General features: G+C 58.3%; 29 protein-coding genes and 1 pseudogene (1 of these 30 only partly in view). 15 read left to right on the top strand and 15 right to left on the bottom strand.

Features of this window, described 5'->3' with window-relative positions; genetic code table 11:
* Positions 1 to 151 precede the first annotated feature (151 nt).
* From AC1DXW_RS11635 to AC1DXW_RS11625, 3 genes are read left to right on the top strand one after another with little or no spacing between them, the layout of a single operon-like run.
* Positions 152 to 1,258 carry a GGDEF domain-containing protein gene (locus AC1DXW_RS11635; RefSeq protein WP_477752561.1) on the top strand — a complete coding sequence of 369 codons (1,107 nt, stop codon included), beginning with the start codon at positions 152 to 154 and terminating at the stop codon, positions 1,256 to 1,258.
* Entirely contained in the window at positions 1,251 to 2,186 is a 936-nt protein-coding gene (locus tag AC1DXW_RS11630; RefSeq protein ID WP_477752560.1) for an iron-sulfur-binding ferredoxin reductase, read from the top strand. Before AC1DXW_RS11635 ends, AC1DXW_RS11630 begins: the two co-directional genes overlap by 8 nt.
* A gap of 29 nt (positions 2,187 to 2,215) precedes the next feature.
* Complete coding sequence (locus tag AC1DXW_RS11625; protein ID WP_477760021.1) at positions 2,216 to 2,962, top strand: enoyl-CoA hydratase-related protein; 747 nt, start codon at positions 2,216 to 2,218, stop codon at positions 2,960 to 2,962.
* 56 nt (positions 2,963 to 3,018) lie between these two features.
* Here the strand turns inward: AC1DXW_RS11625 and AC1DXW_RS11620 are convergent, their stop codons facing one another.
* Positions 3,019 to 4,332: a hypothetical protein gene (locus AC1DXW_RS11620; protein ID WP_477752558.1), complete on the bottom strand. Its 1,314-nt coding sequence runs from the start codon at positions 4,330 to 4,332 to the stop codon at positions 3,019 to 3,021.
* Positions 4,333 to 4,579: 247 nt separating this feature from the next.
* A complete protein-coding gene (gene pyk, locus AC1DXW_RS11615; protein WP_108215066.1) occupies positions 4,580 to 6,031 on the bottom strand; it encodes a pyruvate kinase in 1,452 nt (483 codons plus the stop codon).
* A 171-nt stretch (positions 6,032 to 6,202) separates the two neighbouring features.
* Here pyk and AC1DXW_RS11610 point away from each other — a divergent pair, with 171 nt between their 5' ends.
* The 5 genes from AC1DXW_RS11610 (at position 6,203) to AC1DXW_RS11590 (ending at position 18,515) form a co-directional block, all read left to right on the top strand.
* Positions 6,203 to 6,577 (top strand): tetratricopeptide repeat protein, encoded by a 375-nt coding sequence (locus AC1DXW_RS11610; RefSeq protein ID WP_477752557.1) that lies wholly within the window; start codon positions 6,203 to 6,205, stop codon positions 6,575 to 6,577.
* Between the two features lie 250 nt (positions 6,578 to 6,827).
* A complete protein-coding gene (locus tag AC1DXW_RS11605) occupies positions 6,828 to 7,187 on the top strand; it encodes a PilZ domain-containing protein (RefSeq protein WP_477752556.1) in 360 nt (119 codons plus the stop codon).
* Between the two features lie 807 nt (positions 7,188 to 7,994).
* Positions 7,995 to 13,121 carry a Tc toxin subunit A gene (locus AC1DXW_RS11600; protein ID WP_477760020.1) on the top strand — a complete coding sequence of 1,709 codons (5,127 nt, stop codon included), beginning with the start codon at positions 7,995 to 7,997 and terminating at the stop codon, positions 13,119 to 13,121.
* Between the two features lie 145 nt (positions 13,122 to 13,266).
* The gene (locus AC1DXW_RS11595) at positions 13,267 to 17,865 is read left to right on the top strand and encodes a Tc toxin subunit A-related protein (RefSeq protein WP_477760019.1); all 4,599 of its coding nucleotides are present in this window, start codon (positions 13,267 to 13,269) and stop codon (positions 17,863 to 17,865) included.
* Between the two features lie 101 nt (positions 17,866 to 17,966).
* Positions 17,967 to 18,515: a hypothetical protein gene (locus AC1DXW_RS11590; protein WP_477752553.1), complete on the top strand. Its 549-nt coding sequence runs from the start codon at positions 17,967 to 17,969 to the stop codon at positions 18,513 to 18,515.
* Positions 18,516 to 18,583: 68 nt separating this feature from the next.
* Here the strand turns inward: AC1DXW_RS11590 and AC1DXW_RS11585 are convergent, their stop codons facing one another.
* From AC1DXW_RS11585 to AC1DXW_RS11560, 6 genes are all read right to left on the bottom strand, one after another.
* The gene (locus AC1DXW_RS11585) at positions 18,584 to 19,915 is read right to left on the bottom strand and encodes a DUF58 domain-containing protein (protein WP_477752552.1); all 1,332 of its coding nucleotides are present in this window, start codon (positions 19,913 to 19,915) and stop codon (positions 18,584 to 18,586) included.
* A gap of 115 nt (positions 19,916 to 20,030) precedes the next feature.
* Positions 20,031 to 21,032, bottom strand: a complete 1,002-nt coding sequence (locus AC1DXW_RS11580; RefSeq protein ID WP_477752551.1) for an AAA family ATPase — start codon at positions 21,030 to 21,032, stop codon at positions 20,031 to 20,033.
* Positions 21,029 to 22,192: a DUF4350 domain-containing protein gene (locus AC1DXW_RS11575; protein ID WP_477752550.1), complete on the bottom strand. Its 1,164-nt coding sequence runs from the start codon at positions 22,190 to 22,192 to the stop codon at positions 21,029 to 21,031. Before AC1DXW_RS11575 ends, AC1DXW_RS11580 begins: the two co-directional genes overlap by 4 nt.
* Entirely contained in the window at positions 22,189 to 23,733 is a 1,545-nt protein-coding gene (locus AC1DXW_RS11570) for a DUF4129 domain-containing protein (RefSeq protein WP_477752549.1), read from the bottom strand. Before AC1DXW_RS11570 ends, AC1DXW_RS11575 begins: the two co-directional genes overlap by 4 nt.
* Entirely contained in the window at positions 23,720 to 24,697 is a 978-nt protein-coding gene (locus tag AC1DXW_RS11565) for a stage II sporulation protein M (RefSeq protein ID WP_477752548.1), read from the bottom strand. The genes AC1DXW_RS11570 and AC1DXW_RS11565 overlap by 14 nt, the downstream gene beginning before the upstream one ends.
* On the bottom strand, positions 24,694 to 25,419 hold the full coding sequence (locus AC1DXW_RS11560) for an RDD family protein (protein WP_477752547.1): 726 nt from the start codon (positions 25,417 to 25,419) through the stop codon (positions 24,694 to 24,696). The genes AC1DXW_RS11565 and AC1DXW_RS11560 overlap by 4 nt, the downstream gene beginning before the upstream one ends.
* 187 nt (positions 25,420 to 25,606) lie before the next feature.
* Here AC1DXW_RS11560 and sbcB point away from each other — a divergent pair, with 187 nt between their 5' ends.
* Positions 25,607 to 27,037 carry an exodeoxyribonuclease I gene (gene sbcB, locus AC1DXW_RS11555; RefSeq protein WP_477752546.1) on the top strand — a complete coding sequence of 477 codons (1,431 nt, stop codon included), beginning with the start codon at positions 25,607 to 25,609 and terminating at the stop codon, positions 27,035 to 27,037.
* Between the two features lie 99 nt (positions 27,038 to 27,136).
* Here the strand turns inward: sbcB and mvaT are convergent, their stop codons facing one another.
* The gene (mvaT, locus tag AC1DXW_RS11550) at positions 27,137 to 27,514 is read right to left on the bottom strand and encodes a histone-like nucleoid-structuring protein MvaT (protein WP_007933316.1); all 378 of its coding nucleotides are present in this window, start codon (positions 27,512 to 27,514) and stop codon (positions 27,137 to 27,139) included.
* A gap of 336 nt (positions 27,515 to 27,850) precedes the next feature.
* Here mvaT and purU point away from each other — a divergent pair, with 336 nt between their 5' ends.
* A complete protein-coding gene (purU, locus tag AC1DXW_RS11545; RefSeq protein ID WP_347908668.1) occupies positions 27,851 to 28,699 on the top strand; it encodes a formyltetrahydrofolate deformylase in 849 nt (282 codons plus the stop codon).
* Between the two features lie 86 nt (positions 28,700 to 28,785).
* Complete coding sequence (locus tag AC1DXW_RS11540) at positions 28,786 to 28,962, top strand: hypothetical protein (protein WP_477752544.1); 177 nt, start codon at positions 28,786 to 28,788, stop codon at positions 28,960 to 28,962.
* Here AC1DXW_RS11540 and AC1DXW_RS11535 read toward each other — a convergent pair.
* The 5 genes and pseudogenes from AC1DXW_RS11535 to AC1DXW_RS11515 all read right to left on the bottom strand — a co-directional run.
* The gene (locus tag AC1DXW_RS11535) at positions 28,949 to 29,944 is read right to left on the bottom strand and encodes a lysylphosphatidylglycerol synthase transmembrane domain-containing protein (protein ID WP_477752543.1); all 996 of its coding nucleotides are present in this window, start codon (positions 29,942 to 29,944) and stop codon (positions 28,949 to 28,951) included. The genes AC1DXW_RS11540 and AC1DXW_RS11535 overlap by 14 nt on opposite strands.
* Complete coding sequence (locus AC1DXW_RS11530; protein ID WP_477752542.1) at positions 29,941 to 30,717, bottom strand: DUF2334 domain-containing protein; 777 nt, start codon at positions 30,715 to 30,717, stop codon at positions 29,941 to 29,943. Before AC1DXW_RS11530 ends, AC1DXW_RS11535 begins: the two co-directional genes overlap by 4 nt.
* A complete protein-coding gene (locus AC1DXW_RS11525) occupies positions 30,710 to 31,822 on the bottom strand; it encodes a glycosyltransferase family 4 protein (RefSeq protein ID WP_477752541.1) in 1,113 nt (370 codons plus the stop codon). Before AC1DXW_RS11525 ends, AC1DXW_RS11530 begins: the two co-directional genes overlap by 8 nt.
* A gap of 201 nt (positions 31,823 to 32,023) precedes the next feature.
* Positions 32,024 to 32,788: a methyl-accepting chemotaxis protein gene (locus AC1DXW_RS11520; RefSeq protein WP_477752566.1), complete on the bottom strand. Its 765-nt coding sequence runs from the start codon at positions 32,786 to 32,788 to the stop codon at positions 32,024 to 32,026.
* 93 nt (positions 32,789 to 32,881) lie between these two features.
* Positions 32,882 to 33,913 (bottom strand): annotated as a pseudogene (locus tag AC1DXW_RS11515) (HAMP domain-containing protein); the annotation flags it as partial.
* 189 nt (positions 33,914 to 34,102) lie between these two features.
* On the opposite strand from AC1DXW_RS11515, the gene AC1DXW_RS11510 reads away from it, so the two are divergent.
* Positions 34,103 to 35,581, top strand: a complete 1,479-nt coding sequence (locus AC1DXW_RS11510; protein ID WP_477752540.1) for a helicase HerA-like domain-containing protein — start codon at positions 34,103 to 34,105, stop codon at positions 35,579 to 35,581.
* Positions 35,582 to 35,688: 107 nt separating this feature from the next.
* On the opposite strand, the gene AC1DXW_RS11505 is transcribed toward AC1DXW_RS11510, so the two are convergent.
* A complete protein-coding gene (locus AC1DXW_RS11505; protein ID WP_477752539.1) occupies positions 35,689 to 36,144 on the bottom strand; it encodes a DUF721 domain-containing protein in 456 nt (151 codons plus the stop codon).
* 307 nt (positions 36,145 to 36,451) lie between these two features.
* Here AC1DXW_RS11505 and secA point away from each other — a divergent pair, with 307 nt between their 5' ends.
* From secA to AC1DXW_RS11490, 3 genes are all read left to right on the top strand, one after another.
* Complete coding sequence (gene secA / locus AC1DXW_RS11500) at positions 36,452 to 39,187, top strand: preprotein translocase subunit SecA (protein ID WP_477752538.1); 2,736 nt, start codon at positions 36,452 to 36,454, stop codon at positions 39,185 to 39,187.
* Between the two features lie 122 nt (positions 39,188 to 39,309).
* A complete protein-coding gene (argJ, locus tag AC1DXW_RS11495) occupies positions 39,310 to 40,527 on the top strand; it encodes a bifunctional glutamate N-acetyltransferase/amino-acid acetyltransferase ArgJ (RefSeq protein ID WP_477760018.1) in 1,218 nt (405 codons plus the stop codon).
* A gap of 137 nt (positions 40,528 to 40,664) precedes the next feature.
* Positions 40,665 to 41,001, top strand: partial view of a glutathione S-transferase family protein gene (locus AC1DXW_RS11490; protein ID WP_477752536.1) — the 5' portion only. Its footprint extends 296 nt past the window's final position; 337 of the gene's 633 nt are visible here — the first part of the coding sequence; it begins with the start codon at positions 40,665 to 40,667; its stop codon lies beyond the right edge, outside the window.

Raw genomic sequence — 41,001 nt, 5'->3', positions numbered from 1 at the left:
GATCAAAAGATCGCAGCCTGCGGCAGCTCCTACAGGGGAATCGGGTCAACCTGAAAATTGGATGGTCATTTATCGGTCACACCACTAAAGTGACATTCGGTCTGTAGAGTAGGACGCTCTGTCAGTCTCCTTTCATTCGGTGAATCAACGATTGACCCATAACGCCATCCAGCGCCTGTTGCTCAAACGTTTCGCCCTCGCGGCCGGCACCTATGCCCTGGCATTGCTGTTGCTGTGGCTGGCGTTTTTTACCGGTCACTACGATGCGCCGCTTTCCAGTGTCATCATCGGCAGCACGCTGGTGGTGATCAGCCAGGCCTCCCTGTTCGCGGTGTTTTACAGCGGCTACAACCTGCGTTTCGCCGACCCCAGCCTGACCGAGGCGCAAGTGTTGCTGGGGCTGGGGTGGCAAACCTGGCTGATCGCTCATCTGGACGAAGCCCGGGGTGCGTTTCTGGTGTTTTACGTGCTGATCCTGCTGTTCGGCCTGTTCCATCTGTCACGCCGGTCTTTAGTACGGTGCGCGCTGCTGGTGTTTATCAGTTTCAGTGCGATCACGCTGTGGGAGGGCTACCACTTCCAGCTGCCTGACCCGGCCATGGCGGTGCTCCAGGTCTGTGTGCTGTTCATCGTGCTGGTGTGGCTGGTGCTGTATGCCCGCTATGTCCAGGCCTCGCGACAACGCATGCGCCAGCGGCGTTTTGCCTTGCAGGCGCATCAGGACACGTTGCGCGGGATGATGCGCCAGCTCGAAGACCTGGTGGCCACCGACGAGCTCACGGGTCTGTTCAATCGTCGGCATTTCCTGCACCTGGCTTCGCGCGAATTGAACGCCATGGACGCGGGTGTCGTGCATGGCCTGGCGCTGATCGACCTTGACCATTTCAAGCGCATCAACGACCTGCACGGCCATGCCGCCGGCGATCAGGTGCTGCAAGCCTTTGCCGGCGTTGCCTCCGCGTGTCTGCGCGACGGTGATGTTCTGGCCCGCTACGGCGGCGAAGAGTTCGTGGTACTGCTGCCCGATTGCGATGCCGACAGTTTGACTTCGTGCTGCGAACGGCTGCGCATCGCGTTCACCGATGTCGAGCTGATCGGTCTGAATGTGCGCAACCTCAGCCTGTCCGCCGGCATGACCCTGCTGGAGCGGGGCGACGATCTCGATGACGCCTTGCAACAAGCCGATCAGGCGCTCTATCGCGCCAAGCGTGACGGCCGCAACCGATGCGCGGCGGCGTGGGAGAACGTCGATGCCTGAGCTGCGGGTCGGCGAGCGCAATTGGTCGGTGGCGGCGGGCAGCAATCTGCTCGACGCGCTGAACCAGAACGGCGTGCCAGTGCCTTACAGTTGCCGCGCCGGCAGTTGTCATGCGTGCCTGGTGCAGTGTGTACGGGGCCTGCCGAGCGACAGCCGCCCCGATGCCCTGAGTGCACAACAGCGTGAACAGGGTTGGCGCCTGGCATGCCAGTGCCAGGTGGTCGAGGACTTGCAGGTGCACGCCTTCGACCCGCAACTCGATGGCCATCCGGCAGAGGTCGCGGCGGTAGATTGGCTGAGCGCCACGGTGCTGCGATTGCGGGTAATCCCCCAGCGACCGTTGCGCTATGGCGCTGGCCAGCACCTGGTGTTGTGGGCGGGTAGCGTGGCGCGGCCATATTCCCTCGCCAGCCTGCCGCAAGAAGACCGCTTTCTGGAGTTCCATCTCGATTGTCGCAAGCCCGGGGAATTCAGCGATGCCGCCAGGCAATTGCGCATCGGCGATCCGATCCGCCTCGGTGAGCTGCGCGGCGGTGCCTTGCATTACGATCCGGACTGGCACGCCCGGCCGTTGTGGTTGATGGCGGCCGGTACCGGGTTGGGGCCATTGTTTGGTGTATTGCGCGAAGCGCTGCGGCAGGATCACCAAGGCGCCATCCGCGTCATTCACCTGGCCCATGATGCCGATGAGCACTACCTGGCCAGCCCCCTGCAAGCCATGGCCGCCAGTCGTCCGAACCTGAGTGTCGAACTGTGGACCCCGGCCGAGTTGCCGGCGGCTTTGGCGCAACTGCGGCTTGTTTCGCGGCAAACCCTGGCCTTACTCTGCGGAGCCCCCGACAGTGTCGACGCCTTTGCCCGGCGCCTGTATCTGGCGGGATTGCCGCGCAATCAACTGCTGGCCGATGTGTTCCTGCCCCGTGGTTGAGCGCTGACTTTTCAGACGCGAGACCTGCCATGACCGATGCCATCCAAGTTGAACGCGAACGCGGCCTGTTGACCCTGCGCCTGAATCGCCCGGACAAGAAAAATGCCCTGACCCGCGCCATGTACAGCCACTTGGCCGATGCGCTGAAACAGGCCGACAGCGACCCCGGGATCAATGCCGTGCTGATCACCGGCTCTGCCGAATGCTTTACGGCCGGCAACGACATCGCCGATTTCATTCAGCAACCACCGAGCGGCCTCGACAGCCCGGTATTCCATTTCATGCTCAACTTGCTCGAATGCCGCAAACCGGTGATCGCCGCCGTGGCGGGGGCGGCGGTGGGGATCGGCACGACGATGCTGCTGCATTGCGATCTCGTCTATATTAGCCGTGATGCGCGATTGCGCATGCCCTTCGTCAATCTCGGGCTCTGCCCGGAGTTCGGTTCCAGCCTGCTCTTGCCTCGATTGCTCGGGCATGCAAAAGCGGCGGAATTGTTGCTTCTCGGCGAAGGTTTCAGCGGTGAACAAGCCGCCGAGTGGGGTATTGCGACCGAGGCGTTGGGCAGTGGCAAAGCGGCGCTGGCCAAGGCGTGGGAGATGGCGCTGCGTTACGAGTCGCTGCCACCGGAGGCGGTGCGCATCAGCAAGCAATTGATGAAGGCCCCGGACCGGAAGCTGCTGCGCAAAGTGATCGAAGAAGAGGGCGCGTTGTTCACCCAACGACTGCGCTCGCCGGAGGCGATTGCGGCGTTGTCGGGTTTTATCAACAGGTAGACAAAAGGCAACGGCTCAGTAGGTTGCGCGTTGCCTTCCGAAAATATCAGTACTCTTCAGGCGCCGTTTAAAAGCCGGGTAACGATGACCGCTCTGCCATAAAAGCCATCATGGTCATTTCCTACCGCCAGTATTTTTCCGTCGGATTGCATACTCATTCCGTGAGCGAGGGGGCGGTAGCCGCGAATGTCGGGAATAATCCAGCCTTTGCCTTTCCCAAAGGTTGTGTCGCGGCGACCATTAGCCAGGTACCGCGCGGTGACAAAATTCAAAGTTCGAGCGCCATCGATGTATCTTCCCGAGGCAATAATTTTTCCATCTTTGAACCCCATGCCCAAAAACATGACAGTATCAGAACTGTCAAACTTCTCCTCTACATGAGCGCCTTGATTAAACGTCCTGTCGATCTGGCCCCCGGATGTATAAGCCGCCAGCAAGCCACGACGGTCGGAGAAACCAAAACCCGCGGCGACAGTCCGCCCATCAGGCAGTACTGCAAGGGAAGTAAATTGAAAACTTGGCCCTTCCAAAACCTTGTATCCGGCTTCCGCAAAGGTTTTGTCAAAACCTCCATCAGTATTGATGCGAGCCAGTAGGGCGCCAGAGCCGGCCCATCCGCATACTGTGATTTTTCCATCCTGCACGACGATGTCATTAAACGAGCTGCGCACATTGAGTACTTCAGACAGGGACACGTAACCTGTTCCGTTAAACGACAGCTCTGGCTTACCGTCGTTATCAAAACACATCACCCGTGCGATAAGCCCTGTTGCTGGTTCAAACGCTGCGGAAATAACATAAATCTTGCCGTCTGCCACATGGACGCTGCGGCTTGACGAGGTGTTACCGAACTGCATGACTTCTGAGCTCAACGACTGATCAGAATCGATTTCAGAAGATGGGTTGATAAGCAAGATGCCGTCGTTACCGAAGCTATCGTCCAACTCCCCTTTATCGGTCAAGCGAACCAGGTAACTCGCCTGCGTCGACGCGCCGTCTCCCGCAACGTGGCGACCTACCGTTACAAGAATTTTGCCTTCTGCGCCACTGCCCAGATAGACGATTTGAAAGGGCGTTGTGCCTAAGCCGTCGCTGCCAGGGCGTGGGAGCCTGACGTGTTTGGTGCCAGCTAGGCCGAAACCATGATCAAGCGTGCCATCGCTCAAAACCCGAGTAAGGGAAAAATGCTCAGCTAGCACTGTGTCCTGTGACCAGCTGCTTCCCGCAATATAGATTTTGCCGTTGGGTGCTTCAGAAACAAGCTGGCCGTTAGTGATCATGAAATCGGCGTATTTCAGCACCAGTATTCCGTCTTTTAATGGCCCAAAATTCGGGTCGAGTTCACCGGGGTCGAGCTGCGATGCAGTCATTTTTCTCATCCTTTAATAAATAGATTATTTAACTTCAGCGAGTTTAATAAACGACGACAGCATTCAATTGCGGCTATCGATCATCCATATTCGCCAAGCTCAATCGTATTTAGCGAGACGTGCAGAATGCTGCCTACTGTCACATCTGATAGGTGAGGGCTTAGTAAAAGTTTAATTGCCTGTTTTCATTACAAAAAAAGCCCCGCCATTCACATGGCGGGGCTTTTGTTTTTCAGCAAGCGCTCACTCAGACCATCGGATCGCCAACGTGCAGGATCTTCATGCCGTTGGTGCCGCCGGTGGTGTGGTAGCTGTCGCCCTTGGTCAGGATGACCCAGTCGCCTTTCTGTACTACGCCGCGCTTGACCAGTTCGTCGATCGCCTTCTGGCTGACTTCGTTCGGCGCCAGCGAAGCCGGGTCGAACGGGATGGTGTAGACGCCACGGAACATCGCCGCGCGAGCCTGGGCTTCGCGGTGTGGGGTGAACGCGTAGATCGGCACCGAGGAACGGATGCGCGACATGATCAGCGGGGTGTAGCCACTTTCGGTCAGGGCGATGATCGCTTTCACGCCCGGGAAGTGGTTGGCGGTGTACATGGTCGCCAGTGCGATGCTTTCGTCGCAGCGTTCGAACTCTTTGCCGATGCGGTGGCTGGAGGTCTTGCTGGTCGGGTGCTTTTCGGCACCGATGCAGATGCGCGCCATGGCCTGAACGGCTTCCAGCGGGTACAGGCCAGCGGCGCTTTCGGCCGAGAGCATCACGGCGTCGGTGTAGTCGAGCACGGCGTTGGCTACGTCGGAAACTTCAGCGCGGGTCGGCATCGGGTTCTGGATCATCGACTCCATCATCTGGGTCGCGACGATCACCGCCTTGTTGTGGCGGCGTGCGTGCAGAATGATCTTCTTCTGGATGCCCACCAGCTCGGCGTCGCCGATTTCCACGCCCAGGTCACCACGGGCAACCATCACCGCGTCGGATGCCTTGATCAGGCCGTCGAGGGTTTCGTCGTCGGCCACGGCTTCGGCACGTTCGATCTTCGCCACCAGCCAGGCGGTGCCGCCGGCTTCGTCGCGCAGTTGACGGGCATATTCCATGTCGGCGGCGTCACGCGGGAAGGATACCGCGAGGTAGTCGACTTCCATTTCCGCAGCGAGCTTGATGTCAGCCTTGTCTTTTTCAGTCAGGGCCGGAGCGGTCAGGCCGCCACCGCGACGGTTGATGCCTTTGTGGTCGGACAGCGGGCCGCCGATGGTCACTGTGCAGTGCAGTTCGGTGGCCGTGGCAGTATCGACGCGCATCACCACGCGGCCGTCGTCGAGCAGCAGCTCGTCGCCCACGCCGCAGTCCTTGACCAGGTCCGGGTAGTCGATGCCGACCACTTGCTGGTTGCCTTCGGTCAGAGGATGGCTGGTGGAGAAGGTGAATTGATCACCGATCTTCAGCTCGATCTTCTTGTTGGCGAACTTGGCGATACGGATTTTCGGGCCTTGCAGGTCACCCAGCAGGGCGACGAAGCGGCCGTGCTTGGCGGCGAGGTCACGCACCAGCTTCGCGCGAGCCTTGTGCTCGTCGGGGGTGCCGTGGGAGAAGTTCAGGCGGGCGACGTCCAGGCCAGCCAGAATCAGCTGTTCGAGAACTTCCGGCGAGTTACTGGCCGGGCCAAGGGTAGCGACGATTTTGGTACGACGGACGGACATGCAATGACTCCTGAGTTCAAGCGCTGAGTGAGGCTACTACGCTCCGATGTTGTAGTCATTGTTCGTTTGCACTACTTATTTCTTTCTTTATTGAACCCTGCAACTTTGCGTCCGGTAGCCTGAAGATTTCCGACGATGGGCCGATACAGGGCACAAGACAGGAGATCCCCCATGCGATTCGTGCTCATTGCCGCCCTAGCCCTCAGCGTCACGGGCTGCACCCGTTGGTCGATGAACCATCATTTGAACAATGCCTACAGCGCCTATGACCGGGGCAATTGCGAGCAGGTGATGCTCGAGCTGTCCAAGGTCGAACGCGACAGCCGCGCGCGGCCTTACGTGTGGCCGGAAGTGTCAATGATGCGCGGTCAGTGCCTGGAGCGGCAGAAGATGTATATCGATGCGGTTCAGACCTATCAGTTCATCATGGCGTCTTATCCACAGAGCGAGTACGCCTACCGCGCCCATGCCCGCATTGAAACCCTGCAGAGCCTGGGCCACTATCCGACGCGCAGTGCGGCGGCGGTGCGTCCGACGCAGTTCTGATCACACTTGTCATCTATAGCTGGCCGGCCGGCGGTGGTGAGCTATAGTCGAATAAACCGGTTTAGAGCCTGGTTTCTAAATCGACGTAACACCTGTGATCGGCAGGAGTAAGCGGCAGCAGTTCATGGACTGTCGCACCGGGATCGGGGAGAGCGCGCCCATTGCCTGGCTTTTATTTGATAAGGGCAGGCAGGCCCGTTCCGAAGCATTAGTGCGGCCCTGCTTAAGGGTCTTGCTGGGCGAATTGCGCATGTTCACTGACCGCCGGATCGAGCGGCATCAACTGCCGTATTTTTTGAGAGTGTTCAACAGCGTCACCGACAAACCGATTGGCTTTCTGGGCAACGTCTCCGAAGACGGGCTGATGCTCATCAGCCAATTGCCGATGATGATCGGCGCGGACTTCGAATTGCGCCTGAAAATCCCCGCCAGCGACGGCATCTTGCAGATCATCGATGTGCAGGCGTGTTGTCTGTGGTGCCACGAAGACGCCACCCCCCACCATTACGACGCCGGGTTCAGCCTGCAACGGGCACCGCCGGAGTATGGGCAGTTGGTGGAGGCGTTGAAGCAGTATTTCAGTTTTCTGCCGTTGCCTGCCTCTGCATGAACGCACGGCTTTTTCTGTAGGAGCACAGCTTGTTGGCGATAGCGGTTTCGCACCTGCCATCGCCGACAAGACGTGCTCCTACAGGTCGGTGTTGCCAGCAATCTAGTGCCCGCAGGGACACTACCTCGGGCTGATCGTTTGTTAGTTATCCAGCGACTTCTCAGCCAGCAAATGAGCGCAAGTGATCAATTGCACCTACTAACAACCGTTCATCTGGACTGTCAGAATTTACAGTAGTCATGTAGAGGGCTTTCGATTTACTAATGATCGGAGTCTGTTGAAACTTCTAAAGCGGGAGATCGAAATGATAGAAGAGCAACCAAACAACGTTAAACCCTTGGCCAACGTCAATCCTCCAGACATCCTCAGTCCGGTTGTAGACTCATTTTATCGTTCACCCGTAAGAGCCAGCTTTAGGGGGACGGGTGGGCAGACCTCACCAGTTTTTTTTGAAAGCAACTTTTTCCCGAGTGGGGGGAGGGAAGAGGGACGGTTAGTAGGCAACAGTTTTACATACGACCAACCACTTAATCCGGGGCCCCATAAGTATGACTGCCGACTGTCCGGTGCCGCTGGACATGATTCCGACTATACGTTCATTGATTGGTTTTATGTACTGACCCCCCCTGAGTAAATGTTCTGATCTTCTCCTTCAGCAAGTATTTCAAACGCATTTACCGTTCGTCTGACTTGTCACAAGTGACAGGTGTAATGTTCCCATGGTTTCGCGTAAAAAAACCGCAAGCAATCGCTCTTCCGCTTTCAGGAGTATTTAGAGCGCACACCCTGGCCTGCTGGAGATTCATGATGAGCAAGGACTACTTTAACCCACCCCTCAAGCAACTTTTCGAGTTGGCACCAGGCACCCTCGACCACTCTATCCAGGTCAACTACGAGAGCTTTATCAACGAGGGCGGCACGGTTTTCGAGATGTTGAAAATGGGACGTCAGGGTGTGGTTGATGCGTTCGGACTGCACAGCCGGCAAGCACAAGTGCTGTTGGACAAAGCCATGAGTCTGGCGGTGTACACCGCTCGCGAATTTCGCGAGCAACGCCTGGTAAGGCCGGGACCTGCCAATCCACTGCATCGAACCGGTATCCGGGCGTTGGTGAAAACCCCCACCTTCGATGACTTGTTCGACCCTGACTGGGAAAATGCCAGCCCCTCACATAGCCCGGATTCGAGCATTTCCCCGGCGGCGTATTTTCTGCGGTTGGTGTTGCTGGCCCGGGATCTCGAGGCTCGCGCCAAGGGCGGTGCAGGGCTGATCACTTTCGAAACCCGGCGCCCGGATCTCATTCAGCTCGTCATTGATACAACCAGCATGTTTCAGATCAAACCAACGGTCACCTTGGTCAATGAAGTGCTGGAAAGCATCATCAGAACGTATCTGGCGACTGTATTGCAGCAAGATCAAGTCGTCGATGACACCTTGCTGGAAACACGTTTTCCGCATCGCTCGATGCCTTTCGAGTGGTATGCAGAACAATACAAGCTGGTATTGGCAGAAAACGAACTATCGTTGGGTGAAGTGGTGCGGTCCATCGATCTGAGCGCTCCCTACTTCAAACAGCCAGGCGCTCGCGGTGATCTTTCGGATATTGCACTTCATCAGTCTTGCAATATCGGGCCGCAAGGGCAGCGATTGTTGACCGAGAGTTTTGTTGCGCCCACCCAGGCGCAAAAATTCTACAAAGACAACTTTGGTACCTCTGAAGCGAACTTGCTGGATTCGGTGCACTTCTGCGCCCAGACCTCGATTGATGCGAACACATTGACCTCGTTGTTATCCATTGAAGAATACGCGCCGACACGCTCCGCGAATGTGGACACAGTGATAGTGCCGCGGGCGTCACCCAAGACCTTTGGTTCGGTCTTCATCAACTATGGTGACGCTGAAGCAATGGATCTGTCCGCTCCGGTCAGGGGAGGGACGCGAAAGTTTATCAATCACAGCCTCAACCGCTTTGACCGGATAAACCGCATGTTGCGTCTGAGCCGCTGGCTGAATCTGCCCCCAGACCAGTGTGATCGGCTGGTCATGGCCGCGTTCAATGCTGAGTCTCGGGGTGAAATCCTTGGTTCCGAAACCCGAAAGCGTGAGTTGGCAGCCAAGCCGTTCAGGATTAGCAACAATACTCTTCGAGCCATCGGCCTCTTCCAGGAGTTTCGTCTGCGGTTCGGGTGTACCGCAGAGCAATTTGGCGCACTGATTGATGAAATTTCCCCTTATGGGCGCGGTGAGGAACTTTCACAGTTCGACCGGATTTTCAACGTTCTGGCGTTGTTCGACACACCTTTGAAACTGGACGACGGCTTTTTCGCCATCGAACCGCAAACTCGCGCTGACAAGCGCACCGTCGATCAGATTTGCAGCAGCCTGGGCATCAACCAGGAGACCTGGCGCTATCTCGCACGCTTCGTAGCCAAGAGCTACAACCTGAGGGACGAACTGCAACGCAGCCTGCCCATACTTTCTTCCTTTTATCGCCTGGTATTGCTGGCGTCTTTTTTGCGCATCAGTTCAATAGAGCTGGCGGCATTGCTGGAAACCTTAAGTGAGAGGGGGGCAAGTGAGGTGCTCGAACGAGTACTCGGCGAGGCTCGTCTGGTGGTAACCGGCACCAGCGGTATCGGTGATGTACTGAGTGTGATGCATGCGGTGCAATCGTGCGTGCAATGGGCACAGGAAAATAACGTGAGCGTGCCTTGGCTGGTGCAGCATGTGGCCCCTGTCATTGCCCCCCCCATGGCAACCGAAGCGGACATTGTTTTGCTGCAAGAGATTCACACCCGATTGCAGCCGGTGCGGCTTACCGAGGAGGCGCTTCAAGCGGCGGGCGTGCCACAAAGTAACGACATGGATGCGCAAGGTTGGCTGTCGCTGCTTGATCAGTTGGTAGATCGCGATGGCCTGGTGTGGAACCTTCCCAACGACGAGAACGATTACGATCGGGCCGTTGCGGAGATTCAGGCGGCGGTGATGTTGGCAGATGTTCCGCAAGCCGATGTCGATCGGGTGCGCACGGTCATTCTGGCGCTGGTGCTGCAGGCCAGGGATGCCCAATGCGCAGTGGTCCAGGAAAGTTTGTCGGTGTATTTGAGCCTGTCGCAGGACCTGATACTGCCACTGCTCAAATGGGTCAACACGGGCGGCGTCTACCTGTTGCTGATGGAGACCACTCGGGCCCTGGGCGCGGTCACTTCAGGCGCCGAGAAGGTCAATGTCGGTGATGATGTGCTGAACCTGCTGGCGCACCTGATACGGCGAGCCGAAGTCGTTGCAAAACTTTCGTTGAGCTCGGCGATGCTGGTGGCTTTGACCGCTCGACAGAACTGGATGTGGTTCGGTCTGAGGAATCCAGACGAACTTACCCTTAACACGTTGTATCAACTGACGCTTTTTCAGCGAGCTGTTACACACGCCGGGCAGCCTGCCGAAAAACTCTTGCATTACATGGAACTGGTCAATGGGCTTCCGGCCGTCCTGACGCCGGAGGATATGCGGCTGATTCGTGATTCAGCGGCAACCCAGCTGGCTGATGTCCTGAAGTGGGGTGTCAGAGAGGTGCTCGAGTGCATTCTCTATCTGGTCCCATCGATGCCGATCGTCCGTGATCTGACAACCCTGGACACGCTGCTGCGCATTCGTGAGCTTGCGACCCGCAGTGGGCTGGATGCAAAGGCCATTATTCGATTGGGGGCACTCACGCCCGAAAGCGACAAGCATGCCTGGCGCAACGCAGCAGAACACGTGCTGGAATGTTTGTCCGAGTCAGCGGTTCAAGGGCAATCTCAGGAAGTCGGTGAGATGGGACAAAGCGTGACGTACGAAATCAGGTGCATCAACGACACCCTGATTGCCAATGTGGCCAATCAAGTCGCGTTGATYGAACTCACGTTGCGTGATCTCACCAACCAGGTTTTGCGCAACATTACGGTGTCCTGGAGTTGTGATCGTCCGGGGTTGCTGGAGGAAACGTCCACTACCGATCATGAAGGCCGTGCGGTGATTCGCTTCAAACCGGAAAAGGGGCCGTGGATGGGGGCGGTGCAAGTCAAAGGCACCTACGGCCTGGCTCAAGTGGTTTATGCACCGAAAATCATTGTCGATTGTGACGAACTCTCCCTGGGCTTTTCTCTGGATAGCACACCGGATCCCGAGCTCGACGATACCTTTTTGGCTGGCGGCAGTGCTTTCTTTTCGGTGTATGTCGGTCTTGCAGACCGTTACAACAATCCTGGTGTTGGACGAGCGGTAGCGTTTGCCGGGCGGGGTGTCGTCGCGGATCCTCTGTTAGCGATCACTGACGAAGCAGGTATCGCCAGAACCAGGGTCAGAAGCATTGAACCTGTGAGTGAAGCGAGCCTGGTCGCCAGTTATAGCACCAAGGATTCGTTGGTCATCAACAACATCACCTTTGTCGACAACCCTGCTATCAAACTTCTTGAGGTGGTGTCGATGGCTGTTGTCGGGGAGCCGCTGGTGCTTCGTTGTCATGTGGTGGGGCTAGGCAAGCAACCGTCGCCGGGTGTGGAGGTCGAGTTGTATTCCGATGCCGGACAAGAGCCGATCGGCACGGTTACCACTACGCAAGACGGTATCGCGGAATTTACCGTGCAGGGTATTGAAGCAGGAAAACACACTTACATCGCCAAGGTAACAATGGACGAGCAGCGACTTGAAGTCGACGTGGTCAGCGCAGCGGTGATCCACGGAGAGTCAGCAGAGTATCTCTATCCGGTGGCGGGTGCGGGTACTCCGACCTTGTTGTGGGTAACGGTCAGGGAGGAGGCACATAACCAGGCCAGGCTGATTGCCAACTGTCCGATCTGGTGGAGTGTCACAGGCCCGAATGGCACACCATCAACACCGGTCAACTTTCCAACCGACGCCTCGGGGCGTTCGACCTATCCCTTCGAGGCCGATGCGGCAGGCGACTATGTGGTGACCGCCATTCGCAAGGCTACTGAGGACAAGCGCACCTTCACTCTTCAAGTGGTGCCGGCCATTGACTGGACGTTCACGTTGACCGACACGACGACGCGAACTGTTGTCAGTCACGCGACCGCCAAAGAGCCGCTGGCGTTTATCAGAGGTCGAACCTACAGGCTCGATATCGAGTTGCCGGGCTCGGTCGATCTGAAAGACGCCCGTGCGATGCTGGCCTGGAGCAGTGAGTTCTCGGCGAAAGGGCTGGGAATGATGTTCGACCCGCCAACCGGTGCCTACGTGGTAATCGGCGAAGACAAAATCCTCAGCTGGAACATCGACTGCAGGGATCTTCGTAACGGTAGCTTTGATCTGACTTTTTATTGTAATCGGCTCAATCAGCGACTGGTGTTGCCTGGTCGCCTGGATGCACCACCACCGGTTCTGGTGTATCCCGTCAATGGCGATAAGGTGGAGGTTCAACCGCTGCTCAACGGTAGGGGCAGCCCATCGGCCCAGATTTATGTATTCGAAGGTCGGGAGGGGTCGCTGCTGGCCAGGACCAGCGTGGGCAATGATGGTAAGTGGTCCGTGAGGACTACCGAGCCGCTGTCGACAGGGCCGCATGTGTTTTCGGTCAAGCAGCGACACATCGACACAACTGAGGCGTGGGCACCGGATGTGCGCGTGAATGTTGATGGCCGCTTTGTTGAAAAGGTAAAAATTATCAGTCCGCTCTCGAAAAGCACCGTCAAGGTCGGGACCTGGATCGAGGGGGTGGGCATGCCAGGTGTTGAGGTGCGCATTGTCAAAGCGGGATCGGAAATCACTATTTATGCCCAGGGAATGGTCGGTGCAGAGGGTCGCTGGCGAGTTCAGTTCAAATCAAACTTCGGACCAGGCACTTACTCGTGTGGCACAGCATTTTATGTTGAAGGCGAAAGAGTGTCCGATTGGGTGCTGCCGGCCTATGAGTTGACGTTTATTGCCAGAGGCTAAAAGTGTTAACGGGTGCTAAAAAAGGAACAGTTGTCATCAGGTGATGCCGGCGGTATCGCCGCTTTGAAGTTTTCTTTTTGAATATTCAGCTGTGTCTCTATTGCTGGCACTGCCGGGCGCATGCTGCATTCTAGGAGCGTAAAAAGTGAATAACTCCATCATTGGCACATTGGAAGAAAGTCGCTGCATGGCCTTGGCAGATTTTTATCTTGGGCAAGTTGCACCGAATCAGGATGTCACTAAACCGCTCAATCTGACATCCCTCGATGACTTGTATCACTACTTGTTAATGGACAGTCAGGTAGGCCAGGAACTGGAAACGTCTCGGCTGGCTGAAGCCATTGCGTGCCTCCAACAATACATAGGCGCTGTGTACAGCGGTCTGGAACCCGGCCACACAGAAGAGTTTAGTAACGACGAATTGGTAGCGTGGCATCAACGCTATTGCAATATCAGTGACTGGGCCGGTTATCAGATGCTTCTCGATTATCCGGAAAACTGGATAAACCCGACATTGCGTCTGCGCAAATCCGATTCGTTCAAGGAGTTGGAGAACAACCTCGGGCAAGCCAGTCTCAGCGATGCAGCCGTGCAGATGGCCCTGTTCGAGCATTTGAAGGGTTTCGAAGAAGTGTGCAATCTCGATCTGATATCGGCGTATATCGACAGTATCGACAGTGCGGGAATTGCGAAGGGACAAAACTTCAAAAATGCCGATTACTACTTTATTGGCCGGCAAAGGGTGCAGCCATTTGGCTATTTCTGGCGCAAGGCCCATGTCGAATTAAACACCGCAAGCAAATTCCTCGACCCCGCAGCCTGGACCGAGTGGAAGCCCATCGGCATTCCCGCCTCGGCAACCGTGTTGGCGATGCGGCCGGTATTTTTTGCCGGGCGCTTCATGGTGGTTCAGGTCGAGGGCGAGAAAGCGCCGGACCGCAAGGATAAGGACAACGAAGGCAACGAGGTTATCGTGCAAGGTACGTGGCAGGTTGAGGTCAAACTCTCTTACCTTGCCGTGAACGGAGTATGGTCGACACCCGTGAGTCTTGGGAAAAAGGAATTTGCCAAGGCGTCCGAGGCATCTTCTCGTTTGGTAGCCGTGACCTATACCGGTACCAGAAAAGACGTAGATGATCTTTTGGCCGTGTGTTTTACCACAACAGACTTGTCTTCCGGGCAGATGGCCGCCGCCGAGGATGAGAAAGAGCACGGATGGATCTTTGCGGCAAGAAATGCATTGTTTGAACCAAAAGTTCCAAATATTGCAAGCCTGAAAGTATTGGCCAATCAGCGTTTCTCCAATCAGTCTGGTTTGCAACATAAACTGTTGCTCAGCGAAGCGGCAGTACTGACGCAGGCGCTTGTGCCAGCTCCAAGTGTTGCAGCCGTTGGAGATACCCGAAATGGGATACTGAGCAAATTTATCTCAACGAATATCAACTTCAGCAGCCGACAAACCATGGTTGATGGCGTATTGGCAACAACTAACGTATTGCAGGTGCAAGGTGTTTGTGATCTCACCCGGCCAGAGTTCGATTTGAAAGACATTGTCATTGTCGTGAAAGATGATGTGGGATCGTTTGTTACGTATTTCGAAATCTCCAGGGTTGGCACCAAAGGCATTAAGTTGACCTGTTTCCGTCATTCATTAACTGGATTTGATTTTTCTTTATGTCTTGATGRTTTGAATGGCAAACCCGTCGTGATAGAGACTTTCAAAGCAGCTGAGTTTAGTATGGCTGGCTTATTATTGGTATCTGTTCGCAAGAATGTCATGCTGACACCTCAACAACTGGCAACGTTGTCGCTACTTCAGCCCAGTCACATCAGAGGTGGTGCCGGATTTTCAGTCTTGATTGGTGGTGTCTACAAATCGTTAACCAATAGCCAAAACAAGCTTTCGGTGTTTAAAAAGCCCGAGATCGTTGAGATGGCTTTGAAAGTTATGGATGGCGCAACGGTTGTTCCGGGCCATTGGGAAGAAACCAGCGAGTTGAAGGGCTGGTTTCAAACGCCCTGGATTGAATATCGCTGGACGGGCAACGCTGTTGGCAAAAAGCTGAGTGTTGTATGGGGCGAGAGTGCTGACGGTCGTTATGGCCGTGACCGCTATGACATCGAGATCAAACAAGTACCCAATGCCAGCAATGTACCGCTGATCAGCAAGCAGGTCACAGGTGCTCAATTTCTTGATGTTCGGCCATTGGGTATCACCGCTCTGCCATGGATACGGCTCAACTCGCTGTTCGGACCGGAGCTGGTGGCCAAGGCAGCGATTTCTATCGACGAAGTATTGTCCCGGGCGACCCAAGACACCCTCGAGCCTTCACCAACGGGTGTCAATGCGCCAAAAATACCCATCGATTTCAACAGCGCCCACGGCACCTTTTACTGGGAGCTGTTCTTCCATCTGCCGTTCCTCGTCGCCCATCGTCTATGCGAGGAGCGCAACTACCATGAGTCGCAGCGATGGTATCAATACATATTCAACCCGCATATCCGGACGCCACGCCCGGGAGAAACGGACCCCAGCGAGCGCTATTGGCTGTGCCGCCCGTTGCTGGAGCAAGGCGATATCGGCTTTGAAGCCAAGGGGCTGGTGGACCCTGACGCCATTGCCTTTTCGAAGCGGATTCACTATCGCAAAGCTATTTTCATGGGTTATGTGCGCTGCATCATTGCCCATGCCGATGCGCTTTATCGGCGGTTGACCCGCGACAGCCTGGTGGCGGCGAAACTGCAATACGTGCGCGCCTTGTCGCTGATGGGCCCGGCACCCACAGCAAAAGCCATGAGCCACTGGAAGCCACAGTCGGCATTCGACATTCTCAAGCCCAACGCCGAAAAAACCGGTGTCTCGTCACTGGAGTCATTCGCACGATCACTTGAGGTCGACGTCGCGAATCTGCCGGCGCGAGTGGAGGGAACGCCAGATTTCGAGATGTTGGGACTGGAGGATGTCCTTCGCCCCTTCACCAACGATCAACTGCTGGAGACCTGGAAGTACATCGATGAGTGCCTGTGGAACATGCGGCATAACCTGACCATCGATGGCAAACCGATGATGCTGGCGCTGTATGCCCCACCGACCAATCCACTGGATTTGCTGCGGGCCCAGGCGGGTGGTTCTTCGGGGGCAATGCGCAATGCGGGGGGGTGGAAGAACATTCCGCATTATCGTTTCCGTACCTTGCTATCCACAGCGCAAAACGCGGTGCAAACCCTTATCGGGTTTGGTCGGGAGGTGCGTCAGTTGATGGAACTGCGTGATCGTGGACAGCTTGAGGAACTGCAGCAGAGCCATGTCATTGCATTGGGGGCGCATGCCAAAACCATTCAGGAGGAAACCATCAAGCAATTGGAGGCCTCACTGGAAGGATTGGAGCAGAGCCAGGCCATGATTCAAGAGCGGGCTGATCACTATAAGCAGCTCAATGGTCACTGGTTGCTCGCGCCGGAAATTGCAGGGGATGTCGCCGCACTGACCGGCAAGATATTGGGGGCAGCAGCCATTATTCCTCATGCTGTCGGGAGTGTTATCAATGCAGCTATCAAGGAGCAAGCGCTCGCTGGACCAGTAGGTCCGTTTCCCGCGGGATTGGTAGGTATAGAGGGAGGTGAGCGTGGGGAACCCCTCAAAGCAGTAGGCACGGGACTGACGATCGGTGGCGCATTACTGTATGCGGCGGGTGAAGCTTCGCAACGCGCTGCTTTTTACCATCGCCGAGGCGAGGAGTGGAGCTTTGCCGAAGCCCAGGCCAACAGCGAATTGCTGGTCCTCAAGGAACAGCTCACCGCCCAACAGCACACCCTCAATGCCGCCAGAGCCAGCCTGGCGCAAACACAAAAAGCCAATGAACAGGCCCAGGACATTTACTCGTTCTACAAAACCCGGGCCACCAACGTTGAACTCTACCGCTGGTTGCTCAGCCAGATGGCCACGCTGTACTTCCAGGCCTATGACGCCGTGGTGGGGTTGTGTTTGAGCGCCGAAGCCAGTTGGCAGTACGAGATGGGCGACTTCGACACGCAGGTCATTCGACCCAATGCGTGGATGGATCACCGCCATGGCCTGAGCGCAGGCGAATCGATGCTGCTTGACCTGCTGCGTCTGGAGCGCATGTTCCTTGAACGTAACGAGCGTCGGCTGGAACTGACCAAGACGATTTCCCTGCGTCAGCTGTTCGAAAAAGGGACTCCGACAAAAAACTGGGCGTCGGTAATAACCGATATCAAGAAAGGCAAACTCGATTTCGAGTTTTCCCAGCGGTTGTTCGACAGTGACTACCCCGGCCATTACTGCCGACAGATAACCACCGTCGCACTGTCTCTTCCGGTGGTGCTCGGCCCTTACCAGGATGTTCGCGCAATCCTGACGCAGACCGGCAGTACCACGGTGTACAAAGCCGATGTTGACTCGCTTGAATACTTGTATGGCGACAAGGGCCAAATACCTCCCGCTGGTATTTTGCTCAATTTGCGTAGCAACCAGCAGGTGGGCATCAGCCACGGCCTGGATGATTCCGGTGTTTTCCAGTTGATATTTGGTGATGAACGCTACCTTCCGTTTGAAGGCACTGGCGCGGTTTCGCGTTGGCGTCTTGAGTTGCCACGATCCACAACGTCGGAACAGGAAAAGCTGATCGACAGCCTGACGGACATCATTGTGCAAGTGCGTTATCTCGCCAAAGTCGGTGGTACGGCTTACACCGAGGCGGTTCTGGATAAATTGGATGATTGATGGTGGAGCGCCCCTGAAAATTATTGGGGGCGCATGTTGGCAGGAACCCGAGTCGCGTTAGGTGGACTTGGGGAAGATTGATCAATCGAGGTGAATGCATCATGAGCGACGACGAAATCAGAGGCCGAAATTTTATCTTGCACGGACGATTTTCCTCGGGTTGGAATACCCCGTGGAAACATAATGGGACGGGCGCAGCCAGGACATTTGCCGATCCTGATTATGGTAACTATTTGATGATGAACGGCAGGGCGATCGTTGCTCAGGTATTCGACACCGCCGTGTTTACCGACGCGCAGATGGAGGGGGCGACGTATCGAATAGCCTTTCAGTATGAAAACCTTGGGGAAGGTGGAAACTCCAAAACCCTTATAAAAACCGGCACTGGCAAGCAAATCCCTATTGATCTAAGTGGAAAACCTCCCAGCAAGCCGCTGGCCGACTGGAACCCCTTTGAGTCTTTTGCGATCAACGACGTAGTGGCAGCGGATAAAACTATCGATGTGGAGTTGCATGGATCCGACTTGGGGGGATCGCAAGGGCTGCGTATAACTGATGTCGACGTGCAGTTGCATCTCGTGCCTCTCCAGCTGGAACGCATTCAGCTCGACGACAAGGTGTATGAGGGACAAACCTTGGTAGCTGTGTAACGTAAAGCAGGGGAGGACCGAGCCATTGTTTGTCAGTGCAAAGCCTCAGCAAAACAGTGGATACGCTTTCATATCGTGCCTGCTTTTTTCCAGCTCAAGTATCGCGTGACCAATGTTGGCCCTAACCTGTCTGGTCGCGCATCCACTACCGAAACTCCATGAGCACTCAACCGCTCATGGAGTTCGGCTCTCGCATTCAACCAGTCCACCGTCCCGCAATAGCTCAACGCTTCGGACCAGGTTTGTACCGGCGCCTCTCGCAGACTGTCGAGTACCCCTTCTTTCAGGCTTGCCACCAGAACCCGATGTTGCTTGTTCAGCCGGTTAACGGCCGTGATGAGTTCTTCATCATCTTCATCCCGCAGATTAGTCATTAGCACCACCAACGCTCGACGCTTTTGCCGGGCCAGTAATTGGCTTGTAGCGGCTTGATAATCGGCGCTGCGTTGTGTGCTGTTCAGGTTGTAGACCCTGTTGAGCAAGACGTTTAGTTGGTTGATGCCTTTCACCGGAGCGAGATAACAGGGCTGATCGCTGGCGAAGGTACTCAGCCCCACCGCATCGCCCTGACGCAATGCCACGTAGCTCAGCAACAGACAGGCATTGAGCGCGTGATCGAAATGCGCCAGTTCGCCGTCCTGGCTGCGCATGCGTCTACCGCAATCGAGCATGAAGATAATCTGCTGGTCGCGCTCATCCTGATACTCACGGGCAATCGGCATGCGCTGACGGGCAGTGGCTTTCCAGTCGATCTGGCGCAGGCTGTCGCCCTCGCGAAATTCGCGCAATTGATGGAATTCCAGGCCCAGACCCCGTCGTTGTTTCTGACGTACGCCGAGCTGGCTGAGCCAGTTGTCCACCGCCAGCAGTTGGCCACCGTAGAGGCGGGCGAAGTCGGGGTAGACGCGGGTGTGGTCGGTCACGCTGAGCAGACGTTTGCCGGACCACAGGTCCAATGGGCTTGGCAGGTTGATTTCGCAGCGTTCGAAGCTGAAGTGACCGCGCTTGAGCGGGCGCAGGCGATAGCCAACCTCGCTGTGCTGGCCGGGCTGAAGTTCGACCGACAGGGGAAGGTTTTCGAAGCTCAGGCCGTTGGGCACATGGTCGAAGATCTGAATGTTCAGGGGGTGGGGGAAGTCATGCACGACTTCCAGTCGCACTTCACTCCAGCGACCGAGCGCCAGGCTGCCGGGCATTTGTCGTCGTACACGGGGGGAGGGCAGGCGTTGGAGGCGGATGGCGTCGAGTATTGCCAGTGCCAGCAGCGCCAGCAGCAATCCCCAGTTGATCGACAACAGGCTTGAAGGAACGGCGACGTCCAGCGCCCGCAATGCACCGAGCACGATGCCGATGACCAGCAGCAGTGCCAGCCAGATCAACAGCAGGCGCGAGGGTTTCATGGTGTAACACCGTGCAGCCAGATCAAAAGATCGCAGCCTTCGGCAGCGCCTACAGGTGCACACCTTCGACGTAGGAGCTGCCGAAGGCTGCGATCTTTTATCCGGACCACGACGTTCAAACCCGTGGCGCCGGTACTTGGTCGAGCAGTTGCCGCAGCACGTGATCTACATCCAGCCCTTCGATATCCAGCTCCGGCGCGATGCGTACGCGATGGCGCAGCACCGCCAGCGCGCAGCCCTTTATGTCATCCGGAATCACGAACTCGCCACCGCGCAACAAGGCGCGCGCCCTAGCACATCGCACCAGTGCAATGGACGCCCGAGGCCCGGCGCCGAGGATCAGGCCGGGCCAGTTGCGGGTGGAGCGGGCCAGGCGCACGGCGTAATCGAGCACCTGATCGTCCAGCGGCAGGTCGCTGGCGATGCGTTGCAGGGCCAGTACATCCTTGGCCTGCAACAACGTGCGCATCGGTTGGACATCGAGCATGTCGGCCCGGGTCGAGCGGCTGACCTGACGGACCATGTTCAACTCTTGTCCGGCGTCGGGGTAATCCATGCGCACCTTGAGCATGAAGCGATCCAGTTCGGCCTCCGGCAACGGGTAAGTGCCTTCCTGTTCGATAGGGTTTTGCGTGGCAAGCACCATGAACGGTTGCGCGATGGGCAGAGCACGACCTTCGAGGGTGACTTGCCGCTCCTGCATGGCTTCGAGCAGCGCTGCCTGGGTTTTCGCCGGGGCGCGGTTGATCTCGTCGGCCAGTAGCAGGTTGGTGAACAACGGGCCCTTGCGCAGTTTGAATTGCTCGGTCTGCAAGTCATACACGGCATGCCCGGTGACGTCGCTGGGCATCAGGTCCGGGGTGAACTGGATGCGCGCAAACTCACCGCCGAAGCAGCGGGCGAGGGCGCGCACCAACAGGGTCTTGCCCAAGCCCGGTACGCCTTCGAGCAGCACATGGCCGCCGGCGATCAGCGCCGTCAGGACGTCGTCGATCACGCTGTCCTGGCCGATCAAGGCTTTTTGCAACTCATGGCGTACGGCCTGGGCCAGGTGGCTGGCACGCTGACGTTGTTGAGTGGCATGACTCGCTGCGTCGGGCTCGATCGGTTGACTCATAGGGCGTTCCTCAAGGATTGCAGATGGGCGACCTGACGGCTGAATTCAACGCTGGTAAGTCGTTGCTTCGGTCGCGGGCTCATGGCCTGGCTGATAGCGCGTGTGGGTTGGCCGGTCAGGCGCGCGAGCACTAGCCATTGTTCGGCAACGGCGAGTTGTTCAAAGCCGGGATGGCGACGCCGCATGCGCCGCAGGATGTCTTGCTGCAAGGCTTGCAGCAGGCCGGCCTGACCGTTGCGACGCAACAGGAAGTCGGCACTGGCGCGCAGGTGCTCCTGCAGTTGCCGGCGTGCTTTCGGCGCCGGTTCCAGCAATGGCCCCTGACGCACACCGAAGTGCCAGAAACCCAGACCGATCAAAGCGAACAACGCGACCAGCGCCTGGGGAAAATAACGCAGCAGCAAGGTCGGCAGGCTGTCGTGATCGGTATTGAAGATCAGCGTCACGCGGGTGTCGGCGGTCAGGTACCAGAGCAGCCAGGCATTGTCGTACTGGTCGATGGCCGGGGTTTTCCACAAGTCGGCATCGGTGACCACGATGATCGAGCCGAGACCGTAACCGAGCTGCATCATGTGTGTGGCCCCGGCGCTGTTGGCCCAGGCCTGGGCGAGGTTTTTCGGGTCTTCGAGATGGAACGCGGTATCGAAACCTGCATAGGCCGGGGCGTCTTCGTTTTCCAGATAGAGCTTGGTCAGTTCCGGGTACGGATCTGCGCCGACATTGGGTGGCGCTGCCTTGAGGTCCTTACTCAGGGACTGGTGCAGTTGCACCCGATCGAGCAGCAGATCATTGCTATGACCGCGTTTTTCATCCCACAGCGCTTCGGCGACGAACAGAAGCCGCCCGCCGGCCCGGGTCCAGTTCAGCACCTGGTCGATCTGTCGTGGGGTCATGTTGTAGCGCTCTGCGAGCAACAGCAGGCTGTGTTGATGCGGGTCGAGGCTGGGCAGGATGTCGAGGCCATTGGCGTGGTCGACGCTCAGGCCTTGCTTGCGCAGGAACAGCTCCGCCGCCAGATATGGGTTGGCCCTGGCTTCGGGGGCGGGACCGTGGTCGATGTCGGTCTGGTAGGGGGTTGCCTTGAGGTACAGATAAACACTCAGCGCTGCCAGCAACACGGCGATCAACACCCCGGTTATCGACCCCCAGCGCCGATTCAACGGACAACCTGCGAGCCGAACAGAACGCGCCAGCCGTTACACAGTTCCTGCTGCACCTGAGCGGGCGGCAGGCGATGACCGTAGGCCATGTTTTGCCAGTGCCCGGTCAGGTTTTTGCTATAGGCCAGCAAGGCCGGTTGCTGTAATAGTTCGATACGCTGAAGCACTTGGCCTTCAGTGTCGGCGGACTTGAGCGCGATGTTGAAGTCGTGCAACAGACGGCTGAGCAGGGCACGATAAAGCAAACCAAGCGCTTCACGTGGATGAGTCTGCCAAAGACTTTCGGCGTGGGCGGCGATGTCGGCGGGCAGGGATTCGGGCTTGAGGTCCATGCCGAATGCCTGCTGCGGTAATAGCCCCGTGGCTTTGTTGACGGGGATCGGTCGGAGGCTGACGAACGCCTGCAACCAGTCGCGATAGCGCCAGATCAACAGGCCGACGGCACCCATGACGATGCCCCACAGCACGATTTCAATCAGGGTCGCCAATGCCCCGAAGCGTTGCCCCTCGAACAGCTTCAACAGCGCCTTCAACCATTGCAGTGTCTTGCCATCGTCCGCGGCTTCAGCACTCGGTTGCTCTTCGCCAAAGCGGTAGCGCGTCACCGTTTCCCGGTTCTTGAAGGGCGGCTGCTCGAGGATCGACTTGATGCTGTCCCTGGAGGCCTGGCTGGTCAGGGGCTGGTCCAGTAGGCGCGGGCTGTCGGGTGAGATGGCCGGATCGGCGGCCCATAGGCTGTGGGTGGTCGACATCTGCAAAATCACGGCGATCAACAGGACAGCGCCTGCACTGACGAGGCGTTGGCGCATTCGGCGGAACACCAGTTCGATATCCCAGGCCTCCAGCACGGTGCGCCGGTTCAGGTACAGACTGAAACCGCAGGCGACATAGATCGGTTCCCAGACCACCAGCACCAGTGCATAAAAGGCGTTGGTCAGGTGTTCCAGCCAGAGCCAGTCGTGGGTGGCTGCCGAGATCAGCGACTGCCAGCTCCAGTCGAGCGCGACCTGCTGTGGCAGGAGCAGATAGAACAGCACCATCAAGCCGATCCACAACGCGCCTTCCAGGTGCGCGCCGATGATCGTCAGCCAGCGTGCGGTGCCGGCGTCCCGCTGCAACAGCACCTGTAGACGCTGCTGCCGTTGCTGGCCGTTGAGCCCTTCGAGTTGCACCACCGGCATCACGAAACTGCGGGGCAAACTCAGGCGTCGCCAGGTCAGGCTGGCCAGCAATTGCGGTTTGAGCAGGCGTGGCCATTGGCGCAGGGCCTGCTTGAGCGTGGGCGTTTCACCGAACATGGCTTGGGACAGGATGTATAAGGGCAGGCGTTCGAACGCCGGCTTCAGCCACCAGAAAATGAACACGGCGAGAGAGGGCGAATCCCAGAATCCCCAACTGAGCAGCACGAAAATGGGCAAGGTGACCATGGCCCAACTGGTCATCAACAGGCGTCGGTGGCGCTGGCTCTGGAGCACGCCGAGGTCCAAGGCTTCCCAGGTCGAGCGCGGGCGAATCACCACAGTGGCGTCACTCAGGCGCATGGCGGCGACGTCCGGCAAACACGAGATAAACCACTACCAGCAACCAGAGCGCCGCGCCAACCAGGTACTTGGTCTGGTGTGAAGGGGCGCTCATTGACGACCAATAGGCTTCGATAAACGCTGCGATCAACAGAAACAGCATGACTCCGCAGACCAGCAGCACACTCTTGCGCGCCGCCAATCGCAAGGCCTCGGCGCGTGGCAGGCGCCCCGGGGCGACCAACGCCCAGCCCAGCTTCAGGCCGGCGGCACCGGCCAGGGCAATGGCGCTGAGTTCGAATGCTCCATGGCCGATCACGAATGACCAGAAGGTTTGCCCGTAGCCGACATAGGTCAGGTGCCCGGCCACCGCACCGATCATCAGGCCGTTGAAAATCAGGAAAAACACGCTGCCCAGGCCGAACAGCAAACCGCTGGTGAAGGTCTGAAAGGCAATGCCGATGTTGTGCATGATGTAGTAGCCGAACATCGCCCAGTCCTCACTGGCGGCTCGTTCCGCCGTGCGCCCGAGGTGACCGGCAACGGGGTCGTACATGCTTTGCATCTCGCTGACCTGCTCGGCGGGGATCAGGTTGTAGACCAGGTCCGGGTACAGGTACACCAGCAGCGCGAAACCGGCCAGGCTGGTAAAGAACATCAGGTTGGCGGCGAGGACGAAACGCCACTGTTCGCGCACCAGTCGCGGAAAGTCGGCCAGGATGAATGCCAGCACGTTGGCGCCCAAACGGCTGCGATGACGGTAAAGCTGTTGGTGTCCGCGCAGCACTTGTTGCTGCAGGGAGTCGATCAGGAAACTGCTGTAGCCACGCTCCCGGGCCAGTGCCAAGTGGTGGCAGAGGCGTCGGTAGTCCTTCGGGAAGCTGCCGGCGTCGGTGGCTTTCCTGTCGTGCTCCAATTGCTCGAGCAGGTGAGTGAACTGTTCCCATTCGGCCTTGTGCCGGCTTTCAAAAAGGCTTTGCTTCATGTCGGCCCCAAAAAGCCGCGGGCGATACCGTTGAGTTCGGTCACCGCCTGCGGGGGCTGGACTTGCAATGGTTGGGCGAGGATCGCGGCCAGTTCATTGACCCGCGCTTCGGAGAGTTCGCCCTGGCGCTCGGCAAACCCGATGATGGCCCTTTGCTCGGTGAGTGTCAGGACAAAGGCCGGGCGGCGGGGTTGGGCTTCGGGGAGTTCGGGGCGGGCGTGCGTTTGTTCGCGGTAGATCACCAGGGTCCCGGCGGCGATATCGCCGAGACGCTTGAAGTGGGGATGTTGCAGGCAACTGATGGCCCCGAGGAAGTAACCGAAGGGCAGCAGGTCGACAACGCGCAACAGGTTTCGCAGCAGCGACGCGGACCAGCCAACCGGGGTGCCATCGTCGTGCACCACCTGCAGCCCCATCCATTGCTTGCCCGGCGAGCGGCCGTGGTTCAGTACCTCGAACAGCACCATGTACCACCAGCTCACCACGAACAGCAGGATCGACCCGATCCCGGCACCCAGTTTGCCCAGCATCGCCAGTGCAATGAACAGCAAGCCCAGGACCAGGCCGCGCAAACCAAGATCGATGGAGAAGGCCAGCGCACGGACCATCAACCCGGCCGGGCGCAGTGGCAGGTCGACGCCCTCCGGCGTTTCGACCTGGTACCGCGTATCCAGCGGCGGTGACAGCGGCACATTCCCTGGCAGTGCTGTGGTCTCGAACATGGGCAACCTGATGATGTGGCCTGGATCGGGATTCTGTGTCTATCCGATGCTAGCAGCCTATGCGGGGGGAAACGACATAACTATGTATTGCATGCTGAGTCGCGCAAGGTGCTTGAATGACAAGACTACTGGCCGGGGAAGGAGGTGAACGCCTAGACTTTGCCGATCTTCAGTTCAGGAATCGCCCGTGACCTCCATCTTCTGGTACGACTACGAAACCACTGGCATCAATCCCCGTTGCGACCGTCCGTTGCAAATGGCCGGCCTGCGCACCGACTTCGATCTCAATGAAATCGACGCGCCGGTCAATCTTTACTGTCAGCCCAGTGACGACATCCTGCCGCATCCGGCCGCCTGCACCATCACCGGAATCACCCCCGGGCAACTGCAGGCGCAAGGCTTGAGCGAAGCCGATTTCATGACCCGGGTGCATGCGCAGCTGGCCGCGCCCGGCACCTGTGGCGCGGGGTATAACACCTTGCGTTTCGACGACGAGATGACCCGCTACAGCCTGTACCGAAACTTTTTCGACCCCTATGCGCGGGAGTGGCAGGGCGGCAACAGCCGCTGGGACCTGATCGATGTGGTGCGCGCCGCTTATGCCTTGCGCCCCGATGGCATGGTCTGGCCGACCGATGACGAGGGGCGGGTCACGCTCAAGCTTGAACGCCTGACCGCTGCCAACGGCATCGACCATGGCAATGCCCACGAAGCGCTGTCGGACGTTCGCGCGACGATCGCCCTGGCGCGCCTGATACGGGAAAAACAGCCAAAGTTGTACGACTGGCTGTTTCAACTGCGCAGCAAGCAAAAAGTCATGGACCAGATACGCCTGCTGCAACCGCTGGTGCATGTTTCCGGGCGATTTTCGGCCGCGCGCAGCTATGTGGGTGTGGTGTTGCCACTGGCCTGGCACCCGCGCAACAAGAACGCCCTGATTGTCTGTGACCTGCACCTCGATCCCCAGGGCCTGCTCGATCTGGATGCCGAAAGCTTGCGTCAGCGCTTGTATACCCGCCGTGACGAGCTGGCCGAAGGTGAGTTGCCGGTGCCGTTGAAGCTGATTCACATCAACAAGTGCCCGGTGGTGGCACCGTTGTCGGTACTTCGCCAGGAAGATCAGCAGCGTCTGGGGCTGGATATGGCGCTGTATCAGCAGCGGGTGTTGCAGCTCAATGACGCCCGGAAAGTTTGGCTGGATAAAGTCCTGGCGATCTATGCTCGCGAAGATTTTTCCCAGAGCCAGGATCCGGAGCAACAGTTATATGATGGATTTATCGGTGATCGGGATCGGCGATTGTGTGAGCAAGTCAGAACCGTTGACCCGATGCAATTGGCACAAGAGCAGTGGCCTTTCGATGACGAACGTTTGCCTGAATTGCTGTTTCGATATCGCGCACGTAACTTTTCCGACACGTTGAATTCCGAGGAGCAAGAACGCTGGCGAATATTCTGTCAGAAACGTTTGTCAGAACCCGAGTGGGGGGCGCCAAATACCCTTGAAAGTTTTGTAGAAGCCGCGGCCCAATTGAGCGTTAGTGCCACTCCGTTTCAGCAGGGGGTGCTCAGTGAGTGGCAGGATTATGTCCAGGGATTGCGTCAGCGTTTGCGTCTTTGAAATCGAACATGCCAGGGCTTAAAACACCGGGCATAAAAAACGCCAGCATTTGCTGGCGTTATTTTTTGTCACGGATCCGTCTGCGACAAGCGCTGAAGCTTAGCCCAGCAGGGTAGCCCAGCCTTCCACCACGTCACCGCCCCACTTGGCTTTCCACTCTTTCAGAGTCTTGTGGTTGCCACCTTTGGTTTCGATGACTTCACCGTTGTGCGGGTTTTTGTATTGTTTAACTTTGCGAGCACGCTTGGTGCCGGTAGTTTTCACTGCACCGCCGCGTGGTGCCTTGGTTTTGGATTCTGGATCCAACAGCGCGATGATGTCGCGCAGGGATTTCGAGTATTCACCCATCAGGGTGCGCAGTTTGCCTTCGAATTCCAGCTCGGTTTGCAGTTTGTCGTCTTGGGACAGGTTCTTCAAACGGGCTTGCAGCTCTTTGATAGCTTCTTCGGTGGCGCGATATTCGTTGATCAAGGACATGTGGACTACCTTATGTTGTGCGCTGGATGGCAGGTGACAGTGCGGCAATAATAGTCACGGTGTTTCATCAAGTAAACATTTAAGCCAACTTTATTTAATTTAATTGCTGTGTCTTTGGCGCACATCTGTAATGCGTTTATTAGTGTGGTCCAGGTCTGCCGGATATACATAATTTAACAAATGACCCGCACCGCTAGAGCATCCGGGCGAACCGGCATCTGCGCTATCCATCCTGCCACACCGACCTTCCGGCGGGGCGAAACGTCAACAATACTGCAGTTTTGCTGCGCAATCGCTAGAATGGCGGCCTTTGCGAAGTTCTGGAGTTTCCCCCTCATGCGCACTTTTCGTCTGGTGATTTCTTGCCCGGACCGTGTTGGCATCGTTGCCAAAGTCAGTAACTTTCTGGCATCACACAACGGCTGGATCACTGAAGCGAGCCATCACTCGGACAATCTCAGTGGCTGGTTCTTCATGCGTCACGAAATCCGTGCCGACTCCCTGCCATTTGGTATCGAAGCGTTTCGTGAAGCCTTTGCCCCGATCGCCGAAGAGTTCTCGATGGACTGGCGCATCACCGATACCGAGCAAAAGAAACGCGTGGTCCTGATGGCCAGCCGCGAGTCGCACTGCCTGGCCGATTTGCTGCACCGCTGGCACAGCGATGAACTGGACTGCGAAATTTCCTGCGTGATTTCCAACCATGATGACTTGCGCAGCATGGTGGAGTGGCACGGTATCCCGTACTACCACGTCCCGGTCAATCCGCAGGACAAGCAGCCGGCCTTCGCCGAGGTTTCGCGCCTGGTCAAACAGCACGATGCCGAAGTGGTGGTGCTTGCCCGTTACATGCAAATCCTGCCGCCGGAGTTGTGCGGCGAATACGCGCACAAGGTCATCAACATTCACCACAGCTTCCTGCCGTCGTTCGTCGGTGCCAAACCGTATCACCAGGCCTCCCTGCGTGGCGTGAAGCTGATCGGCGCGACCTGCCACTATGTGACCGAAGAGCTGGATGCCGGCCCGATCATCGAGCAGGACGTGGTGCGCGTCAGCCACAGCGACAGCATCGAAGACATGGTGCGTTTCGGCCGCGATGTCGAGAAGATGGTGCTGGCCCGTGGCCTGCGTTATCACCTGGAAGACCGGGTGCTGGTGCACGGCAACAAAACCGTCGTCTTCTGACAGGCCTGCGGCACAGTTGAAATTCGAAGGGTCTGGGCGTTCAATCGCTTCAGGCCCTTCGCCGTTTCTGCACCGAGGACATGACCATGGCCGATCCACTGGACAAAGCCACATCCAAGGCTCCCGCCACGCTGGGCGAGGGTTGCCTGAGCCGCTACGACCCGGATGACATGGGGCCTGAAACGGGTACGGAGTTTCCTGATGCCGCGCAGTTGTGGGAGCAGTTGCAGCAAGAGCCCGAGGACAAATCTAAGCCTGCCTGAGTTTCATCAATTTCATCAGCAGCGGCCGGCCCAGCATCAGCAAAAACACCGGCCCACCGACCAGCAAATAGAAGTAGTACGTCACCGCCCGCCAAATCAGAATCGCGGCCGCCGCCGTGGACTTCCCGACCATGGGGGCCAGCAACGCCGCCGATGTCAACTCCGCCGCCCCGGCTCCGCCCGGCAGAAGGCTGAATTGCCCGGCGCTGAGTGCCAGCATCTGGATCAGAAAAGTCCAGGCCCACTGCAAATCCGCGCCGAGCCCGCGCAACGCCAGGTACAGCACGCTGTAGCGCAGGAGCCAATGCACGCAGGTCAGGGCGAATACCTTGATCAAGGTCTGCACGGGCAATTTCAGCGTGTCGGTAAACGCCGCCAAAAACTGCAGGAGCTTGCGCGCCCAGCGCATTCGCGTGGCCGCTTTGACATTGACTCGGGCGAGCCATCGGCCGCTCAGGCGAATCAATAAACGGTGATACCGGGCCACCATGACGCAACTGATCAGACCGCCGAACAGCGAAACGGCGCTGACCATCAGCATCCATTCCATGCGCTGGCTCAGGTGTTGGAACAGGGCGTAAATCAGAATCCCGCTCAGGGCACAAAGGAAAAACAACAAGTCGCTCAACTGGTCCATGGCAAACACCGCAGTGCCCTTGGCCGGACGTACGCCGTAACGTGCCAGCAAAGCCATGATCGTCAGAGGCCCGCCGCTGCCGCCGGGTGTGGCGCAATAGGCAAATTCGGCGGCAATCACCACACCGAGGCTCCTGAGCCGGCTGACCTTGTCGCATTGATCCCCCAGCAACAGGCGTAGACGCAGGGTGTTCACGCCCCAGCACAGCAGGATCATGCCGAACATGATCAGCAACCACGGTAGCGGAAAACCGGTCAGCCGGGACCAGGTTTCGCTGCCGCCCAACAGTAATGGAATGAGCACTGCCGCGAGCAGGCCAACGAGCAACAGCAGTCCGCGACTCATGCGATGCACCCCAGTTGGTCGTTCTGCAGCGCCAGCCACTGGGCCTTGGTCATCGGAACACGTCCGTTGTCGAGCAGGCGCTCGAGGGTTTGTAGCCAATATCGGCGCGAGAGCTCATGGCGCATGTCCACCGGGTGCAGGCCCAGGCGAATCACCGGGGCCTGCTGCCAGCGTTGTTCACGGCAGTCGCTGACGAGCTTCGATAGGCCCCGGCGCCAGGCACTGCGCGCACTCCAGACCAGCCCTGGCGCCTCGAATGCGGTGAAATCCGGCAGCCGGTACAAGTGCTGCGAGTCGCTGGTGTAACTCAACGGCAATTGGCGCAATGCCTGGCGAGTGCCTTGGCTCATCAGCCAGGCAGGGGCGACGAACCCCTCCAGCGGCCAGTCATGGCGGTGGAACATCTCGATGCCCGAACGCAGGCGGGCGAGGGCGGCTTCCTGCGACAAACGGTAAAACTCGCCTTCGTAGGTGTACACCCGACGCATGAACCAGTCTCGGGGATTGCTGGCCATCGGCCCGTCGTCGCAGTGGAAGTAGCCATGCAGCGCCAGTTCGTCGCCGCGGGCGAGCCTGGTACTGAGCTGGCGGCGAAATTGCGGATGGGCGTCCAGGTTGTTGTGTTTGTGGAAGTCCGGGACCACCAGCCAGGTGATCGGCACGCCACCCAAGGCGTCGACAGCTTTGACGAACGGCTGATAATCGGCCCAGGTTGGCGGTGCCACGTCGTGCAGTACCAGCAGTAAAGCGGGACTGTTCATGGACTCAACCATTGGCTGTCAGCGGCCATTGGCTGCCAAGCACGGCGTGGTAGTGGCGCAACAAGCTGTTGACCACCGTATCCCAGGCGTAATGCCGTTCGACATGCAATCGCGCCTGTTTGCCCAGCGTTGTGTTGCCCGACCCGAGCAGTTCTCGAACGGCGGTGGCCATCGCGGCGGGATTGTTCGGCGCGCAGAGCCGGCCGCAGTCCTCGGTGACGATTTCCTTGAAGGCCCCGGCCGCCACGGCCACCACCGGAATACCGCTGGCCATGGCCTCCAGAATTACCAGACCGAAGGTTTCCTGATCGCCGGCGTGCAACAGTGCATCGGCACTGGCCATCAGGCGGGCAACTTGTACGGCCGGGCAGAACTCGTCGATCACCGTCACGTTGGACGGCACGGCCGTGGGCATCGACGAGCCAACCAGCAGCAGGTGATAGCGTCGGCCCAGGCGTTTCATGCAGTCGAGCAGCACCGGCAGGTTTTTTTCCTTGGCGCCGCGCCCGGCGAAGATCAGCAACCGGGTGTTTTCGTCCAGGCCCAACTCGGCCCGCAGCCCGGGGTCTCTGGCATCGGGATTGAAGGTTTGCAGGTCGACGCCGAGCGGTTGCACAAACACATTCTTGACTCCAAGCCCGGTGAGCTTGTCGGCCATGACCTGACTGGGCGCCAGTACGCGGTCAAAGTTGCCGTAGAGCTTGCTGACATAGGCCTCGACGTTGTTGGTCACCCAATGGCCCATGCGGTTGCTGACCAGCAGGGGCAGGTCCGAGTGATAAAAGCCGATGACCGGCACATCGAGTTGGCGCCGCGCATCCAGCGCCGCCCAGGCCGTGAGATAAGGATCGCCGACTTCGATCAGGTCAGGCTGCAAATCCTGCAAGACATTGCGCCAGGGCGCGAGGCGCAGAGGGAAGCGATAGCCCTTGCCGAAGGGCAGGGCAGGGGCCGGAACGGTGTAAATACCATCCTGTTCGCTAAAAGAAGATCCGGGAATCAACAAACTGTGGCGAATGCCCGGTTTGATGCCCAAACGACGGTGCTTCGCATCCAGATAAGTGCGTACGCCACCGCTGGCAGGGGCGTAGAACATGGTGATGTCAGCGATATGCACGATGAACGATCCTCCAGTCCCGGTACTCCCTTGGTTGACCTATATGAAGGATAGATGTTCGGTTGGGGTTGTGCGGGTGGGGGCAGTGAGGGTTGAGACGAGGCGTTCGCTGCGGTGCGGCGATCCGACAAGCCAGCTCCTACAGGCTTCACGCTAAACCCTGTAGGAGCTGGCTTGCCAGCGAAGAGGCCAGTCCAGACGTTAGATACGGAAACTGCCTACCAACTGCTTCAACCGCGCCGCCTGCTGCTCAAGGTCCGAGCACGCGCGCAATGTAGATTGCAGGTTTTCCACGCCTTCCTGATTCAGCGTGTTGATCTCGGTGATGTCGACGTTGATCGACTCCACCACGGCGGTCTGTTCCTCGGTCGCGGTAGCCACCGACTGGTTCATGCCGTCGATTTCACCGATACGCAGCGTCACGCTGTTCAGGCGTTCGCCCGCGAGGTTGGCGATTTCCACGCTGTCCTGGCTGTGGCGCTGACTGTCGCTCATGGTGCTGACCGATTCCCGGGCGCCGACCTGCAGCTCCTCGATCATGGTTTGCACCTGTTGTGCCGATTCCTGCGTGCGATGTGCCAGGTTGCGCACTTCGTCCGCCACCACGGCAAAACCACGACCGGCTTCACCGGCACGGGCGGCTTCAATCGCGGCGTTGAGCGCCAGCAAGTTGGTCTGTTGGGAAATGCTGGTGATCACTTCGAGAATCTGCCCGATGTTCACCGTTTTGCTGTTCAGCGATTCGATGTTGGAGCTCGATGCGCTGAGCATGCTCGACAGTTGATTCATCGCCACGATGCTGCGGTCCACCACGTGTTGACCATCTTCGGCCAGGCTGCGGGCATCGCTGGCCTGGCTCGACGCCTGGGCGGCGTTGCGGGCAATTTCCTGGGCGGCGGCGCCGAGCTGGTTGATGGCGGCTGCGACGCTGCTGGTGCGCGAGGCTTGCTGGTCGGAGTTGAACATCGACGAGTTGGAAGCCGCGACCACGCGCAACGCCACTTCGTTGACTTGCCCGGTGGCCGAGGACACTTCGCGGATCGAGCCGTGAATGCGTTCGACGAAGCGGTTGAACGCAGTGCCGAGGGTGCCGAATTCGTCATTGTTCTGGATGGTCAGGCGCTTGGTCAGGTCGCCTTCGCCGTCGGCGATATCAGCCATGGCGCGGGTCATGAGGTGCAATGGCTGAATCAGAATGCGGATCAACATGCCCAGCAGGGCGATGATGATGGCCACGGCAATGACGGTCGCAACGACCGCCGAGGTGCGGAACTTGCTGAGCATCGAGTAGGCTTTTTCCTTGTCGACCGAAACACCGATGTACCAGTTGACCGATGACAAGCCTTTGATCGGGGTGAAGGTCACGATGCGGGTTTTGCCATCGACCTGGATTTCGCTCATTGCGCTGCTGATGGCCGGCGTGTCTTGCGGGTAGACATCCTTGAGCATCTTCATCGCCAGCGCTTTGTCGGGATGTACCAGGATCTTGCCGTCGGAACTGACCAGGAAGGCATACCCCATGCCGTCGAAGTCCAGCGTGCCAAGGCTGTCGGCGATCACCTGCAAACTCAGGTCGCCACCGACCACGCCGATGTTCTGGCCGTCCTTGATGACGCTGTCGACAATGGAAATCACCAGCTGGCCGGAAGCCAGATCTATATAAGGCTCGGTTAATGCCGAACCGCTGCTGCCTTGCGCGCTCTTGTACCAAGGGCGTGCACGCGGGTCATAGCCATCGGGCATCTTGCTGTCGGGGCGAATGATGAAAGAGCCATCCTTGTTGCCGAGGTAGGCGCCCATGAAGGTCGAGGTCACGGCTTTTTGTACCAGCAGCCTGGAAACGTTGTCCGCATCGGGGTTGAGCGCGACAGTTTGTGACAGGTTTTCAATCAGCAGGCTGCGCCCGTTCAACCAGGTCTGGATATTGTTGGCGGTCACTCCGCCCATTTCCTGCAGATAGTTGTTGAGGTTTTCGCGGATGGCGTTGCGCTGCAAATAGTCGTTGTACAGCGTGAACGAGGCGAAGGCGGCAATCACAATGAGGGCGGCGGCAAGCAGGATTTTATGGCTGAAACGCAGATTTTTGTTCATGGCTTGGGGTTCCGCTAAGGTCTTAATGTCCAGCGCGTGCTTTTATGAAGGGGCGCACAACGGGCAAGGTTGAAAGCAAGTGAATTTTCCGACTCTCCTTAGGGAAATTTCTGACCAGATCGTGTCTGACTGCTTTGTCAGTTATCTCTATCGGCCGTGTAGGACCAAAGATTAATCATGGGTGACCAAATGCCTGACTCTCTACAACTCGTTATCGGCGCCGATCTCAAAGGGCAGTCGATTGCCCAGGCCATGCGCCTGGCGAACCGCCACGGTTTGATCGCGGGCGCGACCGGCACTGGCAAAACCGTCACTTTGCAACGATTGGCCGAAGCCTTCAGCGATGCCGGCGTGGCGGTGTTCGCTGCTGACATCAAGGGTGACCTGTGCGGCCTCGGCGCCGCCGGCAATCCCCAGGGCAAGATCGCCGAGCGGATTGCCGGGATGCCCTGGCTCAACCACAAGCCTCAGGCTTATCCGGTGACGTTGTGGGACGTACACGGTCAGTCCGGTCATCCTTTGCGCACAACCTTGAGTGAAATGGGGCCGCTACTGCTAGGCAGCCTGCTGGAACTGACCGACAGTCAGCAGTCGGCGCTGTACGCCGCGTTCAAGGTGGCGGACCGCGAAGGCCTGTTGTTGCTCGATCTCAAGGATCTGAAGGCGCTGCTCAATCACCTGCGGGACAACCCCCAGTTGCTGGGTGACGATGCGGCATTGATGACCACCGGCTCCAGTCAAGCATTGCTGCGGCGTCTGGCGACCCTGGAGCAACAGGGCGCCGAAGCCCTGTTCGGCGAGCCGGCGCTGCAACTCGAAGACATCCTCCAGCCCACTGCGGACGGTCGTGGGCGCATTCATTTGCTGGATGCCAGCCGTCTGGTGCATGAAGCGCCGAAAGTCTACGCGACGTTCCTGCTGTGGCTGCTGGCCGAGCTGTTCGAGCAGTTGCCGGAGCGTGGCGATGCCGACAAACCGTTGCTGGCGCTGTTTTTCGACGAGGCTCACTTGTTGTTCAACGGTACGCCCCAGGCGTTGCGCGATCGTCTGGAGCAGGTGGTGCGGCTGATTCGTTCGAAAGGCGTGGGCGTGTATTTCGTCACCCAGTCGCCGGGTGACCTGCCGGATGATGTGCTGGCGCAGTTGGGCTTGCGCATCCAGCACGGTCTGCGTGCGTTCACCGCCAAGGAGCAGAAGTCCCTGCGTGCGGTGGCCGAAGGTTTCCGGCCGAATCCGGCGTTCGATACGTTGTCGGTGCTGACCGAGCTCGGGATCGGCGAGGCGCTGGTCGGCACCTTGCAGGAAAAAGGCACGCCGGAGATGGTCCAGCGGGTGCTGGTAGCGCCGCCGCAATCGCGGATCGGGCCTTTGACCGACGCCGAGCGCACGGCGCTGATTGCCGGTTCGCCGTTGCAGGGGCGTTATGACAAGCCGATTGACCGTGAATCGGCCTATGAGGTGCTGATGGGGCGCAAGGGGTTGGCACCTGAACCCGAAGCGGAGCAGGGCAAACAGGATCCGAGCTTCACCGAGCAGGCCGGAGAGTTTCTTGGAACCGCAGCGGGTCAGGCCTTGAAATCAGCGATGCGACAGGCGGCGAATCAGCTTGGGCGACAGTTGGTGCGCGGCTTGATGGGCTCGTTGCTGGGCAGCAAAAAACGCCGCTGAAAGCAAAAGATCGCAGCCTTCGGCAGCTCCTACATTTAAATTTGCGAGCAACCCGTAGGAGCTGCCGAAGGCTCGGGCCGCGTTCGGACGATCCTTTGATCCTTCTTCTAGCCCTTTACTTTGGCGTGCGCTGCCAACCGCTCCAGTGCCGCCCGCAAATTCGGGTCGCTGATGCCATCGGCCGTGGCCTGGATGGTCGCTGCCGCGTCGTTGGACAAATCCATGGTATGCCCGGCCGCACCTTGCTGAACGGTCGGCGGTTGAACTTTGAACAGGATCCGGGTCAGATTGGCAAACTCGTCGAACAGTTGCAGTTGCCGTTGCAGGCGCTTCTGCTGGTAGCGCAGGCGGGTTGCCCAATGACCGTCGGTGACAATCAGCAACAAACTGCCTTCGCGCCAGGAGGCCACGTGGCAATGCTCGCGAGCGGCGGGTTGCAATTGGCTTTCGAGTAAACGCTGCAGATGACCCAGGCGTTGAGCGTGGCCGAGAATGGCTTTCAGCGGCTTGGCTTCGCGTAGTAGAACGGCAGGTACTTTGGCCGTAAGTGGGCGAAACGCCATGATCAGACACCTGAAGTAACAGAGGCGCCATGGTAGCAGAAAGCACCGGATGCACCCGCCCATTGCTTTTGTGGGTGCTTTGCCCATTAAATCAACAACTAACTTCTGCCTTGAACGGCTTGAAGTTGAGCAAAACGCCCTTATTTTAAGTGAGCCCCGTCAAAGCGCTGTGCCAGCATCGTGGAATATCGCCACTTTCCTCTCCATCGTTTCCGGGTAGAATGCTCGTTCGCATGCGGCCATGAGGGCTGCACGGGCGACTCACGGGGCCGCCCTCCATCCCTTTAGTGTGGAAGATCCTGCCGATATGTTTGCGCCTTTGTTAAAGAAACTTTTTGGAAGCAAGAATGAGCGTGAAGTCAAACGCATGCTCAAGACGGTGCAACTCGTCAATGCCTTCGAAGAGCGAATGGTGGCCCTTTCGGACGATCAATTGCGTGCCAAGACCAGCGAGTTCAAGGCCCGCCTCGCCAAAGGGGAAACCCTCGACCAACTGCTGCCAGAAGCCTTTGCGGTCGCCCGCGAAGCCGGCAAGCGTGTCATGGGCATGCGCCACTTCGATGTCCAGCTGATCGGCGGCATGACCTTGCATGAAGGCATGATCGCGGAAATGCGTACCGGTGAAGGCAAGACCCTGGTGGCAACACTGGGCGTTTACCTCAACGCGCTGTCCGGCAACGGCGTGCACGTTGTGACGGTGAACGACTACCTGGCCCGCCGTGACGCCAACTGGATGCGCCCGCTGTATGAATTCCTCGGCCTGACGGTCGGCGTGGTCACGCCGTTCCAGCCGCCGGAAGAGAAGCGTGCTGCCTACGCCGCCGACATCACCTACGGCACCAACAACGAATTCGGTTTCGATTACCTGCGCGACAACATGGCGTTCAGCATGGAAGAAAAATTCCAGCGCGAACTCAATTTTGCCGTGATCGACGAAGTCGACTCCATCCTCATCGACGAAGCCCGTACGCCGCTGATCATCTCCGGTCAGGCCGAGGACAGCTCCAAGCTGTACATCGAGGTCAACAAGCTGATCCCGACGCTTGAGTTGCACATCGAAGAAGTGGAAGGCGAAGTCACCAAGGCCGGCCACTACACCGTTGACGAGAAGACCCGCCAGGTCGAACTCAACGAAGCCGGTCACCAGTTCGTCGAAGAAACGCTGACCCGCATCGGCCTGCTGGCTGAAGGCGAGAGCCTGTACTCGGCGCATAACCTGAGCCTGCTGACTCACGTTTACGCCGGCCTGCGCGCGCACAAGCTGTTCCATCGCAACGTCGAATACATCGTGCAGGACGGTCAGGTCGTACTGGTCGACGAGCACACCGGCCGTACCATGCCGGGCCGCCGCTTGTCCGAAGGCCTGCACCAGGCCATCGAAGCCAAGGAAAACCTGAACATCCAGGCCGAAAGCCAGACGCTGGCGTCGACCACCTTCCAGAACTACTTCCGTCTGTACAACAAGCTGTCCGGCATGACCGGTACGGCCGACACCGAAGCATTCGAGTTCCACCAGATCTATGGCCTGCAGGTCATGGTGATTCCACCGAACAAGCCGCTGGCCCGTAAAGACTACAACGACCTGGTGTTCCTGACCGCCGACGAGAAATACGCGGCAATCGTGGCCGACATCAAGGAAAGCATGGCCGCGGGCCGTCCGGTTCTGGTCGGTACCGCCACCATCGAAACCTCCGAGCACATGTCCAGCCTGCTCGTGAAGGAAGGCATCGAACACAAGGTCCTGAACGCCAAGTTCCACGAAAAGGAAGCCGAGATCATTGCCCAGGCCGGTCGCCCGGGCGCACTGACCATCGCCACCAACATGGCCGGTCGTGGTACCGACATCCTCTTGGGCGGTAACTGGGAAGTGGAAGTGGCTTCCCTGGAAAACCCGACCCCTGAGCAGATTGCCCAGATCAAGGCCGACTGGCAGAAGCGTCACCAGCAAGTGCTCGAATCGGGCGGTTTGCAGGTGATTGCGTCCGAGCGTCACGAATCGCGCCGTATCGATAACCAGCTGCGTGGTCGTGCCGGTCGCCAGGGCGACGCCGGTTCCAGCCGCTTCTACCTGTCGCTGGAAGACAGCCTGATGCGCATCTTCGCCTCTGACCGGGTGAAGAACTTCATGAAGGCCCTGGGCATGCAGCCTGGCGAAGCGATCGAGCACCGCATGGTGACCAACGCCATCGAAAAGGCTCAGCGCAAGGTTGAAGGTCGTAACTTCGACATTCGTAAACAACTGCTCGAGTTCGACGACGTCAACAACGAACAGCGTAAAGTGATCTATCACATGCGTAACACGTTGCTGGCTGCCGACAACATCGGTGAGACCATCGCTGACTTCCGTCAGGACGTGCTCGACGCCACCGTCAGCGCACACATTCCTCCGCAATCGCTGCCTGAGCAGTGGGACGTGGCGGGCCTGGAAGCGGCGCTGCAGAGCGATTTCGGTGTGACGCTGCCGATCCAGCAATGGCTCGACGAAGACGATCACCTATACGAAGAAACCCTGCGCGAGAAGCTGATGCAGGAACTCATCGCGGCGTACAACGAGAAAGAAGACCAGGCGGGCGCCGAAGCGCTGCGCACCTTCGAGAAGCAAATCGTTCTGCGCGTACTGGACGACCTGTGGAAAGACCACCTGTCGACCATGGATCACCTGCGTCACGGCATCCACTTGCGTGGTTATGCCCAGAAGAACCCGAAGCAGGAATACAAGCGCGAGTCGTTCACCCTGTTCTCCGAGTTGCTGGATTCGATCAAGCGCGATTCGATCCGTGTGTTGTCCCACGTTCAGGTTCGTCGCGAAGATCCGATCGAGGAAGAGCAGCGCCTGCGCCAGGAAGCCGAGGCATTGGCCGCTCGCATGCAGTTCCTGCATGAAGAGGCTCCAGGCCTTGAGCAACCGGAAGTGTTGGGCGAAGAGGTCGATGTTGCCCTCGCTGCCGCGCCGGTTCGCAACGAGCAGAAGCTGGGTCGCAACGAGCTGTGCTACTGCGGTTCGGGCAAGAAGTTCAAGCATTGCCACGGGCAGATCCAGTAAAACCCGTTTCAATCGCTGAAATACCCGCGCCGCGACCGGCTTCTGCCGTCGCGGCGTTTTACCATTTCGAACCACCGTTTTTCCTGAAACGGTGCTGACATCATTTATAAAGGAGCGCATTCATGGCTGTTGGTCTTGGTCCTTTGCCAACGTTGCACCCGGTTGCCGGTTTTGAACTCGGTATCGCCTCGGCCGGCATCAAGCGCCCGGGGCGCAAGGATGTTGTGGTCATGCGCTGTGTTGAAGGTTCCACCGTGGCCGGTGTGTTCACCTTGAACGCCTTTTGCGCCGCGCCGGTGATCCTGGCCAAACAACGCGTACAAGGCCCTGTGCGCTACCTGCTGACCAACACCGGCAATGCCAATGCCGGCACCGGCGAACCTGGTCTGGCCGCCGCCGAACGCACCTGCGCCAGGTTGGCGGAACTGACCGGTGTCGATGCCAGCCAGGTGCTGCCGTACTCCACCGGTGTGATCGGCGAGCCGTTGCCGGTCGAGAAAATCGAAGGTGCGCTGCAAGCTGCCCTCGATGATCTGTCGATCCACAACTGGGAAGCTGCCGCCACCGGCATCATGACCACCGACACCCTGCCCAAAGGTGCCAGCCGTCAGTTCCAGCATGACGGTGTGACCATCACCGTTACCGGCATCAGTAAAGGCGCCGGCATGATTCGCCCGAACATGGCGACCATGCTCGGCTACATCGCCACTGACGCCAAGGTTTCCCGCGATGTGTTGCAAAACCTGATGCTCGATGGCGCCAACAAGTCGTTCAACCGCATCACCATCGATGGTGATACCTCGACCAACGACTGCTGCATGCTGATTGCCACCGGTCAGGCCGCGCTGCCGGAAATCACCCGCGCCGAAGGCGAGTTGTTCATCAAGTTGAAGCAGGCGGTGTTCGAAGTGTGCATGGACGTGGCCCAGGCCATCGTTCGCGATGGTGAAGGCGCGACCAAGTTCGTGACCGTTGAAGTCAATGGCGGCGGCAATCACCAGGAGTGCCTGGACGTTGGCTACACCGTGGCCCACTCGCCACTGATCAAGACTGCATTGTTTGCGTCCGACCCGAACTGGGGCCGTATCCTGGCCGCTGTCGGCCGTGCCGGTGTGCCAAACCTGGACGTGAGCAAGATCGATGTATTCCTTGGCGACGTGTGCATTGCCAGCCGTGGCGCGCGCGCGGCGACCTACACCGAAGCCCAGGGCGCGGCGGTGATGCAGCAGGAAGAAATCACTATCCGCATCGAGCTGGGTCGCGGCGATTGCAGCGAAACCATCTGGACCACCGACCTGTCCCACGAATACGTGAAGATCAACGCCGAGTACCGCACGTAATAGCGCATGTCCTGTAGGAGCCAGCTTGCTGGCGAAGGCGTCATTTGCCGCGATGGATTTATCGAGGCTGATCCCGCCTTCGCTGGCAAGCTGGCTCCTACAGAGTTGTGATCTTTCTTGCTTGAGGATGCTTGAACATGAGCCTGCACCTGATCATCGGCGACAAACTGCTTTCTTCCTGGTCCCTGCGAGGCGCCTTGGCCCTCGACCTGACCGGCGCTACCTACACCGAAGAACTGATCAAGCTGAACCAGCCGGACACCCGCGAGCGTCTGCTCAAGCATTCGCCGACTGGCAAGGTCCCGCTGCTGAAAACCGAACACGGCACCATCGCCGACTCCCTGGCGATTGCCGAATACCTGGCAGAACAGTTCCCGTCCGCAGGCCTCTGGCCGAAAGACGTTGCCGCCCGCGCCCAGGCGCGCTCGGCGTGTGCGCAGATGCACAGCGGGTTCTTCGCCATGCGCGGCAATA

Source organism: Pseudomonas sp. P4_C4 (assembly GCF_056402055.1).
Note: the sequence above shows the minus strand (reverse complement) of the source record. Positions and strands in the feature narration are given on the sequence as shown.

Bases quoted from the DNA above. Each gene is read 5' to 3' on its own strand.
- AC1DXW_RS11630 (WP_477752560.1), top strand. From the start codon at position 1,251: ATGCCTGAGCTGCGGGTCGGCGAGCGCAATTGGTCGGTGGCGGCGGGC.
- AC1DXW_RS11625 (WP_477760021.1), top strand. From the start codon at position 2,216: ATGACCGATGCCATCCAAGTTGAACGCGAACGCGGCCTGTTGACCCTG.
- AC1DXW_RS11620 (WP_477752558.1), bottom strand. From the start codon at position 4,332: ATGACTGCATCGCAGCTCGACCCCGGTGAACTCGACCCGAATTTTGGG.
- pyk (WP_108215066.1), bottom strand. From the start codon at position 6,031: ATGTCCGTCCGTCGTACCAAAATCGTCGCTACCCTTGGCCCGGCCAGT.
- AC1DXW_RS11610 (WP_477752557.1), top strand. From the start codon at position 6,203: ATGCGATTCGTGCTCATTGCCGCCCTAGCCCTCAGCGTCACGGGCTGC.
- AC1DXW_RS11605 (WP_477752556.1), top strand. From the start codon at position 6,828: ATGTTCACTGACCGCCGGATCGAGCGGCATCAACTGCCGTATTTTTTG.
- AC1DXW_RS11590 (WP_477752553.1), top strand. From the start codon at position 17,967: ATGAGCGACGACGAAATCAGAGGCCGAAATTTTATCTTGCACGGACGA.
- AC1DXW_RS11585 (WP_477752552.1), bottom strand. From the start codon at position 19,915: ATGAAACCCTCGCGCCTGCTGTTGATCTGGCTGGCACTGCTGCTGGTC.
- AC1DXW_RS11580 (WP_477752551.1), bottom strand. From the start codon at position 21,032: ATGAGTCAACCGATCGAGCCCGACGCAGCGAGTCATGCCACTCAACAA.
- AC1DXW_RS11570 (WP_477752549.1), bottom strand. From the start codon at position 23,733: ATGCGCCTGAGTGACGCCACTGTGGTGATTCGCCCGCGCTCGACCTGG.
- AC1DXW_RS11565 (WP_477752548.1), bottom strand. From the start codon at position 24,697: ATGAAGCAAAGCCTTTTTGAAAGCCGGCACAAGGCCGAATGGGAACAG.
- AC1DXW_RS11560 (WP_477752547.1), bottom strand. From the start codon at position 25,419: ATGTTCGAGACCACAGCACTGCCAGGGAATGTGCCGCTGTCACCGCCG.
- mvaT (WP_007933316.1), bottom strand. From the start codon at position 27,514: ATGTCCTTGATCAACGAATATCGCGCCACCGAAGAAGCTATCAAAGAG.
- purU (WP_347908668.1), top strand. From the start codon at position 27,851: ATGCGCACTTTTCGTCTGGTGATTTCTTGCCCGGACCGTGTTGGCATC.
- AC1DXW_RS11540 (WP_477752544.1), top strand. From the start codon at position 28,786: ATGGCCGATCCACTGGACAAAGCCACATCCAAGGCTCCCGCCACGCTG.
- AC1DXW_RS11535 (WP_477752543.1), bottom strand. From the start codon at position 29,944: ATGAGTCGCGGACTGCTGTTGCTCGTTGGCCTGCTCGCGGCAGTGCTC.
- AC1DXW_RS11530 (WP_477752542.1), bottom strand. From the start codon at position 30,717: ATGGTTGAGTCCATGAACAGTCCCGCTTTACTGCTGGTACTGCACGAC.
- AC1DXW_RS11520 (WP_477752566.1), bottom strand. From the start codon at position 32,788: ATGTTCAACTCCGACCAGCAAGCCTCGCGCACCAGCAGCGTCGCAGCC.
- AC1DXW_RS11510 (WP_477752540.1), top strand. From the start codon at position 34,103: ATGCCTGACTCTCTACAACTCGTTATCGGCGCCGATCTCAAAGGGCAG.
- AC1DXW_RS11505 (WP_477752539.1), bottom strand. From the start codon at position 36,144: ATGGCGTTTCGCCCACTTACGGCCAAAGTACCTGCCGTTCTACTACGC.
- secA (WP_477752538.1), top strand. From the start codon at position 36,452: ATGTTTGCGCCTTTGTTAAAGAAACTTTTTGGAAGCAAGAATGAGCGT.
- argJ (WP_477760018.1), top strand. From the start codon at position 39,310: ATGGCTGTTGGTCTTGGTCCTTTGCCAACGTTGCACCCGGTTGCCGGT.